General features: G+C 41.8%; 45 protein-coding genes and 4 tRNA genes (1 of these 49 running past the window's edge). 38 read left to right on the forward strand and 11 right to left on the reverse strand.

What is annotated here, in order from left to right:
- The first annotated feature begins 290 nt into the window (after positions 1–290).
- The 10 genes from MUN53_RS09660 to MUN53_RS09705 all read left to right on the forward strand — a co-directional run bounded on the left by MUN53_RS09660 (position 291) and on the right by MUN53_RS09705 (position 6717).
- The gene (locus MUN53_RS09660; RefSeq protein ID WP_243325134.1) at positions 291–983 is read left to right on the forward strand and encodes an energy transducer TonB; all 693 of its coding nucleotides are present in this window, start codon (positions 291–293) and stop codon (positions 981–983) included.
- A 199-nt stretch (positions 984–1182) separates the two neighbouring features.
- Positions 1183–2157 carry a polyprenyl synthetase family protein gene (locus tag MUN53_RS09665; protein WP_243325137.1) on the forward strand — a complete coding sequence of 325 codons (975 nt, stop codon included), beginning with the start codon at positions 1183–1185 and terminating at the stop codon, positions 2155–2157.
- A 1-nt stretch (position 2158) separates the two neighbouring features.
- Positions 2159–2944 (forward strand): TatD family hydrolase, encoded by a 786-nt coding sequence (locus MUN53_RS09670; protein WP_243325139.1) that lies wholly within the window; start codon positions 2159–2161, stop codon positions 2942–2944.
- Positions 2945–3088: 144 nt separating this feature from the next.
- Positions 3089–3176: transfer RNA gene (locus MUN53_RS09675), tRNA-Ser, on the forward strand.
- 76 nt (positions 3177–3252) lie between these two features.
- Positions 3253–3990, forward strand: coding sequence for a MotA/TolQ/ExbB proton channel family protein (locus MUN53_RS09680; RefSeq protein WP_243325141.1), 738 nt, complete (start codon positions 3253–3255; stop codon positions 3988–3990).
- 8 nt (positions 3991–3998) lie between these two features.
- Positions 3999–4472, forward strand: coding sequence for a hypothetical protein (locus MUN53_RS09685; RefSeq protein ID WP_243325151.1), 474 nt, complete (start codon positions 3999–4001; stop codon positions 4470–4472).
- A 21-nt stretch (positions 4473–4493) separates the two neighbouring features.
- The gene (locus tag MUN53_RS09690; protein ID WP_243325159.1) at positions 4494–5081 is read left to right on the forward strand and encodes a biopolymer transporter ExbD; all 588 of its coding nucleotides are present in this window, start codon (positions 4494–4496) and stop codon (positions 5079–5081) included.
- Between the two features lie 2 nt (positions 5082–5083).
- Positions 5084–5551 carry an ExbD/TolR family protein gene (locus tag MUN53_RS09695; RefSeq protein ID WP_243325161.1) on the forward strand — a complete coding sequence of 156 codons (468 nt, stop codon included), beginning with the start codon at positions 5084–5086 and terminating at the stop codon, positions 5549–5551.
- Between the two features lie 184 nt (positions 5552–5735).
- A complete protein-coding gene (locus MUN53_RS09700) occupies positions 5736–6209 on the forward strand; it encodes an Lrp/AsnC family transcriptional regulator (protein ID WP_022456877.1) in 474 nt (157 codons plus the stop codon).
- Positions 6199–6717 (forward strand): GNAT family N-acetyltransferase, encoded by a 519-nt coding sequence (locus MUN53_RS09705; RefSeq protein WP_243325163.1) that lies wholly within the window; start codon positions 6199–6201, stop codon positions 6715–6717. The genes MUN53_RS09700 and MUN53_RS09705 overlap by 11 nt, the downstream gene beginning before the upstream one ends.
- Positions 6718–6788: 71 nt before the next feature.
- On the opposite strand, the gene MUN53_RS09710 is transcribed toward MUN53_RS09705, so the two are convergent.
- The 4 genes from MUN53_RS09710 to purB form a co-directional block, all read right to left on the reverse strand.
- Entirely contained in the window at positions 6789–8522 is a 1734-nt protein-coding gene (locus MUN53_RS09710) for a DUF4091 domain-containing protein (protein WP_243325165.1), read from the reverse strand.
- A gap of 311 nt (positions 8523–8833) precedes the next feature.
- Complete coding sequence (gene asnS / locus MUN53_RS09715; RefSeq protein WP_243325167.1) at positions 8834–10240, reverse strand: asparagine--tRNA ligase; 1407 nt, start codon at positions 10238–10240, stop codon at positions 8834–8836.
- Positions 10241–10256: 16 nt separating this feature from the next.
- Positions 10257–11699, reverse strand: coding sequence for a pseudouridine synthase (locus tag MUN53_RS09720; protein ID WP_243325170.1), 1443 nt, complete (start codon positions 11697–11699; stop codon positions 10257–10259).
- 177 nt (positions 11700–11876) lie between these two features.
- Positions 11877–13220: an adenylosuccinate lyase gene (gene purB / locus MUN53_RS09725; RefSeq protein ID WP_022456872.1), complete on the reverse strand. Its 1344-nt coding sequence runs from the start codon at positions 13218–13220 to the stop codon at positions 11877–11879.
- A 179-nt stretch (positions 13221–13399) separates the two neighbouring features.
- Here purB and MUN53_RS09730 point away from each other — a divergent pair.
- The 3 genes from MUN53_RS09730 to MUN53_RS09740 all read left to right on the forward strand — a co-directional run bounded on the left by MUN53_RS09730 (position 13400) and on the right by MUN53_RS09740 (position 13679).
- Positions 13400–13474: transfer RNA gene (locus MUN53_RS09730), tRNA-Val, on the forward strand.
- A 27-nt stretch (positions 13475–13501) separates the two neighbouring features.
- A tRNA-Val gene (locus tag MUN53_RS09735) sits at positions 13502–13576 on the forward strand.
- A gap of 28 nt (positions 13577–13604) precedes the next feature.
- Positions 13605–13679: transfer RNA gene (locus tag MUN53_RS09740), tRNA-Val, on the forward strand.
- A gap of 75 nt (positions 13680–13754) precedes the next feature.
- Here MUN53_RS09740 and MUN53_RS09745 read toward each other — a convergent pair.
- Positions 13755–14060 (reverse strand): PH domain-containing protein, encoded by a 306-nt coding sequence (locus MUN53_RS09745; RefSeq protein WP_243325172.1) that lies wholly within the window; start codon positions 14058–14060, stop codon positions 13755–13757.
- A gap of 477 nt (positions 14061–14537) precedes the next feature.
- Here MUN53_RS09745 and MUN53_RS09750 point away from each other — a divergent pair, with 477 nt between their 5' ends.
- From MUN53_RS09750 to MUN53_RS09775, 6 genes are all read left to right on the forward strand, one after another.
- Positions 14538–16694, forward strand: a complete 2157-nt coding sequence (locus tag MUN53_RS09750; protein ID WP_022454556.1) for an elongation factor G — start codon at positions 14538–14540, stop codon at positions 16692–16694.
- Between the two features lie 215 nt (positions 16695–16909).
- Positions 16910–18025 (forward strand): site-2 protease family protein, encoded by a 1116-nt coding sequence (locus MUN53_RS09755; protein ID WP_243325174.1) that lies wholly within the window; start codon positions 16910–16912, stop codon positions 18023–18025.
- A 10-nt stretch (positions 18026–18035) separates the two neighbouring features.
- The gene (locus MUN53_RS09760; protein WP_243325177.1) at positions 18036–19019 is read left to right on the forward strand and encodes a Gfo/Idh/MocA family protein; all 984 of its coding nucleotides are present in this window, start codon (positions 18036–18038) and stop codon (positions 19017–19019) included.
- 96 nt (positions 19020–19115) lie between these two features.
- Positions 19116–20780, forward strand: a complete 1665-nt coding sequence (locus tag MUN53_RS09765) for an AMP-binding protein (protein ID WP_243325179.1) — start codon at positions 19116–19118, stop codon at positions 20778–20780.
- 181 nt (positions 20781–20961) lie between these two features.
- Positions 20962–21177: a hypothetical protein gene (locus tag MUN53_RS09770; protein WP_022454552.1), complete on the forward strand. Its 216-nt coding sequence runs from the start codon at positions 20962–20964 to the stop codon at positions 21175–21177.
- A 134-nt stretch (positions 21178–21311) separates the two neighbouring features.
- A complete protein-coding gene (locus MUN53_RS09775) occupies positions 21312–23408 on the forward strand; it encodes an outer membrane beta-barrel family protein (protein WP_243325181.1) in 2097 nt (698 codons plus the stop codon).
- A 76-nt stretch (positions 23409–23484) separates the two neighbouring features.
- Here the strand turns inward: MUN53_RS09775 and MUN53_RS09780 are convergent, their stop codons facing one another.
- Positions 23485–24045: a hypothetical protein gene (locus tag MUN53_RS09780; protein ID WP_243325183.1), complete on the reverse strand. Its 561-nt coding sequence runs from the start codon at positions 24043–24045 to the stop codon at positions 23485–23487.
- 91 nt (positions 24046–24136) lie between these two features.
- Entirely contained in the window at positions 24137–26680 is a 2544-nt protein-coding gene (locus tag MUN53_RS09785; RefSeq protein WP_243325185.1) for a thiol protease/hemagglutinin PrtT, read from the reverse strand.
- Positions 26681–27225: 545 nt separating this feature from the next.
- Between MUN53_RS09785 and MUN53_RS09790 the strand changes: the two genes are divergently transcribed.
- From MUN53_RS09790 to MUN53_RS09805, 4 genes are all read left to right on the forward strand, one after another.
- Complete coding sequence (locus MUN53_RS09790; protein ID WP_243325187.1) at positions 27226–28431, forward strand: ROK family transcriptional regulator; 1206 nt, start codon at positions 27226–27228, stop codon at positions 28429–28431.
- Between the two features lie 23 nt (positions 28432–28454).
- The gene (locus MUN53_RS09795) at positions 28455–29630 is read left to right on the forward strand and encodes an AGE family epimerase/isomerase (RefSeq protein WP_243325189.1); all 1176 of its coding nucleotides are present in this window, start codon (positions 28455–28457) and stop codon (positions 29628–29630) included.
- 71 nt (positions 29631–29701) lie between these two features.
- A complete protein-coding gene (locus MUN53_RS09800; protein ID WP_243325190.1) occupies positions 29702–31030 on the forward strand; it encodes an MATE family efflux transporter in 1329 nt (442 codons plus the stop codon).
- 345 nt (positions 31031–31375) lie between these two features.
- A complete protein-coding gene (locus MUN53_RS09805) occupies positions 31376–32656 on the forward strand; it encodes an O-acetylhomoserine aminocarboxypropyltransferase/cysteine synthase family protein (protein ID WP_243325192.1) in 1281 nt (426 codons plus the stop codon).
- 76 nt (positions 32657–32732) lie between these two features.
- On the opposite strand, the gene MUN53_RS09810 is transcribed toward MUN53_RS09805, so the two are convergent.
- Positions 32733–34331, reverse strand: coding sequence for a sulfatase family protein (locus tag MUN53_RS09810; RefSeq protein ID WP_243325194.1), 1599 nt, complete (start codon positions 34329–34331; stop codon positions 32733–32735).
- A gap of 151 nt (positions 34332–34482) precedes the next feature.
- On the opposite strand from MUN53_RS09810, the gene MUN53_RS09815 reads away from it, so the two are divergent.
- The 7 genes from MUN53_RS09815 (at position 34483) to MUN53_RS09845 (ending at position 43536) form a co-directional block, all read left to right on the forward strand.
- Entirely contained in the window at positions 34483–35871 is a 1389-nt protein-coding gene (locus tag MUN53_RS09815) for a PepSY-like domain-containing protein (protein ID WP_243325196.1), read from the forward strand.
- 78 nt (positions 35872–35949) lie between these two features.
- Positions 35950–37275, forward strand: coding sequence for a tRNA (N(6)-L-threonylcarbamoyladenosine(37)-C(2))-methylthiotransferase MtaB (mtaB, locus tag MUN53_RS09820; protein WP_022457168.1), 1326 nt, complete (start codon positions 35950–35952; stop codon positions 37273–37275).
- Positions 37276–37294: 19 nt separating this feature from the next.
- Positions 37295–38203 carry a lysophospholipid acyltransferase family protein gene (locus MUN53_RS09825; protein ID WP_243325197.1) on the forward strand — a complete coding sequence of 303 codons (909 nt, stop codon included), beginning with the start codon at positions 37295–37297 and terminating at the stop codon, positions 38201–38203.
- Complete coding sequence (locus MUN53_RS09830; RefSeq protein ID WP_243325199.1) at positions 38190–39227, forward strand: glycosyltransferase family 2 protein; 1038 nt, start codon at positions 38190–38192, stop codon at positions 39225–39227. Before MUN53_RS09825 ends, MUN53_RS09830 begins: the two co-directional genes overlap by 14 nt.
- Positions 39228–39278: 51 nt before the next feature.
- Positions 39279–41261: a PorE family type IX secretion system protein gene (gene porE, locus MUN53_RS09835; protein WP_243325229.1), complete on the forward strand. Its 1983-nt coding sequence runs from the start codon at positions 39279–39281 to the stop codon at positions 41259–41261.
- Positions 41262–41407: 146 nt separating this feature from the next.
- Positions 41408–42679 (forward strand): adenylosuccinate synthase, encoded by a 1272-nt coding sequence (locus MUN53_RS09840; RefSeq protein WP_022457164.1) that lies wholly within the window; start codon positions 41408–41410, stop codon positions 42677–42679.
- Positions 42680–42855: 176 nt separating this feature from the next.
- Positions 42856–43536 (forward strand): zinc metallopeptidase, encoded by a 681-nt coding sequence (locus MUN53_RS09845; RefSeq protein ID WP_022457163.1) that lies wholly within the window; start codon positions 42856–42858, stop codon positions 43534–43536.
- 75 nt (positions 43537–43611) lie between these two features.
- Here the strand turns inward: MUN53_RS09845 and MUN53_RS09850 are convergent, their stop codons facing one another.
- The 3 genes from MUN53_RS09850 to MUN53_RS09860 all read right to left on the reverse strand — a co-directional run bounded on the left by MUN53_RS09850 (position 43612) and on the right by MUN53_RS09860 (position 47203).
- Positions 43612–44553, reverse strand: coding sequence for a ribose-phosphate pyrophosphokinase (locus tag MUN53_RS09850; protein WP_022457162.1), 942 nt, complete (start codon positions 44551–44553; stop codon positions 43612–43614).
- A 97-nt stretch (positions 44554–44650) separates the two neighbouring features.
- Entirely contained in the window at positions 44651–46348 is a 1698-nt protein-coding gene (locus MUN53_RS09855) for an alpha-amylase family glycosyl hydrolase (protein WP_243325201.1), read from the reverse strand.
- A gap of 24 nt (positions 46349–46372) precedes the next feature.
- Positions 46373–47203 carry a patatin-like phospholipase family protein gene (locus MUN53_RS09860; protein WP_243325202.1) on the reverse strand — a complete coding sequence of 277 codons (831 nt, stop codon included), beginning with the start codon at positions 47201–47203 and terminating at the stop codon, positions 46373–46375.
- Positions 47204–47641: 438 nt separating this feature from the next.
- On the opposite strand from MUN53_RS09860, the gene MUN53_RS09865 reads away from it, so the two are divergent.
- The 8 genes from MUN53_RS09865 to MUN53_RS09900 form a co-directional block, all read left to right on the forward strand.
- Positions 47642–49831, forward strand: coding sequence for a glutamine synthetase III family protein (locus MUN53_RS09865; protein WP_243325205.1), 2190 nt, complete (start codon positions 47642–47644; stop codon positions 49829–49831).
- A gap of 220 nt (positions 49832–50051) precedes the next feature.
- A complete protein-coding gene (gene porQ, locus MUN53_RS09870) occupies positions 50052–51050 on the forward strand; it encodes a type IX secretion system protein PorQ (protein ID WP_243325207.1) in 999 nt (332 codons plus the stop codon).
- A 4-nt stretch (positions 51051–51054) separates the two neighbouring features.
- On the forward strand, positions 51055–51753 hold the full coding sequence (cmk, locus tag MUN53_RS09875; protein ID WP_243325210.1) for a (d)CMP kinase: 699 nt from the start codon (positions 51055–51057) through the stop codon (positions 51751–51753).
- Positions 51738–52613, forward strand: a complete 876-nt coding sequence (locus tag MUN53_RS09880) for a 4-hydroxy-3-methylbut-2-enyl diphosphate reductase (protein ID WP_022457156.1) — start codon at positions 51738–51740, stop codon at positions 52611–52613. The genes cmk and MUN53_RS09880 overlap by 16 nt, the downstream gene beginning before the upstream one ends.
- Positions 52614–52698: 85 nt before the next feature.
- Positions 52699–53679 carry a 6-phosphofructokinase gene (gene pfkA / locus MUN53_RS09885; protein WP_243325211.1) on the forward strand — a complete coding sequence of 327 codons (981 nt, stop codon included), beginning with the start codon at positions 52699–52701 and terminating at the stop codon, positions 53677–53679.
- 181 nt (positions 53680–53860) lie between these two features.
- On the forward strand, positions 53861–54850 hold the full coding sequence (locus MUN53_RS09890) for a 6-bladed beta-propeller (protein WP_243325213.1): 990 nt from the start codon (positions 53861–53863) through the stop codon (positions 54848–54850).
- 203 nt (positions 54851–55053) lie between these two features.
- Entirely contained in the window at positions 55054–57021 is a 1968-nt protein-coding gene (locus MUN53_RS09895) for a dipeptidyl peptidase 3 (protein WP_243325215.1), read from the forward strand.
- A 124-nt stretch (positions 57022–57145) separates the two neighbouring features.
- A protein-coding gene (locus tag MUN53_RS09900; RefSeq protein WP_243325217.1) for a DNA alkylation repair protein crosses the window boundary here: on the forward strand, positions 57146–57671 show its 5' portion. It continues 167 nt past the right edge of the window; 526 of the gene's 693 nt are visible here — the first part of the coding sequence; it begins with the start codon at positions 57146–57148; the stop codon falls past the right edge of the window.

The raw sequence follows: 57671 nt of genomic DNA on the forward strand, positions 1-57671 counted from the left end.
AAATGGCAGGATGGAATTCTGATTTCCTCGTAGAACTACTTGATGCAGACTGGAATCCTCCTTGTAATAAAATAGATTCCAGTAAAAAATGATTGTAATGCGTCAGCCCTGCAGCTGTCAAAAAATTAATTGTTAGCGGGAATTATCTTGGTTTCTCATGACGAGAGGAACAGTTCTCCAAAGATAAAAAATGAAAAATGAGGCGAATTTTTTAGGGAATACGTTTGGCCTTTACAATTTTTTTGTACATTTGCCCATTAGAAAAGCACATTTATTAAAAATAAAGATTTATGGAAGTTAAGAAATCGCCGAAAGCGGACTTGGAAGGCGGCATTGGCATGAGTATCCTGATGGGTATGATTGTCGGTTTGGCTGTTTTATTCGTAGGCTTCGAATGGGGTACGAAAGATGTCCAGGTTGTGACTGCAGACGAAGGAGTTGCAGACATTATCGCTGAAGAAGAAATTGAAATTACGAGACAGGAGAACACGCCTCCTCCACCACCTCCACCACCAGCACCGGCTGTTACCGAAGTGTTGAACGTTGTGGAAGACGATGTGGAATTGGAGCAGCAGGAAATTATTTCATCTGAAGATGATGCTTCAGCTGCCCAGACTGAGACATTCGTTGCACCGGTAGTTGAAGAAGAAGAAGAAGAATCTGCACAGCAGATCTTTACCGTTGTAGAAAAGCAGCCGGAATTCCCGGGTGGTACTGCAGAATTGTTCAAGTATTTGAGCAAAGCTATTAAGTATCCGGTAATTGCACAGGAAAACGGTATTCAGGGTCGTGTAGTTTGTTCTTTCGTTGTAAACCGAGATGGTTCTATTGTAGATATCCAGGTAATGCGTGGTGTTGACCCGTCATTGGATAAAGAAGCAGTTCGTGTGATCAGCGAAATGCCTAAATGGAAACCAGGTGAACAGCGTGGTAAACCAGTACGTGTAAGATTTATCTTGCCGGTACAGTTCCGTTTGCAATAATTTAATTGTTTGGATAGAAAAAAGGCTGCACTTTTGGGTTGCGGCCTTTTTTCATAAATGGGAAGTTGGAGCTTGCAGGTTGGTGAGTTGCCAAGTGAAGCCTTTGCAGGATGTCGTAGATTCAAAAAACGCTGAATCGGGAAACCAGGTGGCTGACTTATACGCTTGAAAACTGAATGGCTCAAAAAATAAATACGTGATGCTGTCATTTGAAGAAATAAGAAAAAACGTAGAAAAAGCAATCAGTGAGTTGCGTTTCGACTATCCGCCCAAAAGTTTATACGACCCGATTGAATACACATTGGCGTTGGGAGGAAAACGGATTCGTCCGGCGTTGGTGTTGATGGCTTATAATCTATATAAGGAAGCAGTGGAGGAAGCGATGGCTCCGGCCATCGGTTTGGAAGTCTTTCATAACTTTACCTTGCTGCACGACGACTTGATGGATGAGGCAGACAAGCGGCGGAACAAACCGACGGTGCATAAAGTATGGAATGCCAATACGGCCATTCTGTCTGGAGATGCCATGTTGATTGCTGCTTATCAGCTGATAGGGAAAACGCCTGCCTGTCATTTGAAACCAGTCTTTGACTTATTTACGCAAACTGCTCTTGAAATCTGTGGCGGACAGCAATACGATATGGAATTTGAAACGCGTACCGATGTGACGGAAACGGAATATATTGAGATGATCCGTCTGAAAACAGCCGTGCTGCTGGCTTGTGCGCTAAAGATGGGAGCTATTTTGGCCGATGCTCCGGCCGAAGATGCCGAACATCTGTATCAGTTTGGCATTCATATCGGACTGGCATTCCAATTGCAGGATGATTTGCTGGATGTATATGGAGATACGGAAACTTTCGGAAAGAATATCGGTGGAGATATCTTGTGCGACAAGAAAACGTTCTTGTTGATTAACGCATTCCGTCTTGCCAATGAACAACAACGCAATGAATTGAACCGGTGGATAGGTGCTAAACCTGAAAATCCGGAAGAAAAGATTGCAGCCGTTACCTATATATATAATGAGTTACGCCTGAAAGAACTTTCGGAACAAAAGATAGAAAGTTATTTCGCCCGTGCGATGGAGCATTTGAAAGCCGTAAAGGTACAGCCGGAGAAGAAAGCCGTATTGAAGCAACTCAGTGAACGATTAATGAACCGACAGTCGTAAGATGAAACTGATCGATACACATAATCATATTTATCTGGAAGAATTTGATCCGGAACAAGACGCCTTGATTCGGGAAGCACAGGATTCAGGCATTGAAGCCTTGCTGTTGCCGAACGTTGATCTGGAAACAATAGACCGGATGCATGCAATTTGTGACCGTTATCCGGACTATCTTTTTCCGATGATGGGCTTGCATCCAACCAGTGTGCAGGCAGATTATGCAGCCGACCTGAAGAAAGTCGAGTCCTGTTTCGGGAAACGGACATACTGTGCCGTGGGAGAAATCGGGATTGACTTGTATTGGGACAAGACTTATCGGGCACAGCAGATCGAAGTATTCGAAGAACAGCTGCGCTGGAGTTTGGATTTGGATCTTCCGGTAGCTATTCATACGCGTGAAGCCTTTCCGGATGTGTTTGATAGTATTTATAAGGTAGGTGCGGATAAGCTGAAAGGAGTATTCCATAGCTTTTGTGGGACCGCCGAAGATTTGGAAACTGTTAAGAAACTTCCCGGATTCAAGATCGGAATCAACGGAGTGGTTACATTCAAGAATTCGAAGCTGGGAGAAGTGCTTCAGGCAACAGATCTTTCACAGATCGTATTGGAAACCGATGCGCCTTATTTGGCTCCGGTTCCATTCCGAGGGAAAAGGAATGAACCGGTTTATATTTGGAAAACGGCCGAGAAATTGGCACAAATTTATCAAACAACCGTAGAAAACGTGGTTTCACTGACTCGAACCAATGCGATTACCCTGTTTAAAAATGTGAATAAAATAATATAGTTGTATAATTTACATTTTACTTAAAATTTCTTTCCTAGATATTGTGCATATATCAATCAAAAAGTTTAGATTTGTGCACTGAAACGTTTGTAATTGGGAAAAAATTCGTAATTTGCACTCGTTTTAGAGAAAGAAGGCTCTCAAGGAGAGATGCTCGAGTGGTTGAAGAGGCACGCCTGGAAAGCGTGTATACGCCTAAAGCGTATCGCGGGTTCGAATCCCGCTCTCTCCGCAAGTCGGAGACTATAAAGCTTGAAAAATGAAATAAACAAATATGAGAATTATTAATCTTAAAAATTAAACACACAATGAAAAAGTATTTTGCAAAAGCATTCTTGGGCTTGTGTGCCCTTGGAACTTCTACAGTAGCATTTGCTCAGGATGCAGCAGCTCCAGCTGTTGAATCAGGTATGCATCAGGCGTTGAAAACAAAGTTTATTGAAGGTGGTGCCGACTTCATGAGTTTGGTTGCTATCGCTTTGATCTTTGGTTTGGCTTTCTGCTTGGAAAGAATTATCTATTTGAACTTGGCTGAAACTAATTCAAGCAAGTTGTTGAAAGGTATCGAAGAAGCACTTGACAAAGGTGATGTAGAAGCTGCAAAGGCTATTGCTCGTGACACAAGAGGTCCTATCGCCTCTATCGCTTATCAGGGTTTGATGAGAATCGACCAGGGTGTTGATGTAGTTGAAAGATCAATCGTATCTTACGGTGGTGTTCAAGGTGGTCTGTTGGAAAAGAACCTGTCTTGGGTAACATTGTTTATCGCAATGGCTCCGTCATTAGGATTCTTGGGAACAGTTGTTGGTATGATCATGGCGTTCGATAAAATCGAACAGGTTGGTGATATCAGCCCGACCGTTGTAGCAGGTGGTATGAAAGTGGCCTTGATCACAACAGTAGGTGGTTTGATCGTTGCTTTGATTCTTCAGATTTTCTACAACTATCTGTTGAGTAAATTGGAATCTCTGTTGAACCAGATGGAAGACGCATCAATCTCATTGATCGACTTGGTTATCAAATACAACCTGAAATTTAAAAAATAATTTGACTTATGGCAGTTACTAAAATACGTAAAATATCCAGTTGGACATTGCTGATCAGTTCGATTATCAGTGTCATTGTACTGGTTATGTTCTACACAGGAGGCGTAGTAGATCCTGCTGCAGAAATGAAGGAGCCGATTTATACCGAGCTTCTGTTGAACTGGACTTATGTATTGTTCTTTGCGACAATCGCATGTACTGTTTTGATGGCATTGTGGCAGTTCGCCGGAGCATTGAAACATGATGCAAAGTCGGCCTTGATGTCTTTATTGGTATTAGTTTTGTTCGTAGCTATGTTGGGTGTTACTTACTCAATGGGTGATGCAACTCCGTTGACTGGCTTGAACGCTGATTCTCAAGTTTACAACACGGCCGGTTGGTTGAAGATTACAGATATGTGGATTTATTCTACTTATATCTTGATCGCTTTGATCCTGATCGTAGCTGTATTGGGTAGTGTAAAGAAAATATTGAATAAGTAATAAGTTAACAGGAAAAGTAAAATGGGTAAGAAAAGAAAGACACCGGGTATCAATGGTTCTTCTTCAGCCGATATTGCTTTCATGTTGCTTATCTTCTTCCTTATTACAACATCAATGGATACAGACCAAGGTTTGGCAAGACGTTTGCCGCCTCCTGTACCTAAAGATCAGAAGAATGATACTGACGTTGATATCAATAAACGTAACTTGCTGGTTGTATTGGTAAGTAGTACAAACCAGGTACTTTGCGGTAACGAAGTTACAGATGTCAAACAATTGAAAGATAAGGTTAAGGAATTCATTGATAATCCGTACAACGATGCCAACAAACCTGAAAAGGTTGAAGTGGATGTTCCGTTCTTCGGAAAGACGATGGTTACTAAGAATCACGTAATTTCTTTGCAGAATGACCGTGGTACTTCTTATCAGGCGTATATCGATGTACAGAATGAGCTGGCAGCAGCTTACAATGAATTGCGTGATGATATTTCAAAGAAGAAATTCGGTAAAGCCTTCATGGATCTGAATGAAGACGAACAGAAAGCGGTACAGATGATTTATCCGCAGAAGATCTCTGAAGCTGAACCTAAAAACTATGGAGGTAAGTAACGATGGGAAAGTTTAGTAAAGCAGGCGGACGTGAAATGCCTGAATTGAACACGTCATCATTACCTGACTTGGTATTCGCGTTCTTGTTCTTCATCATGATGGTAACATCTATGCGTGAAGTAACTTTGAAAGTGCAATTCAAGGCTCCTCAGGCTACCGAGCTTCAGAAATTGGAAAAGAAATCATTGGTTACTTTCATCTATGTTGGTAAGCCGACTCCTGACTTGCAGAAGAAATTCGGTTCTGAAACACGTATTCAGTTGAACGATCAGTTTGCTGAAACTTCAGAAATTCAGGATTACATCGCTCAGGAGAAGTCTAGTATGAAAGAGGAAGATCAGCCGTTTATGACTGTTTCTATCAAAGCTGATAAAGACACAAAAATGGGTGTGATCACCGATATTAAGCAAGCACTTCGTGAAGCGTATGCTTTGAAGATTAGTTATTCTGCTGCTAAGCGTATTGAATAATTAATGCTTGATTGATAAATGAATAAGAAAGTCCCTTGATCCTTTTGGGTCAAGGGATTTTTTTTGCTTTAGAGAGATTTGAGTGACAATACAAAATATTTTCTCGTTTCTTGCTTGAAAAGTATAAGAATATCGTTATATTTGTATCAAAATGTAAGTTTGCATAATTTAAATCGTATTTATTATGGCACACCATCAGTTAGATGAACTAGATGAGAAAATATTAAAGTTAATTATAGGTAACGCGCGAATGCCTTTTTTGGAAGTGGCTCGTGAATGTAATGTTTCTGGTGCAGCAATTCATCAACGTATCCAGAAACTTACGAACTTAGGCGTTATAAAAGGCTCTGAATTTATTGTAGATAACACGAAAGTAGGATATGAGACTTGTGCTTATATCGGTTTATATTTAAACTCTCCGGGACAGTTCCCCACCGTAACAGAGGCTTTGAAGAAGATTCCTGAAGTTGTAGAATGTCATTATACAACGGGGCAGTATGATTTGTTTATTAAGATTTATGCGAAGAATAATCAGCATTTGCTGAGTATTATCCATAACAAATTACAGCCGCTCGGTTTGGCGCGTACGGAGTCTTTGATTTCTTTTAAAGAAGCTTTCAAACGTCAGTTGCCGATCGATCTGAGTGATGATGAATAATAAGAATAGGAGTGAAGAACTGATTATTCGTCGTGCGCAGTTGTCAGACTTGAAGGATATCATGCCTGTGTTTGATTGTGCGCGTCGTTTTATGGCTCAGACCGGTAATCCTACACAATGGGCTGATGGTTATCCTGAACCTTCCTTTATAGCTGAAGAAATAGCCAGCGGACACTGCTACGTATTCGTCGATCCATTAGGGAAGATCGTAGCCACTTTCTGTTATATTGAGGGTGATGATCCGACTTATCATGTAATTGAAGGCGGGAAATGGTTGAATGAAGCGCCTTATGCTGTGTTGCATCGGCTGGCTTCGGATGGAAGTTATTCAGGAATTGCAGACTTATGTTTGGATTGGTGCTTCACAAAGACGGCTAATTTGCGTGTAGATACTCATCAGGATAATAAAGTGCTTCAGCATATTTTATTGAAGCATGGCTTTACGTATTGCGGAATTATTTATGTGCGCAATCACTCTCCACGGTTAGCCTATCAGAAGATTCTTTGAGATGGTAATTGAAATATAAAGCAAAGGCGTACTTCTTGTTTTAGGAAGTGCGCCTTTGTTTTATTTATTCCTTAGAGTGAATTTAATAGCGTATTCGCTTTTTCTACCACTTCTTGCCACGGAAGCTGGCTGTTGTTGATATCTTTTGTGCGGATCTCTTCCAGCACCTTATCCAGTTCCTCCAGGTTTGCACCTTCTTTGCGTAATATCCTTACTTTTTCTGCTGCTTCAATGCCATCAATCAACCGTTCGAATCGGATGGATGAGCGAAGATACGGATAGACCAGATAAGTATCTCCTGAACTCCAATTACCGAAGCGGGAATCATATTGCGGATTTTCTGGCCATGAGTTGTAAGCCCAGCGAAGCATACCGTCATAATCGCAGGCAAGACCATACCAGCCTAATAATTCGGCTTCGTATGGATGAGAGAAAGTAAATGTATTTGGATAGAACGGACCGCAACAAACGTAGAATGTTGTATTGAAGCCATTGGCACGGCGGGCAACGATATCGTCATGATCGACCTTTTGTCCTTGTGATACGCAAACATCACGCATCCTATTATACTTCTTATACGATTTGTGATTATCAGCAATGGCAAATCCCATTTCCGGAGCACATTTTTCCAATACTTTTACTGCCGCGTCCATTTGCTCCGGTGAACGTTCATCCATGGCTATGTTGGTAATGTCTAACCAACCTTTTTCATCCAAATGCTTCTTGAAGTCTGCTAAGAAAGGTTCCCACATTTGAGCAAATTCAGGTTTTCCCGGTGTTGCGACAACTGTAACCTTTTTGTTCTCGGCTTCGTCGAAGTAATCCAATTCACAATTCCATGGAACCATCGAATAACAATTGATCATGCGGTTGATACCGATTGACAACATCATTTCTACCCAGCGATCGAATACCTGGTAATCATAGCTCCAGCTGCCATCTTTATGTCGTGTCCATTTGATCATGTCTTCGTAGGCATCGTAGCATTGATGATTCCAGGGATCTTTATTGAGCGTGGCGGTAATGACTTTCTGACCGGCTTTTGCCAAAGGAATCATCGTCTGTCTTAAGGCTTCGAAGTGTTCGTCGCTCCACATCTGTAAACCTTCTGCTCGTGCTACTGCTGATGGATGTTGCCATAAATCCAGATGGTAACTCCATTGGTCGGGTGTTGGCAGCAGATGGTCAATTACTTTCAGTTGGATCGGGAATGAAATCTTTCCCTTGTCTTGACTTTTGACCGTTACTGTAGAAGTATAAACACCGGCAACGGCATCTTGCGGTACTTGGATCGTAATCCATACCGGATGAGTTGTGCGGGGAGCCATATCGAAACGAGACAATGAATCCAACATATCCGGCATCAATACGCTAGGACCGCCTTTCTTGAATTCCGGAGAATTAATATCTGCCAGTGTATATCTTACGAAACGAGCCTGAGCAATCGTACTCGGTAAAGATGCATTGTCTGCTTTGAAGTCATCAATATGACAGGTGACGCCATTGGCGCCTTCAGCAGCCCAAAGAAGAAGTTGTGCGGAGGCTTTTTCTCCACGCCAGGCAACTAATGCGCAAGGTTTGTCTGCTAAAACCTGAGGAACTTCACTACGAGAGTAGCGCCAATCAATACTTCCCCATGCACCATTCAGCTGTTTTCCTGTTTGGTTCCAGAGGTTTTCTGCTTCAGTACTAATGGCTACCGGATCTTCTGCTTCCTGAAATGTCGTAACAGGAACATACTTTTGCTCTTGACAACCGAAGAAAGCAAGAGCTAGAAATGCAAGCATTGTGTTTTTCAATTCCATACTATTTATTTTAATTGAATAAATCATGAACGATTATTGATTCATTTATTAACTAAGAAATCTTTATTCGCCCAGGGCGAACATATATTCGGTGTGGGCGATTATATATTCAACGTGGGTGAATATATAATCAGCGTGGGCGAACAAAGTAAAATTCATCTATTCTTTCATAAAACAATGTTATTATCAAAAGTATTGCTTGATGGATGAACTGAATTAGAATTTATCAAAAAAAGAAGGTGCGCCCAACGTCTTGATTGGTAATACCAGTAAACGTTTTGACGCACCTTGTTTTTATGCGGATTTCTTAATTAGAATTCTGCATTATTCGGAGTACGCGGGAACGGAATCACATCGCGGATGTTGGCCATACCTGTAACGAATAATAACAATCGTTCGAAACCAAGACCAAAACCAGAATGAGGAACCGTACCAAAGCGGCGAGTATCCAAATACCACCACATATCTTTCATCGGGATATTCAATTCCTGAATGCGGTTGTAAAGCTTATCGTAATCAGCCTCACGTTCAGAACCACCGATGATTTCACCGATCTTCGGGAACAGAACGTCCATAGCACGAACAGTCTTTCCGTCTTCGTTCTGTTTCATATAGAACGCCTTGATTTCTTTCGGGTAATCTGTCAGGATAACCGGACGTTTGAAATGTTCTTCCACCAAGAAACGTTCGTGTTCTGAAGCCAAATCAACACCCCAGTAAACCGGGAATTCAAATTTGTGGCCTTTCGCAACAGCTTCTTCCAGAATCTTGATACCTTCTGTATAAGGTAAGCGGACGAATTCGTCTTTCAAGACACCTTGCAAGCGTTCGATCAAGCCTTTGTCGAACATATCGTTCAGGAATTTAACATCGTCCATGCAATTGTCGAGAGCCCATTGTACGCAGTACTTAATGAATTCTTCTGCCAATTCCATGTTGTCGTTGATGTCATTGAAGGCAACTTCCGGTTCAATCATCCAGAACTCAGCCAAGTGACGAGGAGTATTGGAGTTTTCAGCACGGAAAGTCGGACCGAATGTATAGATCTGACCCAAAGCTGTTGCAGCCAATTCACCTTCCAACTGACCAGAAACCGTCAGACTTGTCTGCTTTCCGAAGAAGTCATCGTCGTAAAGGATAGAGCCGTTCTCGTCTTTCTTCAAGTTATACAGGTTCTTCGTAGTTACCTGGAACATCTGTCCTGCACCTTCACAGTCGGAAGCCGTGATAATAGGTGTATGGAAGTAGAAGAAACCTTTGTCATGGAAGAATTTATGAATCGCATAAGCCATGTTATGACGAATACGGAAAACGGCACCGAATGTATTCGTACGCGGACGCAAGTGAGCGATTTCACGCAAGAACTCCATCGAGTGACCTTTCTTCTGTAACGGATAAGTTGCCGGATCAGCTGTACCGTAGATTTCAATTTCGGTAGCTTGGATTTCGACTGACTGACCTTTTCCTTGCGACTGCACTAAAGTACCGTTTACACTGATACTGGCACCAGTCGTGATCGGTTTCAGAAACTCTTCACCTAATTTATCTACATCAACAACGATTTGAACATTATTTATTGTAGAACCGTCGTTCAGCGCAATAAAGTTTACTTGTTTACTGCCACGGCGAGTACGAACCCAACCTTTTACATTAACGGTAGAGCCAAAAGCTGTGCTTTTGAGCAAATCTACAATCTTTGTTCTTTTTATTGTTTCCATTATATTATTAGTTTTATTATTCGAAAGCACCCATGCGCAATGCGTTTACTTCTTTTTCGTTCAGATAACGCCATTTACCGCGGCCCAGGTTTTTCTTCGTCAGACCGGCGAAATATACACGATCCAATTTAACGACGTGGTAACCTAATGATTCGAAGATACGACGAACAATACGGTTACGGCCTGAATGGATTTCGATACCTACCTGGCTCTTGTCTGTTTCGCTTGCATAGCTGATAGCGTCTGCATGGATTTCACCGTCTTCCAGTTCCAAACCGTTGGCGATTTTCTCCATATCTTCTACAGAAACATTCTTATCCAACCATACATGATAGATCTTCTTCTTCTTGAATGACGGATGAGTCAGTTTAGAAGCCAGATCACCATCGTTCGTTAATAACAATACACCGGTTGTATTGCGGTCCAGACGGCCTACCGGATAGATTCTTTCTGTACAAGCGTGTTTTACCAAATCCATTACAGTCAGACGTTCCTGTGGATCATCAGATGTAGTCACACAGTTCTTCGGTTTGTTCAGGATGATGTAAACCTTGCTTTCAATCTGAACCGGTTTGTCGTTGAAAGTTACTTTATCTGAACGAGTAATCTTTGTACCCAATTCTGTTACTACAACGTCGTTTACTTTTACATTACCTGCCTGGATGAATTCATCTGCCTCACGACGAGAGCAAACACCTGCATTCGACAAGAATTTGTTCAAACGGATCGGTTCGTTCGGATCTGCCAATACTTCCTTATACTTCAATTGTTTCTGGAAGTTGTATTTAGCATTCGGATTGTAATTGTTAGAACGACGATTGTTGTTATTGTTCGGACGACGATTGTTGTTATTACGTCCGTTGTTTGCGTTATAACGGCCGCCACCGTATGCGTTTCCGCCACCGTAGTTATTGCCGTATGGACGTGGAGCTGCTCCGCGATTATCCTGACGGTTATCGAAGTTTGTACGGTTTTCACCTACACGCGGTCTTCTTTTCTTTACCGGTGCACCTTCCGGGTTGTTAGGTAAAGCATTGGGGTTGCTGCTATAAACCGGACGGTTGAAAGCACGTTGATCGTTGTTCGGATTGTAGGCCGGACGATTTCCATACTGACGGTTTTGATTATACCCTCCGTCACGATTCGGATTGTTGTAATTCGCGTTACGGTTATTACCATACTGGCGGTTGTTTCCATATCCGCCACGATTGTCATAACGTTGCTGATAACCTTGGTTGCCATAATCATTATACGACTGGCGATCTCCATAAGAACGATAACCTCCTCGGTCATTGTTTGCCGGTCGGTTGTACGGTCTGCGTTCATAGTTACCTTCCTGACGGTTGTAACCAGCGTTATAAGGTCTTCCACCGTCTTCTGCATTTTCTCTGTAGCCCGTTACTTTTCTTGGGCGTGCTGCTGGCTGCTGCTGTGCCTCGTCTCTTTCTTCTGTACTCATTGTTGTATTTATTATAATAAAGGTTTATAATTGATAGCCTCACGGCTACCTTTGATTTTTTATTGTATGATTAAAATTAGGAGATAAAATAGCATTGATTCTGTTTATTATCAAAGTAGTCCGGTTGATCGATTAGCAATTGTCCGGAACTACTTTGATGCCTTTTTCTCCTTGTTTTTAAATTCCTGTATAATTATGCGGTGTAATCGCTCTTAATTCTTCTTTTACGCGATCACTGACCTGCAATGTTTCAATAAAATCTTTGATCGACTGTTCGGTGATGCCTGCATTGGTACGGGTAAGCGCCTTCAATGCTTCGTAGGGTTTCGGATAACCTTCCCGGCGTAAAATCGTTTGGATTCCTTCTGCCACGACTGCCCAACATTTGTCAAGGTCTGCTTCCAAGGCTTTCTCGTTCAGCAATAATTTACCCAGACCTTTTAACAGACTCTTGAAGGCAATTTCGATGTGTGCCATCGGAACACCAATATTTCTCAGAACCGTTGAGTCTGTCAAGTCACGCTGTAAGCGGGAAATCGGAAGCTTTGTTGATAAATGTTCCAGGATTGCGTTGGCAATTCCTAAGTTTCCTTCTGCATTTTCGAAGTCGATCGGATTGACTTTATGCGGCATGGCCGATGAACCTACTTCGCCAGCTTTGATTTTCTGCTTGAAATATTCCATCGAAATATATTGCCAGAAGTCGCGGTTCAAGTCAATCAGGATGGTATTGATTCGTTTCATGCCATCGAAGATAGCACCCAGATTGTCGTAGTTGGAGATTTGTGTTGTCCACTCTTCGCGTTGTAATCCTAATGACTCACTGACGAACTTGTTACCGAAAGCTTTCCAGTCATATTCCGGATAAGCCACGTGATGCGCGTTGAAGTTTCCGGTAGCACCTCCGAATTTGGCTGAAACAGGTATTGCCTTCAATAGGTTCAGTTGCTGTTTCAAGCGATAAACGAACACCATGATTTCTTTTCCTAAGCGGGTAGGAGAAGCCGGTTGTCCGTGAGTCTTGGCCAACATCGGGATATTCATCCATTCGTTTGCATACGTCTCTAATGTCTGGATCACTTCTTCCAGTCCTGGATAATAAACCTCATTCAGCGCTTCTTTCAGCGATAAGGGAATAGACGTGTTGTTGATGTCTTGTGATGTCAGTCCGAAATGAATGAACTCATGATATTTTTCAGCCAGGAAATGGTCTGTTTTTTCTTTGATGAAATACTCAACGGCTTTGACATCATGGTTGGTTACCTTCTCAATTTCTTTTACTCGCAAAGCATCTTCTTCCGTAAAATCTTTATAAACATTGCGAAGCCAAGTTTTTACTTCTTCCGTATTTAATTCACTTAATTGCGGAAGATATTCAGACAGAGCTATCAAATACTCAATCTCCACGCGCACTCTATATCTAATCAGCGCGAATTCAGAAAAATAAGCTGCCAGGTTCTCAGCTTTGTTCCAATATCGCCCGTCAACAGGCGAGATGGCTGTTAGTGTCGATAGTATCATTTTTCCTTTAATACATTATATATTATGTAGAGTTGCAAAGTTAATGCTTTTCCTGGTATGTATATGCAAAAGCAAAGTTTTTTTATTTTTTTCTCCGAAAATGTTTGGAGGTTTCAAAAAAAGCCGTACCTTTGCACCGTCTTAAAGAGATAAGGCGTACAAAACATGATGAATGAAAAGGGCGTTTAGCTCAGCTGGTTCAGAGCATCTGCCTTACAAGCAGAGGGTCGGCGGTTCGAATCCGTCAACGCCCACTTTTCAAAATAATCAACCGATTAATCGGGCGTTTAGCTCAGCTGGTTCAGAGCATCTGCCTTACAAGCAGAGGGTCGGCGGTTCGAATCCGTCAACGCCCACTTTTCAAAAACAATCAATCGATTAATCGGGCGTTTAGCTCAGCTGGTTCAGAGCATCTGCCTTACAAGCAGAGGGTCGGCGGTTCGAATCCGTCAACGCCCACACTTCTATCAAGCATCCATTTGGATGCTTTTTTTGTTTCTACACAATTCATCGATTGTATTTATTACGACTGCTTTATAATTTCAGTTGTATTTGTCTGATTATTTCTTCCCGCTGTTCGCTGCTGGTGACGTAAATCTTTCCGCTTTTCGTGCGGATATAAAAGGCTTGGCTGTAATTTCCGACGAAAGCCGTGTATTTCCCTAATTCTTTATTTCGGAAAAGTCCGGTGTAACCTAAAAAGCCTCCGTTTCCCATCAGACGAATATCCGAATGATAATCCTTATATGGTTCGATTTTTTCTATTGCAGAAAAGGGAATTTCTTTTATACCAGCCAGCTTACAGATCGTCAGTTTGTCATCGCCTAATTTTAAAGACATAGGTGCTTGTAAAACGAAATAAACGCTCAAGAGTAATACGATTGAAAAAGCGCTGATTACCCATGTGTTAAACTCGTTGATTTTCGTAGATAAGTAATAGATTGTTAACTGATTATTGATTATAAATAGGTTATAAACTAATTAATTCACATTTGTGATCTAATTAATTTACCTATGTGAATTGATTGATTCATATTAGTGATTTAATTAATTCATATAGGTGAATTAATTAATATATCAGCTATTTGATATGAAAAGAGGAAGGGGACGAATTTAGTTGGTGCGGGATTTGTCAGGAATTTTTCTTGGGATCCATCCGATTTTAAGAGAGGAAGATAAGTTTCTGTTGGATAACATAATTGTCAAACATCACAGAATAAATTGTTTATCTCCGCAACAATTCCTAATTTGCGGTCGTGACTTCAAAACGTCACATATATTTCTATATTGTTAAACCTAAAAAAAGCTGATATCATCATGAAAGTATATCAAACAAACGAAATCAAGAACATTTCAATATTGGGCAGTTCAGGCTCTGGGAAAACCACTCTCGCTGAAGCAATGCTTTACGAGGGTGGAGTTATAAAACGTCGTGGTAGTGTTGAGAATGGTAACACTGTATGCGACTATTTCCCGGTTGAGAAAGAGTATGGCTACTCTGTATTCTCGACCGTTTTTAGTGTGGAATGGCAGGATCGTAAACTGAACTTCATTGATTGTCCGGGTTCAGACGACTTTATTGGTGGTGCTGTTTCGGCCTTGAACGTAACCGATACGGCTTTGATGGTATTGAATGCGCAATATGGTGTAGAAGTAGGAACGATCAATCAGTTCCGTTATACCGAACAATTCCATAAGCCGGTTATCTTTGTTGTCAATCAGTTGGATAATGATAAAGCCGATTATGACGGAACAATTGCCCAGTTGCAAGACCGTTGGGGAAGCAAGGTTGTTCCTATCCAATATCCGGTTACTTGCGGAGCTTCATTTAATGCCGTAGTCGATGTATTAAAGATGAAGATGTATCGCTGGAAACCCGAAGGTGGTGTTCCCGATGTACTGGAAATTCCGGCAGAAGAAAGCGAAAAAGCCATGGAATTGCATAAGGCTCTTGTAGAAGCCGCTGCAGAACATGATGATGTTTTGATGGAAAAATTCTTTGAAGAAGGAACATTGAGCGAAGACGATATGCGTGCCGGTATCCGTGCCGGATTGGTAACACGTGATATGTTCCCTGTATTCTGTGTATGTGCAGGTCGCGATATGTGCGTACGTCGTACATTGGAATTCTTGGGAAATGTAGTTCCTTGTACAGATAAGATGCCGCGTTTGGTAACTACCGAAGGCGTAGAAGTAACTCCTGATTCAAATGGTCCGACCAGTCTGTTCTTCTTCAAGACAACGGTTGAACCGCATATCGGACAGGTTTCTTATTTCAAGGTATTGTCGGGAAAAGTTAAATCAGGCGATGATTTGCTGAATGCCGACCGTGGTTCGAAAGAACGTATTGCCCAGTTGTTTGTAACGGATGGACAAACACGTACGGAAGTTCCGGAAATGGTAGCCGGTGATATCGGTGCTACAGTTAAACTGAAAGATGTTCGTCGTGGGAATACCTTGAACGGTAAGGGTTGTGACTATCGTTTTGACTTTATTAAATATCCGGATCCGAAGTATCGTCGGGCTATCAAGCCGGTAAACGAAGCCGATGCTGAAAAGATGATGGAAATCCTGACTCGTATGCGCGAGGAAGACCCGACTTGGGTAATCGAACAGTCAAAAGAGTTGAAGCAGACAATTGTTTCCGGTCAGGGAGAATTCCATCTGCGTACACTGAAATGGCGTATTGAAAACAACGATAAACTGCCGGTAGAATTCCTGGAACCGAAGATTCCGTATCGTGAAACTATTACCAAAGCGGCTCGTGCCGATTATCGTCATAAGAAACAATCGGGTGGTGCCGGTCAGTTCGGTGAAGTACATTTGATCATAGAACCGTATTACGAAGGTATGCCGGCTCCGGATTCTTATCGTTTCGGTGGTCAGGAATATAAGATGAACGTACGTGATACGCAGACTGTTGATTTGGATTGGGGCGGTAAACTGGTATTTGTAAACTGTATCGTAGGTGGTGCCATTGATGCTCGTTTCTTGCCGGCTATCTTAAAAGGCATCATGGGACGTATGGAACAAGGTCCGTTGACTGGTTCTTATGCCCGCGACGTTCGTATTTGTGTTTATGATGGAAAGATGCACCCGGTTGACAGTAATGAAATCTCTTTCATGCTGGCAGGACGTAATGCTTTCAGTACAGCCTTCAAGGAAGCTGGTCCTAAGATTTTGGAACCGATCTATGATGTGGAAGTTTCTGTACCGGCAGATTTCTTGGGTGATGTTATGAGTGACTTGCAAGGACGCCGTGCCTTGATCATGGGTATGAACAGTGAAAAAGGATTTGAGAAACTGTTGGCTAAAGTTCCGTTGAAGGAATTATCCAACTATTCAACTTCCTTAAGTTCAATCACGGGCGGACGTGCTTCCTTCACCATGAAGTTTGCTTCTTATGAACTGGTTCCGTCGGATGTTCAGGAAAAACTGTTGAAGGCATACGAAGCTTCACAAGCAGAAGAATAATTCAAACAGATAAAATGAGTACTAGGATTGTAGCCACTCGCTTTGGGTGGCTACAATTTTTTTATTACTTGGTTTCAGCGGTAGCTGGTTTCTTATTTTGTTCAGAAGGAAAACTGATCTTTTATCCCGAATCAAAGCTTTTTCTTTTTCCGACTTTTCCAAGCTTATCCCAATAACATTTAATATCTTTGTTTAAACATTTATCTTTCGATATTATGAATCAGAAACAAAAGTCGATCTTATATCAAGTTGTTTTTTTCTTTTTATGCTTGGCCGTAGGAGCTTTTATTGGAGCTTTACTGGCACGTTCGGATAAGTCAGCGATACAGCTTTTGCCTGCCCTTATTGAACTTTTGATCTTTATTCCGGCATTAGTCATTTTACAAATTATTATTCATGAAGCCGGACACATGCTTGCAGCCTTGGCTTCGGGTTGGGAATTTCTTTCTTTTCGAATCTTTAAGTTTACCATTAGTCGGAAAGATGGAAAATTCCATTTCTCGGTCTTTCATATTCCGGGAACGGCTGGTCAATGTTTGATGATGCCTCCCGAGCACCCTTTGAGTCCGTCCCAATTATCTTTCTATAATATGGGTGGTGTATTGCTCAATTTGGGTACGGCTGTGTTAGCTCTTTTGTTACTGTTGATTCCGGCTATAAACCAATCCGGTACGGGGATTCGTCTATTGATCGTTTTTATGGGGGCAGGTATCCTTATGGCAGTTAGTAACGGCATACCTTTTGTAGCGGGTGGCATTCCCAACGATGGGATGAACAACCGGATGCTTAAACGAGATCCTCTTTCCCGACAAATATTTATAGATGTCATGCGTATCAATGGCTTTATTCAGAAAGGAATCCGTTTGAAAGATATTCCTTCTGCCTATTTCCATGCGGAAGATCAGCTGGATTGTGCCAATACGATACAGGTAATGGCATGTTTCTATCAGTTGGCACGTGCATTAGACCAATTGGACTTTGAGAAAGCGAACGAACTGGTTGATGAAATGGTCCGGCATAAAAAGGATATGGTTTATCTCTATCAGCAAGAACTTACTTGTGAGGAAATCTTTCTCCGTCTGATCCGTCAGACACCCAAGCAAGATATAGCACGGCTTCTCACGAGCGATATGCAGAAATACATTCGTCTGAACCAATCATATCGGCTCTCTGCTTTGCGGTTGGCATATACTTTGGCTAAGCTGTATGAGCAAGATGAAGCCAAGGCTGAACAGCTTTATCAACAATTCTCGCGTTTATGTACCCGTTATCATTTGTTAGGAGAGATTGAAGGAGAGAAGGCGCTTATTGAATATGTAAAACAATTATAAACGAATGAACATGCAACCAATATTGAAAGTCGGCATTCTAGGAGCCGGACATATTGCCAGTAAGATGGCAACAACTTTACAAGGTATGGAACAGGCGGAACTTTATGCCGTAGCGGCGCGAGATCTGACTAGGGCAGAGCAATTCGCTTCCGAATTTCAGGCTAGGAAAGCGTACGGAAACTATGAAGCTCTCGTTGATGATCCGGAAGTGGATTTGATTTACATTGCTACGCCGCATTCGCATCATTTCGAACCGGCCCGTATGTGCCTGCTTAAAGGGAAACCGGTTTTGTGTGAGAAAGCTTTTACAGCCAATGCCCGTGAAGCTGAAGAACTGATCCGGATCTCGCAGGAACAGCATGTTTATTTGGCCGAAGCAATATGGACTCGCTATATGCCCTTCTCAAAGACAATCCGAGAAATGGCAGAAAGTGGTATTATTGGTAAACCGATGATGCTGACGGCTAATCTGGGATACGTCATTTCAGAGGTTGAACGTATCGCCAGACCGGATCTTTGTGGCGGAGCTTTGTATGATTTGGGTGTTTATCCGATCAATTTTGCCCTCTTGACATTTGGAAATGAGATTGAGAAGATTACTTCTACTTGTGTGAAGAATGCTGCAGGCGTTGATATGCAGAATAGTATTACGTTTACGTATCGCGATGGTCGTATGGCAGTGATGCAGACGACCGCCTTTTGTGCAACCGACCGTATGGGAATTATCTCAGGGGATAAAGGCTATATTGTAATCGATAATATCAACAATCCCCAGCTGGCTGTTGTTTATAATACGGAACATCAGGAAATCGCCCGTCGGACTTGTCCTCCGCAGATTACCGGATTCGAGTATCAGGTACAAGAGGCAGCAGATGCAATTCGTGAAGGACGGATTGAACCTGTTTCGATGCCTCACGAAGAAAGTTTGCGCGTAATGCGGATGCTGGACGAGCTTCGTAAAGAATGGGGAGTGTGTTTCCCAATGGATAAATAAGCTTTCCGACAGGACGAAAAGACTGATTCCGAGGTATAAATAATAGAGGGCAAAGACAAAAATCGTATCTTTGCGCGAAATAGACAGATACATAATATGATACAAGAGAATTTTATCAAGATTTACGAGAAAAGTTTCCAAGAAAACTGGGATTTACCGGCATTGACCGACTATGTAGAACAAAAAACACTGACGTTTGCCGACGTAGCCAAGGAGATTGCCCGTTTCCATATCCTTTTCAGGGAGTGTCAGATCCGGCGAGGAGACAAAATAGCCTTGATTGGTCGCGATTGTGCCAATTGGTGTGTCGTCTATATGGCTGCCGTCACGTATGGAGCGATTATCGTACCTATTTTACCCGATTTCAATCCGAATGACGTGCATCATATCATCAATCATTCCGAATCGGTCTTCTTGTTTGTGAGTGATCGGATTTGGGATACACTGGAAGAAGAGAAAATCAGTGAAATCCGAGGCGTATTCTCATTGACGGACTTCAGATGTCTGCATCAGCGTGACGGAGAGAATATTCAGAAGCTCTTGAAAGAACTCGATAGCCGGTTTACGGAAGAATATCCGAATGGATTCACCCGTGAAAATATTCGATACGCTGATTTGGACAATGATAAAGTAGTCTTGTTGAATTATACTTCCGGTACGACCGGCTTCAGTAAAGGTGTAATGCTGACGGGAAACAATCTGGCCGGTAATGTGACGTATGCCCGTACACTCGATGTCTTGTTCAGAGGAGAACGAGAGTTGTGTTTCCTGCCGTTGGCTCATGCGTATAGCTGTGCCTTCAATTTCCTGGTACCGATGGCATTCGGAGCACATGTCTTTCTGTTAGGAAAGTTACCTTCTCCGAAAATTCTGTTGAAAGCCTTCGAAGAAGTCAAACCGAACCTTATTCTGACGGTTCCGTTGATTTTGGAAAAGATCTATAAGAAGATGATCGCTCCGCAACTCAATAAGCGAACGATGAAACTGGCCATGAGTGTCCCGTTGTTGAATGACCGTATTTATGCTCAGATTAACAAGAAACTGACCAACGCTTTGGGCGGTCGTTTCCGTGAAGTCATCGTAGGAGGAGCCGCCATGAATCAGGAAGTAGCCGATTTTCTGTATAAGATCAAATTCCCTTATACCATCGGATACGGTATGACCGAGTGTGGTCCGTTGATCAGTTACGATAATCATAAAGAGTACGTTCCGACATCCTGTGGGCAAATATTGAAGGGTATCATGGAAGTCCGTATTGATTCTGAAGATCCTTATAATAAGGTAGGAGAGATTCAGGTACGTGGAGAGAATGTCATGAAAGGATATTATAAGAATGAAGAGGCAACTCGGAATGTTTTCACAGATGACGGTTGGTTGAAGACCGGCGACCTAGGTACGATTGATGTCAATAAGCGCATTTATATCCGTGGTCGGAGCAAGACGATGATATTAAGTTCGAATGGACAGAATATCTATCCTGAAGAAATCGAAGCCAAACTGAACAACCTGCCTTTCGTATTGGAAAGCCTGGTTGTTGAGCGGGAAGGAAAGCTGGTAGGTCTTGTTTATCCGGATTATGATACTGTTGATAGTACGGGTATTCGTCATGAAGATCTTCCAGCTATTATGGAACAGAATCGGAAAGATTTGAATAAGTTGCTAGCTCCTTATGAAGCGGTCACATCTATTATTCTATATCCGACCGAGTTTGAGAAAACTCCCAAGCGGAGTATTAAACGGTATTTATACGAAAACTATTGAGGCTTTAGTTGCTGGGAAAAGTAGCTGAATTGGTTTGTAGGCATGAGAAAGATCTGAAAAATGAGAAAAATTTAAATTTTTTGATAAAAAAGTTGGTCTATGCTGTACAACATATAAAATTAATGCATACTTTTGCACCGTTTTCAAGAAGAAATTATAGACCGTTTAATTTTAGAACAAAATGAAAAAGTTAGTTGCTTTTGCTGCCGTAGTTGCAGCAGTATCATTTGCATCTTGTGGCAATAAGTCATCAGAAACTGCTGAAGTTGCTGAAGCTACTGAAGCAGAAGTTGCAGCTCCTGCAGAAGAAGTTGCTCCTGCTGCTGCTGATTCAACTGTTGCAGCTCCTGCTGATTCAACAGCTGCAGTTGCTACAGAAGCTACTCCGGCTGAATAATTTCAGTTGGTTTAGTTAGGAAACAAGGACAGTCTGTATGTGCCAAAAGCATACAGACTTTTTTATTTTTATTTTGTTACCAAACAAATCTATCTTTCATCCGGTTCTTTTATCGAGAACATAATATCAATTTTATGAATAGAATATCATATGTCGTGGCATTCCTTTGTTTAGGTATATCGGCTTATGCGCAGGATCTAGCCGGTGATACTACATTAAATAGAACAATAGACGAAGTAGAAGTGATTGGTAAATATGCTTCAGGTATAAGTGGTGGTCCGCTCAGAACTTTACAGGTAGAAAGACAATTAAGTGCTGTATCTGTTACTGCAGCAGAAGCTATCAGGCAACTTCCTTCGATTGTTACAGACATAGAAGGTGGCGTCACTTTTAGGGGCAGTAATAAATCCGGTTTGTTCATTAATGGAATACCGTATGGTTTGATGGAAGAATATAGTGGAGATGTGTTGATTCAGTTGCCGGCTTTGTTCTTTAATAAAGTAGGACTGCAAGTATATCCAGATATTACATGGGTTCCTGATGGTGATGCCGGTGTATTGAATTTGTCGTCCTCCGCTTTTCCTTCTTCAGAAAGAGTATCTCCTTTATCTCTTTCCTTGGGAGCTGGTTGGCATGAACGTTACAATGCCGGAGCTGTGTTGAATCTGAATCCCGGAAGATTTCATATCAATGCTAAGTACAATTATCGGAAAGAGTTTCGGTCACGAACATTCAGCAAGACAACGACCACGAAGCAGAATACTACTGTGATGAATAATAATGCAGCTGCTAGGCCGGATGTTCATTTGGCAGAGTTGCGACTTGGTTATGATATATCCGAAAACGATCAGATAGGTGTTTCTGGTTTATTTTATGTTATGGACTATAGCCGTTATGGACGTATCAATAATCAGGTATTCAATCCGCAGGGAGACAGAATGAAATATGTAATCCGAAATCGGTATAATGATCAATATCAATCAGCTTGGTCGGCTGATACTTATTGGAAACATCAGTTTCAACAGGGAAGTCATTTGTCGGCTCTCTTTCATTATAATAATTTCAAGTATGATGAGGATAATGACTATAAGAATGAGAACCCTAATAATCAGCAGATCATAGCTGAAGATAATCAGTTTATCAATCATGATAAACATAATTACTTTTGGAAATTGAACTATGTATATCCTTTCGGAGAGAACTATTCTTTTCAAGCTGGTTATATCGGTCGTTTAACCAATGAGTCACATCGAAATGAAGTAAATGCCAAGCAGAATGGAGAATGGTCTCCGACGCTTGCCAAGAATTATGATTATTCGTTCCAACGATATTTGAATTTGTTGTTTTTTTCATTTGGGAAAAAAACAACAAGCTGGAATGCAGAAGTCGGTTTACAGGCTGAATTTACGAATCGGAAGATAAATGAGACATTACCTTCAGCCACCAATTTACAGGAAACAAAAGCTCATTGGTTTCATGTATATCCAAGAGCCTTGGTGGCATATACCTTTCATCCACGACATACGCTTCAATTAACTTATCAGCAACGTGTCATCCGACCTTTGGGTTCTGAATTAAGTTCTTTTATAGACAATACGGATATAACACATGTAATTGTGGGGAACCCGTCTTTACACGATGAATATATTCATACGTTGGAGCTAAATTGGCAATGGGTATTATCTAATTTTCGTATGACGCCGGCCATATATTATAGGAATAGGCAGAATCGTATTGTAGAGATAGCAACACAGCAGGAGGAAGAAACTTTATGGCAGAAATGTAATAGTGGAACAAGTCAAACGTTTGGTGCAGATTTGTCTCTTCGTTGGCAACCTCTTCGCTTGTTGGATTTAGGTTTTGCTGGAGATATCTTCCGAGATGAAATTGATGGCCGGACAATCGGATATGATATTAGGAAATCTTTGTGGTGTTGGGATGTTAAGGGAAATGTATCCATACATATTACTCCTTCTACCGAACTACAAGTAGATGGTTTCTATATTTCTGACCAGTTGACTGTTCAGGGTAAAATAAAAAGTCATTATACTGTCAATGTTGGTTTGTCTCAATATTTTGCAAAGCGAAAGTGGTGCGCTCAAATTAGCGTGAATAATTTATTTGATTCGCTGGAAGAAACAACTTTGATTGATTCGGATCAGCTGCAACTCACTCAAAAGCGGAATCGTGATCCACGTGTTGCCTGGTTAACTCTGACTTATACTTTATAAAAGAAAAGTGTCTCTTTGGAAGATGAATGTCTTTCATCTTTCAAAGAGACAGCTATATATATGATAGCTGTTAAGGTTATTTTTCCCGTTGTATAGTAGGAAATGAACTTAATTTCCCTTGTTCAATTTTCTGATTGAGTTCTTCTACGATATGTACATAGTCCATTCTTCTTCCGCATGCATGAATTTCCAATAATGGATTTTTATCAAGAATATTTTCCATCAAAGTATCCATGGGCGGTGCTTCAGTAAGTTTACTGTATTCTTCGTATGTAAATTTCAAGAATGCGACCTGTGGATTGATTCCTTTATTATCTAACCAATACGCTTGTTTTAAAGGCGTTGGTAAACATAGTTTTCCACCAATCAATAAATCTTTTGGGTGTGGATAAGAGATGATACGGCTTTTGGATTGATCCATTATGACAGGAACATTATGTGAATAATCTGCCTTTGTTTTGTATACGTAAACAATTGGAGAGGCAACAGATGAAAGATGTTCCGTTTGCTGGATCTTGTCTTGTGTTGCTGATTCTTTTATCATGCTATTATTTGTTTCAGATTCTGTTTGTACTGTTTTACAGCTGATAGCACCAGTAAGTATCCAAACAAAATAGAATACAATGTATTTATTCATATTGTTTATTTTAGGTTGGTAACGAACTCGATTCGAAAATTTGAGCAGCCGGATTTATCCGGCTACTCAAAATGAAGCTTAGTCTTAAAGATTATTCTTTTCGGAACTTGACCGAATAAGTTTTACCTTCTGTTGTTTTTACAACCATGATATAAATACCTTTGTTCAGCTTATTAACCTGGAAAGAATAATTATTTCCAATACCTGGAGTCAATTGTTCTTGATGCACCATTTGTCCTGCTATGCTATAGATCGTTACAGTATTTGCCATGCTGGAAGTCCGGATACGTAATTCATTACTTGATGACGTACTGAAGACTTTCAATCCTTCAACATCTGATATTTCTTCTATACCTGTAGGTGTTGCAGACACTTCAAATGGAGTTCCTTGGGTTAATTGTACAAACTGACCATTAATATATTGATATAAGACAACGGCATATTTCCCTGCTGTAACATTGGGATTAAAACTCATGGACAGCTTGTAGGGTAAATTGTCTCTTTCAATGAATATTGAAGATGAATGCATATTCTGGGTGGAAGTTTGTCCTTCTGCAAAGATAGCAGCTATAATGATGTCATTATAGACGTCTCCTTCTCCATCCAAAAGAATGTCAGCAGTTATTTCTAATGGTTCATCTATTCCGATTTTGGATTTGGCTACTGTTGCCTTTTCGACAATGATTTTCTCACAAGGCTTACCACTTTTAATTTGTATATCGATGAGATCTCCTATGGCATATAAATAATTACCCCATTGAACACAGGCTGCGGCGAAATATTCTCCTTCTGGAATGTTTACTGTCGAGCCTGAATCTGTTATTATACTTAAGTTTCCAGAGACTAGAAGCTTTTGTTCTTGTGTATTGGCTGGAAGCAATAATTGTGTTTCTCCAAGAACTGTCACTACTTCTGGCTCTTTGTCTTGGGTTAATAGCATAACTCCTGCTATACCATAAAATTCATTTTGTGTACTTGAATTGGAGAAAGTAAGTTCAAACTCTCCATTCATGCCTGTGTATAAGCCATGTGATGCTTGGATTGATACATTCAAGTCTTTTTCGAGGTTTAAGAATCCACTGAATATATTGAGTTCACATTTCTTGTTCTTTATGGTCAGTATATATGCTGTTTCACTACCCATAATACTACGAACCCGACTATATTGACTTTCCCGAACTTCTTTTGTCCCGATATACAATGTATAAGTTCCGTCCTTGATTTCAGAAGGAATCATTATATCTTCAAGAGGTAATGTCGGAAAACCTTCATTTATATTATTTATTTCTTCTTTTATTTGATAGGCCTTGATAAGATGTTGGACACCATCTTTATCTTCGGCGATGACTCCTATTTCTCCGCTATGGAATGTAGACGTTATATTGCGAAGATTGACTGCTGTTAAATCAAAACTCTCATTTTGATTGAAAGAAGATTTGCTGGCCTTTAGTTCACTTAAAGAGAAATAAGATGTATATGATGTTGATTCTGATTCAGGTTGCATACCGATTATCATCCCTTGATCAAAGATATAACCGCCACCCATGCTACTACCTCCTCCGATACCGGGAGAAGTTGGTTCTAAGGAAGCAATTTCGAAGTATCCATTATTCATACCACCCCAGCCCCAGTTAACATGGACTAAATTATTTTTGTCGTATCCGTCAAGAACAAATTCATGGCCGACTTCTTTTGAGGCTCCGTTGTATAGAATGGGACGTTTTTCATTCAGTTCCTTTTTTACCATATCCATCCATTCCTGAGTATTGAAGTAATTACGGGAAACATATCCCATATTCTTATTGTAACCGAAATATTGGATAAGCGCATCTGCTACGATACCGGAATATGCCCCGGAACCATCCGGTGAATATTCCATATCAACAGCAACACCACAAGCATACATTAACTTGGCAACGGCTTTCCCTTGTGCATCGGTATATTTACCTGGTACATATTGCGGTAACATATTTCCCCAATCAAAGGAAGTAGCTCCAAAATCGAATGAACATTTAATCCCGCTGGAAGTATTATAGGAGTGTGATCCGATTCCTTTTTGCGGATATTCGAAATATTTCATAACCATAGCCATTGCTGTGGCTACACAACCAGAAACAGATCTCTTTCCGTTAACTTCTGGACATAAGTTGAAATAAGGTTCATCTTGATTCCAATTGATATCTCCTAATAACGGTTGTACGTCTTCGCTAAATGAATTGGAAGAACGGCTTAAAGGCTTGGGTAAATTTTGTTGTTTGTCAAGTTGCATGTAAAGATCATGATAAGCCGTCAGTAAGGCTTTCATGTTAGATGGAATATTCTCTACAACGAATGCTCCCGTATGAGAATACGCTAAAATAGGTCTCATTCGATCATCTCCAGACACAATGGCATAGGATGAGTTACCCTGATTAAATACGTAAAAAGCCGTTTGTGCGGAGGTACTTCGCAATGGCGATGATTCAATTAAATCTCCAGACAAAGCAACCAAACTAATGTCTCCAGCTGAACGTAAACTTCCAGACTGGTTGAAAAAACTACGAGCTACCTTCCATGCTTCATCTTGGGTAAGTTGTTTAGCCCATACGGAAGAGAAGCATAACCATACAAAAAAAATAGTTGCAATCTTTCTCATAAGTAGATTGTTTTTGAGTTAATAAAAAAGTTCGCCAAGATAAGAAAAAAAGAAAATAGACCAATAATTTATCAATTAATTAACTAAATCGGCTTGTTGGAAGTCTTTTTGAGGTATATAAGTGTACAAATTGACTATTTTTCTTATAAATGGAGAAAAAAAGATATTTCTGGGTGAAAAAGATAAAAATAGATAAAACTCGGATTTATTAAAAATATAATCTTAAGAAAACGTATTATTTAAAATATTTATTTCTAACTTTGTATTTAAGATGAGAGTTGATATAATTATGCGTGCGTTTTGGGCATAAGTTTTATGGCTCTTGACTGATTAATGTTTGAGAAATAGAGAGTAAGACATATTTTGATTTTGACATTCTTTGGTTTGATGAATTTCAGGAAATGAACATGGGGGCATTTTATGGATTTATTTATGCAATGAATACAAAATGATTGTCTATATGGAATTTCTGATTACATGATTAAAGGCAGAGGATGGAGATTCAAATGGTTTAAAAGATGGTTCACTATAAATCAATGTAAAAGATGGCAACTAAATTTCTATTGCAAGATAGTAGATATAAGACTACTACATTGAAAAAACACTTGATACAACATTTGATCATATCGGGAAGTTCTTCGATTGCCGATATTGCTAAGGAATTGCAATTAAGTATCCCGACTGTGACAAAATTTGTATCTGAATTAATGAACGACAACTATATTCTAGATTTAGGCAAACAAAACACACCAGGTGGCAGAAAACCAAATATTTATGGTTTAAATCCGAATGCTGGCTATTTTGTTGGAGTTGATGTGGAAGTTAAGAAGGTATTGTTGGCTACGATTGACTTTTGCGGAAACGTCATTGATGAAGGATATGTGGTGAGATATAATCTGGAAGATACAGAAGAGGCTTTTGACCGTTTGTGCGAAATTGTTCAGGATTATATTCATCAGTTGGAGATTGATACGAGTAAAGTCTTACAGGTCGGCATCAATTTAGGAGGAAGGGTAAATCCGAAAACCGGTTTTTCATATTCTTTCTTCCATTTTGATGACAAACCGCTGACTGAAAAGATAGAGAAACGGATTGGCATTCCAGTCAATTTAGAGAATGATTCACGTGCGATGATGTACGGAGAATTTTTGGCTGGTGTAGTTAAGAATGAAAAGAATATTCTGTTCATCAATATTAATTGGGGATTAGGTGCAGGAATTATCATCGATGGAAAACCTTATTATGGAAAATCTGGTTTTTCAGGTGAGGTAGGGCATGTTTGTGCACTTGATAACGAAATTATCTGTAATTGCGGAAAAAAGGGATGTCTGGAAACTGAAGCTTCCGGATATGCTATTGAACGGATGTTGCACGAACGGAAAGCTCAAGGCTGTACATCTATCTTATGGGATATGATGGAAGAGCATGGAGAATTTCTTTTAAGCGACTTCGTAGAGGCTGTTTTGCGGGAAGATGTTCTGGCAATTGAAATTGTTGAACATATTGGTTTTGTATTGGGCCGATGGGTGGCAGGTTTAATTAACTTATTAAATCCAGAAATGGTCATTTTAGGTGGTCCGCTTTCTGCTACCCAAGATTATTTACGTTTGCCGGTTCAGAGTGCGATACGGAAATATTCTTTGAATTTGGTTAATCAGGATACGCAACTGGTCGTATCTAAATTGGGCATTCGTGGTGGATTAATCGGAGCCTGTATGTTGTCTCGCAGCCGTTTGTTGGGAATGATTTAACAATGATCTAAAAAATAAATACTATGAATTATGCCATTTTAGCAGAGAAATACAAAAAGGAATTACTTGAACAGGTGGTTCCTTTTTGGTTAGAACATTCGCAGGACCGCCAGTGCGGAGGGTATTTTACTTGTTTGTTGAGAGACGGAAAGGTTTTTGATACAGATAAGTTTATCTGGTTACAGGGACGAGAAGTCTGGTTTTTCTCATTCTTATATAATAAGGTAGAAAAGCGTCCGGAATGGTTGGAGTGCGCTGTTCAAGGAGGAGAGTTCTTGAAAAAGTATGGACATGACGGAAATTTTAACTGGTATTTTTCTTTAACGCAAGATGGCAAGCCTTTGGTGGCGCCTTATAACATTTTTTCTTATACCTTTGCAGCCATGGCGTTCGGACAGCTGAGTCTGGCTACCGGGAATAAGGAATATGAAGAAATTGCCCGAAAAACCTATGCGCGTATTTTGGAGAAAATGGATAATCCGAAAGGGCAATGGAATAAACTGATGCCGGGTAGCCGTGACTTGAAGAATTTCGCCTTACCGATGATCATGTGTAATCTGTCTCTTGAGATTGAACATTTATTGGACAAAGAGACGATGGACAGGACAATTGAGTTATGTGTTCATGAGGTAATGGATGTTTTCTACCGGCCTGAACTGGGATTAGTGGTTGAAAATGTATTGACCAATAACCAATTGTCTGATTCGTTTGAAGGCCGTCATCTGAATCCTGGACATGCTATTGAAGCCATGTGGTTTATTATGGATTTGGGTGTTCGTCTGAATCGTCCGGATTTGATACAGAAGGCTACGGATATTTCGCTAAAGATGATTCGGAAAGGTTGGGATGAGAAATACGGAGGTATTTTCTATTTCATGGATCGTTTGGGTTATCCGTCTCAGCAATTGGAGTGGGACCAGAAACTTTGGTGGGTACATATCGAATCGATGATTTGTATGGCGAAAGGATTCTTATTGACCGGCAATGAAGAATGTTGGCAATGGTTTGAACGTGTGCAGGATTATGCCTGGACGCATTTCAAGGATCCGGAATATCCGGAATGGTTTGGTTATCTGAACCGGCAGGGGGAAGTACTTCTGCCATTAAAAGGTGGTAAGTGGAAAGGTTGTTTCCATGTGCCGAGAGGCATGTATCAGTGTTGGCAAACATTGCAGCAGTGTGCTGATAAATATAAATAATTGGAAATAAGGGATGTGCGGAAAACACATCCTTTTTTATGGTATTTTATTCATAAGTTGTAATAAAAGAGATGCAAGCAATCAAGAATCTGACAGAAGGTCCTATTAGTAGGCAGTTGTTTAATCTGGCATTACCCATTATGGGGACTTCCTTTATCCAAATGGCTTATAGTTTGACAGATATGGCTTGGGTAGGACGATTGGGGAGTGAAGCAGTCGCAGCCATTGGAGCTGTAGGTATTTTAACGTGGATGACACAGTCTATTTCGCTTATGAACAAAGTGGGAGCGGAGGTGACTGTCGGGCATTCCATTGGTGCACAAAACGCTGAAGAAGCCAAAATGTTTGCATCCCATAACCTGACTATCGGATTATTGGTCTCTCTTGTCTGGGGAGCGTTGTTGTTCGTTTTTGCTCATCCGGTGATCAGTCTGTACAAGTTGGAACCCGAAATTACCGATATGGCAGTCGAATATCTGCGTATTGTTGCCACCGGTTTCCCGTTTGTCTTTTTAGCTTCGGCATTTACCGGTATCCATAATGCTGCCGGCTTGAGTAAGATACCCTTTTATGTAAGTGGAAGTGGGTTGTTGTTAAATATGATTCTCGATCCGCTCTTCATCCTTGGTTTTGGTTGGGGAACCGCCGGTGCGGCTTATGCAACTTGGTTATCTGAATGTGCCGTTGTCTTGTTGTTTGTTTACCAATTGAAGGTACGCAACAAACTTTGGCCCGGTTTCCGTTTCTTCGTCCGACTCAAATCAACTTATAGTCTGAAGATCGTACGCATTGGTCTTCCGGTTGCTTTATTGAATGGTTTCTTTGCCATTATCAATTTGTTGATGGGACGAACGGCTTCGACGTATGGTGGACATATCGGATTGATGGCCTTGACGGCCGGTGGGCAGATCGAGGCGATTGCCTGGAATACATCACAGGGATTCAGTACGGCATTAAGTGCCTTTACAGCTCAGAACTATGCGGCCCGTCGGCGGGAACGTATTGATCAGGCTTATCTGACTACTTTGAAGATGACTTCCGTATTCGGACTTTTCTGTACGTTGCTCTTTGTCTTTTGGGGGGCAGAAGTCTTTTCTATCATTGTACCCGAACCGGCTGCTTACGTAGCAGGTGGCGATTTCTTGCGTATTGATGGATATTCTATGATCTTTATGATGATAGAAATAACTATGCAAGGTTTGTTTTACGGAACAGGCCGTACAGTTCCTCCGGCTGTGATCAGTATTACTTTCAATACATTACGAGTTCCCTTGGCCATGGGATTAGGTGCTGCCGGTTTGGGAGTAGCAGGCGTTTGGTGGGCCATCAGTATCTCCAGTACCTTAAAAGGTATTGTCTCTTTTATCTGGTTTCGTCTTCTACAAAAACGCATTTGGTAAACTCTTGTTTATCAGTATGTTTTTCCAAAGTAAAAAATACGCCGGCTTTTTGTTGAAATACGCCGGGAATTGATCAAAAGCCGGCGTATAGTAAAATAAAAGTAACGAGTATCGTTTACAATCCTCGTAGGATTCGTTTTCGATACTCGTTACTTTTGTCTTATCTGCAAATGTCTTCTTCTATGATCTCTCGTTTATCACATGAAAAAGCCGAAGCATAACCTTTTCCCAATGTTTGATATGACAACTTAGGTAACTTATATTTCTTAATCTTTAAGAGAAATATGCTACTGATATTTCCTTAATTTCGTATTTTTGCCAACAAATATCAAATATAGAAGCCAAATGGAAAATAAATTTAAGCCGGAAACGCTGTGCGTACAAGCCGGATGGAATCCGAAAAAAGGTGAACCTCGGGTTTTGCCGATTTATCAGAGTACAACATTCAAATATGAAACCAGCGAACAGATGGCTCGTTTGTTCGATCTGGAAGATAGTGGTTATTTCTATACTCGTTTGCAGAATCCGACCAACGATGCAGTGGCTTCAAAGATCGCTGCTTTGGAAGGTGGTGTGGCTGCTATGCTGACTTCTTCAGGACAGGCGGCTAATTTCTTTACCTGTTTCAATATTTGTGAAGCGGGAGATCATATTGTCAGTGCAACCAGTATTTATGGTGGAACCTATAATCTGCTGGGTGTTACCTTGAAGAAAATGGGGATCGATTGTACATTCATCGACGAAGATGCCAGTGAAGAAGAGATCAGCAAAGCTTTCCGTCCGAATACAAAACTGATGTTCGGAGAAACCTTGTCGAATCCTGGAGTGAAAGTTCTTGATATCGAAAAGTTTGCTCGTATTGCCCATAAGCATGGTGTTCCTCTTGTGGTGGATAATACATTTGCAACACCTATCAATTGCCGTCCGTTTGAATGGGGAGCTGATATTGTTACGCATTCTACGACGAAATATATGGATGGTCACGCTACCAATGTAGGCGGTTGTATTGTGGATAGTGGTAACTTCGACTGGGAAGCCCATGCTGATAAATTCCCCGGATTATGCCAGCCCGATGAATCTTATCACGGATTAACTTATACGAAGGCCTTTGGTAAAATGGCTTTCATTACGAAAGCTACCAGTCAGTTAATGCGCGACCTGGGAGCGATTCAGGCACCTCAAAATGCTTTCTTGCTGAACTTGGGATTGGAAACGTTGCATTTGCGTGTACCGCAGCATTGCAAGAATGCGCAAGCTGTTGCTGAATGGCTGGAGAAATGTGATAAGGTTGCGTGGGTCAACTATCCGGGTTTGAAGAGTAATAAATATTATGACTTGGCTCAGAAATACCTGCCGAATGGTTCGTGTGGTGTTTTGTCTTTCGGTTTGAAAGGCGGACGGGATGTTGCTATCCGCTTTATGGATCATCTGAAGTTGGCAGCAATTGTTACCCATGTGGCTGATGCCCGTACCTGTGTCTTACACCCGGCCAGTCATACGCATCGTCAGTTGTCGGATGAACAATTGAAAGAAGCCGGCATTGCTCCGGATCTGATCCGTTTCTCGGTGGGTATTGAAAATGTAGATGATATTATTGCTGATATCGAACAGGCTCTGAACGCTTAATCCTTATCAGAAACGATAAAAAGAAAAGGCACGGAATCGCTCGTCAAAAGAGTTGTATTCCGTGCCTTTCATTTATTTACCATTCATCCACTTGCTGTTCTTGGCGGAAACGGTCTAACTGTTGTTGCAGTCGGTCTTGTACATCCTTGTATTCAGCCTTCCCGTATAAGTTGTTCTGTTCGTTCGGGTCTGCCTGCAAATCATACAACTCATTGCAGTTGATTGCTTCACGATGTTCATCTTTATCTCCGTAAAAATGGATGAGCTTATATTGTTTGTCGCGCACACCATCATGACGGCGTACCATGTGAATGGCTGGATAATCATAATAATGATAGTATAAATACTTTCGCCAGTCGGCAGGAGTTTTTCCATCCAGTAACGGAACGAGCGATGTTCCTACCATATACTCCGGCTTTTCTATGCCGGCAATATCCAGATAAGTAGGCGCATAATCAATATTCTGTACGAGGTCTGTATTCTCAATACCTTTAGCCTTGCCTGGATAGCTGATGATCAGTGGAGTACGGAAAGACTCTTCGTACATGAAACGTTTGTCAAACCAGCCATGTTCACCCATATAAAATCCTTGATCGGATGTATAGACAATCACGGTATTCTCCATCAGGTTGTTCTTTTCCAGATAATCCAGCAAGCGGCCCACTTCATCATCGACCGTTTTGATACAACGCAGATAATCTTTCAGATACTGCTGATATTTCCATTTGGCCAGATCTTTACCTTGGGGTTGCTTCTGTTTGAAGTCTTCATGTCTTGTTTTGTAGGCCGTTTCCCAGGCTTCCCGTTGTTGCGGATTCATCCGGTCCAACGAATTTTGTAGGCCTTGGCTACTCCATTCTTTATTATAAGGAGGCGTATCTTTCAGTTCATTCAACTTCAAGTCATAGACCAAAGTCATGTGATCGGCAATACGCATTTCCTGTGTCCGGGCAGCATCACAACGAGTAGCATAATCGTCGTCGAAGGTTTCCGGTAAAGGAAATTCTACATCTTCATACAAGTGAAGATATTTTTCTTCCGGCATCCAGTTACGGTGTGGTGCCTTTTGATGCACCAGCAGGCAGAATGGTTTGTTCGGATCTCGTTTCTCCAGGAATTCCAGCGCATAATCGGTTGTCAGCTTCGTAGCATAACCTTCGCGCTTGACGTATTCTCCATTCGTTTCCTTACTTTTGAATTCCGGATTATAATATTCTCCCTGATCCCACAAAACCTGATAATAGTCGAAACCCTTGGGTTCACATTGCATGTGCCACTTCCCGACAACGGCTGTCTGGTAACCATGTTGTTGTAATATCTCGGAGAAGAATACTTTGGTGGTATCAATGCCTTTTCCTAACTGCCGCTGTCCGTTTTGATGACTATATAATCCGGTCATCAGACAAGCCCGGCTGGGTGTTGACAACGAGTTTTCTACAAAAGCTTGTCGGAACAAAACACCACGGGCAGCCAAACGGTCGATATTGGGTGTTGGGGCTAATTTCCCTAACGCATGCCCATACGCACTGATCGTTTGGAACGAATGGTCGTCCGTCATGATATGAATAATATTCAACGGCTTAGTTTCTGTCGCCTTTTCTTTTGTTCCGCTGCAAGCTGACAGCAGCAGAACTGGAGCCATCAGGCTCATGGATTGGAACAAATTCTTTTTCATAAGCGATTTAAATGAATAACAAAAGTAAGTAATCATCCGGAGAATCTTTGCACGGATCTTAAGATGGCAACACTAATTAACATCAGAATCATAGAATCTCTTCTGGTTTTCTGTAAGTTTGTAACACTTATAATCCATAAATCATTTTATCATGAAAAAGAGAGTTGATAGAATATGTAGTTTCCTGATGGCATGTTTACTCCTGATTCATATCAGTTGTAGTGAAAATAATTCGGTAGAAGATCCCAGACAAGAGTTGCCTGAAAATATTCAAAGCAGTTTACAAGTGCTTTATCCGGATGAAATCCCTCAGTCAACAGAGCAGCTTATCGATCCGAATACAAGTGAGGTCTGTTATTACGTAAGTTTTTCCGATGGAACCTATTTTGTATTCAATGCTGCAGGTGAGTGGACGAGTGTGTATTGCTATACGAAGGTACTTCCTGTTTCCATCCAAACAACCTATAAAGATGCTATCCGGCAGATAGAAACCGAAACAGCATCACCTATTCAGGCTCTTGATAAGACATTATATGGTATTGCTTTTGGTTTGGAAGACCAAAGATGGCTGGCTTACAGTACAACGGATAAGAAATTATTGGGAGAGGAAATGGAACATAACACCGGTCTGCAACCTAATGAGTATCTGCCGGGTCCGGTTTATTTCTTTGTGAGTTCTTCTTTTGATGCGGAAATCGAACATGTCATCGTTCCGCAGGATGAAAATCAGTCCGACTTTCGTTATTCTTTATGGTTAAGCAATCATATGGTTGTCGACTTCAATCAAGACAATGATTGGCTAGAGGTTCGCCATGCAGAAAAGGCTTACTTGCCTGATAGCTTTTATTCATTGTTGCCTGAAGATGTGGTAGAACAGTTAACAGAAGACTGTCCGGAAAAGAATATTTATCTTGTCCGGCAGATCAAGTCAGAACAGACGATTCAATATGAATTTGAAACAGACGACCAAAAATCATGGTGTTATGCGATTCCGAATCCGGATTATACACCGCCAACCATATTCCCAGATAAAGGGATTCGGGCTTTTATTGATAAATATTTTGGAATAACTTCATCTGTTTCTATGGTCTTGTCTTTAGATACTAAAGATCGGGTTATCGTCTCTCTTCCCAATGGATTCAATTTTACGGTCAATATGCAAGGCGAATGGATAAATATTGATAACCATAATTTGGGTTGGTCTGCGCTGAAAGAAGAACTCATATCTTCGGAAATCTTGAAAGCTGTAGAAGAGAAATATCAGACGACCATTACCTCGATTACTCGTCCGCTCGATCAACTACAAGTTCAATATATGCTGGCTGATGAGGGCGATCAAGTCTATTATGTGTACTCGGCAACAGAATTTGTAGCACAAGATTCGCCGAGAACTCCTTATGAAAAGGCTTATCGGTATATTCGTCATCATTATCCTGCAGAGATTTCTTTCAATCTTTCGTATGAGCAAGGTAGATATCAAACTACTTTGGAAGATGGAACTTTATTACTCTTTGATGGAAAAGGCGAGTTGATCAAATGAAATTTTAGTTTATAAGGAAATTACCAGCTATTTTCCGTAATTTTGCAAACTATTAGTTCAGGAGATTGTTTCATAGATATGATAGATCATACAGTTTTTGAAAATAAGAAAGCTGCCTATTATACATTAGGTTGCAAATTGAATTTTGCCGAGACTTCGACTATCGGAAAGGTCTTGTCAGAACAAGGAGTCCGAAAAGTCCGTCCTGGTGAGAAAGCTGATATTTGCGTTATCAATACATGCTCGGTAACAGAGCTGGCTGATAAGAAATGTCGTCAGGCTATTCGTCGTATTAGTAAACAACATCCCAATGCTTTTGTGGTGGTGACGGGTTGTTATGCCCAGTTAAAGCCGGAAGAAGTGGCACACATTGAAGGAGTAGATCTTGTTTTGGGTGCGGAACAAAAGCTGGATATCCTGCACTATCTGAATGATTTGCACAAGACCGATGCTGATGGAGAAATTCATACTTCGGCCTCAAAAGACATTCGTACTTTTACGCCTTCTTGTTCCGCCGATGATCGGACCCGGCATTTCTTGAAAGTACAAGACGGATGTGATTACTTCTGCAGTTATTGTACGATACCTTTTGCCCGTGGCCGTAGTCGTAACGGTTCGATTGAAAGTCTGGTGAAACAGGCGGAGGAAGTTGCTGCCCAAGGAGGAAAAGAAATTGTCCTGACAGGAGTAAATATTGGAGATTTCGGAAAAACAACGGGTGAGACTTTCATCGATTTGATTCGTGCGTTGGATGAAGTGGAAGGGATTGAGCGCTATCGTATTTCTTCTATTGAACCGAATCTGATTACGGATGAGGCAATCGATTTCGTGGCAGGCAGCAAACGATTTGCTCCACATTTCCATATTCCATTGCAGAGTGGAAGTGATGATGTGCTGAAACTGATGCGTCGCCGGTATGATACGGCATTGTTCCGTCATAAAATCGAGAAGATCAAGTCGATTCTTCCAGATGCTTTTATCGGAGTAGATGTAATCGTCGGTACACGTGGGGAAACGGATGCTTACTTTGAAGATGCCCGTCGTTTTATCGAAAGTCTGGATGTTACGCAATTACATGTATTCAGTTATTCCGAACGTCCGGGAACACAAGCGCTGAAAATCGACTATGTAGTGGATCCGAAAGTAAAACATATCCGTAGTCAGATTCTGTTGGATTTGTCGGAGAAGAAGCTTCAGGCGTTTTATGAAGCCCATATAGGCCGGGAAGCCAAAGTCTTGTTCGAGCATACGAAGAAAGACGGTATGATGCACGGATTTACAGAAAACTACATCAAGGTTGAAACTCCTTATGACGCTTCTTTGATTAACGAGACTCGACGAATTCGGTTAGGTGGATGGAACGCAGATAAATCTGCTTTGCAAATAGAATCTTTTATCGGGTAATTTTCTTGAGACTGATTGTATGTGGACACAGATTCAATATGCACTGATTTATGGTTGGATTAAATTACATGCATTACTGCCTATGTCGGCATTGTATGTATTATCTGATTTCCTTTATTTTATCGTTTATCGGGTAATTCGTTATCGTGTATCAGTCGTACGTAGGAATTTAAAGGCTGCATTTCCGGGGAAAAGTAATAAAGAACTTCTGCTTTTGGAAAAGAAGTTTTATCATCACTTTGCCGATTATGTAGTTGAGACGTTGAAATTAGCCCATATTTCTTTGGAAGAATTACAGAAAAGAGCCTATGTACAGAATCCGGAACTTATTGATCAGTTAATGGACAAAGGTAATCCTTGCTGTTTGTTGTTGATGGGGCATTTTGGTAATTGGGAATGGTATTCAGGATCTACTTCTCGGTTTAAAGATGCTTGTTTGTATCAGATTTATCGTCCTTTAAATAATAAGGCAGTGGATAAACTCTTTATCCATTTGCGGACGAAGTTTGGTTCATTCGGTATTTCTAAAAATGATACAGGACGTGAGGTGGTGCGGCTTGTGCGGAATAAAGTTCGGTCAGCAGTTATCTTTTTGGCTGACCAGACACCAAGCCCAAGTAATTTGCATTATTGGACAAACTTCCTAAACCAGGATACGGCTATTCTTACCGGAGCAGAACGTCTGGCCCGGAAGTTAAATACTCCGGTTGTGTTTTTGGATGTGCAGATGTTGAAACGAGGTTACTATACACTCGAAATACAGTTGATTACTGACAATCCCAAGGAAACTCCCGAGAATTGGATTACCGAAGAATATGCTAGACGCATGGAAAAAAGTATCCTTCGTAAACCGGAAGGATGGCTTTGGACGCATAAACGTTGGAAATATAAACGGAGTGACGCTGTAACTCATCATGGAAATAACTAAGAATAAGAAAATAGCAATTGTCATATTGAATTGGAACGGTTCTGCCTTGATGGAAAAGTATCTTCCTTCGGTAGTCCGTTATTCTCCGGCTGAATGGGCTGATGTCATAGTTGCGGATAATGGGTCAACGGATGATTCCTTGCAAATGCTGGCCGATAAATTCCCTTCCGTGCAGATTATCCGGATGGATAAGAATTATGGATTTGCAGAAGGTTATAATCAGGCTCTGAAACAAATCTCTCATCCTTATTGCGTCTTGTTGAATAGTGATGTGGAAGTAACTCCGAACTGGCTGGATGCTCCTTGTCGATTATTGGATACACACCCTGATGTTGTTGCCGTTCAGCCTAAGATCAAAGCCGACGATCAGCGTGCCTTCTTTGAGTATGCCGGAGCTTCGGGTGGTTTTATGGATAAATACGGTTATCCGTTTTGTCGGGGGCGCTTATTGCATATTGTAGAGGAAGACAGCGGGCAGTATGATACTCTAATAGATGTTCTTTGGGCGACAGGCGCTTGTCTGTTTATCCGTACGGATGTGTATAAAGCCGTAGGAGGATTGGATGGTGATTTCTTTGCTCATCAAGAAGAGATTGATATGTGTTGGCGACTTCGGGCACGTGGTTATCGGTTGGTATGCACTCCTCAGTCTGTCATTTATCATAAAGGAGGTGGTACATTGAATGTGGAAAGTCCTCGCAAGACATTCCTGAATTTCCGGAATAATCTGTTGATGCTTTATAAGAATTTACCGGATAAAGACTTGAAACCGGTGATGCGGCTTCGTTTTTGGCTTGACTATTTGGCTGCTCTTAAGTTCTTTTTGACTGGACATGTCGCGAATGCCAAGGCGGTTTATCAGGCTCGGCATGAGTTTTATCAGCTTCTTCCTCAATTTGAACATAAACGGATGGAAAATATGCAGAAGACGGTTCTTACTGAGATACCGGAGCTGAAATCATATAGTTTGTTGTGGCAGTTTTATCTGAAAGGACGAAAACATTATTCCGAATTGCCGCAATAAGATCGTGTATTTTACGTTATAAGTAAGATATTTACTGATATGTCACTAGTAATGAATCAACAGAAATCCTACATATTTGGTCTATTGGGCATTTTCCTTTCGCTAATGTTCTTTTCTTGTAAAACGGCGAAGCTGAGTGATGCTGAGGAAAAGCATCGTATCGGAGAATATTATGAAGCTGCCGCTATCTATCGTAAAGTTTATACAAAGACATCACCCAAGAAACGGGATTTGAGAGGTTACATCGCTTTCCGTATGGCTGAATGCAATCGGTTGATCAATAGTACGGACAAAGCTATCAGTGGATATATGAATGCATTGAGATATGAATATCCTGATTCTATCTTGAATTTACGTTTAGGCCAGATGCTTCAGCGTAAGGGACGTTATACTGAGGCAATCAAACAGTACGATGCTTATTTGATGTACAATCCCGAAAGTCAATTAGCTTTTAATGGAATTGAAGGTTGTCAGTTGGCTCCTGTATGGAAGAAGAATCCAACCCGTTATGAAGTCCGACGCATGGAAAAGTTCAATTCCCGCCGTGGTGAGTTTTGTCCGATGTTGACAGGAGAGAAGTATGATCAATTGTATTTTACCTCTTCACGAACGAAAGATAAGGAAGCAAAGGTTAGTGCTATTACCGGACAGTATAATAATAACTTTTTCCTGGTCAAACAGGATGAAAATGGCAATTGGTTGAATCCGGAAGAACTGGAAGATGAAGTGAATACGGAGTTTGATGAAGGAACGTCCTCGTTTTCGGCTGATGGGAATACAATGTATTATACGTATTGTTCGCAGGATGAAACAGGCGACCGTACTTCTGAAATATATGTTTCTACCCGTAGTAGTGCTAAATGGGGGAAAGGAACGCGTACCACGATTGTAAAAGATTCAGTGACGGCTTTAGGTCATCCAGCCATTTCACCGGATGGGAAATATCTTTATTTCACATCAGATGTTGTAGGAGGATTTGGAGGAAAAGATTTATATAGAGCCCGTGTAGCAGGAAGTGATTTTGGTCCTATGGAAAACTTGGGCCCGGAAATTAATACGACAGGTGATGAAATGTTTCCTTATGTACGTGATTCTGTAACCATATATTTTGCTTCCAATGGACATCCGGGTGCAGGTGGTTTGGATTTGTTTAAGGCGACTCAAGACAGTACAGGACATTGGAAGGTAGAAAACTTAGGTTTTCCGATAAACTCCTCAAGTGATGATTTTGGTATTACGTTTGAAGGAAATAAGGAAAAGGGTTTTTTCAGTTCAAACCGGAATGATGCTCGTGGGTTTGATCATATTTATTCATTTGAAAAGCCAACAATTACAGTACGTATTGAAGGTATTGTAAATGATGTGGATGAATATCCGATAGAAGATGCAACGGTCCGGATTGTAGGAAAAGACGGATTGAATGCCAAGGTGCAAACAAAGAAAGATGGAACTTACGAAGTGGAACTGGAACGGGATATTAAATATGTCATGATGGCCAGTGCCCGTGGTTTCTTGAACCAGAACTATGAATTACATACCAGTCCGGAAGAGAAAAGTGAAACGTATATTGTTGATTTCTTCTTGTCGCCGATTAGTAAACCTGTGGTTATCGAGAATATTTTTTATGACTTTGATAAAGCAACCTTACGTCCGGAATCGAAGAAGGCTTTGGATGAGATGATCAAGATGTTGAATGACAATCCTAATGTAACCATTGAGTTAGGTGCACATACTGACCGGAAAGGTACAGATAAGTATAACGAAAAGCTGGCTCAACGGAGAGCTCAGTCGGTTGTCGATTATCTGATAGCCGGAGGTATTGCGGCCGATCGTCTTGAAGCTAAGGGATATGGAGAAAGCGTACCGAAGACGATCAATAAAAAGATGGCTAAACAGTTTGATTTCTTGAAAGAAGGTGATGTCTTGACGGAAGACTTTATTCTGAAATTAACTCCTGAACAACAGGAAATAGCTGATCAGATCAATCGTCGTACAGAGTTTAAGGTGTTACGTACCAATTATAACTTGTTCTAAATTTCTTGCGCTGAAAAAAGTAGGTTGAATCGTTCGGAATCTCCGATAAATCTACTAACTTTGTCGATTGCGTTAGGGAATGTAAAGGAATAATGGTTCAATAACGCATACAAGCGAAATATTAACGGCCTATATAAATAAAAGCAATGAAAGTAGATGTTTTATTAGGATTGCAATGGGGTGACGAAGGCAAAGGTAAAGTAGTTGACGTTCTTACTCCGAAATATGATGTGGTCGCTCGTTTTCAGGGTGGACCGAATGCAGGACATACATTAGAGTTTAAAGGCGAGAAATATGTGTTGCGTTCCATTCCTTCAGGTATTTTCCAGGGAGGTAAAATTAATGTGATCGGTAATGGCGTGGTTTTGGATCCGGTTCTGTTCAAGGAAGAAGCAGAAGCTTTGGCTGCCAGTGGCCATGATATTACCAAACAGCTGTATATTTCTAAGAAAGCACATCTGATCTTACCGACTCATCGTATTTTGGATGCGGCTTATGAAGCAGCCAAAGGCGCAGGAAAGATTGGTACTACCGGAAAAGGTATCGGTCCGACTTATACAGATAAGATCAGTCGTAATGGTGTACGCGTAGGTGATTTACTGCGAGACTTCGATTCTATTTATAGTGCCGCAAAAGCCAGACATGAAGCTATTCTGAAGTCATTGAATTATGACTATGACATTACGGAATTGGAGGCTAAATGGTTTGATGCCTTGAATTATCTGAAGCAGTTTAAGCTGATTGACAGCGAGCATTTCATCAACAACCTGTTGAAGGACGGCAAGAATGTATTGGCTGAAGGTGCTCAGGGTACTATGCTGGATGTTGATTTCGGTTCTTATCCTTTTGTTACTTCTTCAAATACAATTTGTGCTGGTTGTTGTACCGGTTTAGGTGTCGCTCCCCGAAATATAGGTGAAGTGTATGGTATCTTTAAAGCTTATTGTACTCGTGTTGGTAGCGGACCTTTCCCAACTGAATTGTTTGATGAGGTTGGTGATAAGATCGGTCAGCTTGGTCATGAGTTTGGAGCTGTAACAGGACGTAAGCGTCGTTGCGGATGGATTGATTTGGTAGCTTTGAAGTATGCTGTGACAATTAACGGTGTCAGCCAGCTGATCATGATGAAGAGCGATGTATTGGATACGTTTGAAACCATTAAAGCTTGTGTGGCTTATAAGATTAATGGAGAAGAAGTAACAGAATTCCCTTATTCAATTGATGGTGAAGTAGAACCTGTCTATGTTGAATTGCCGGGTTGGCAGACTGATATGACTAAGATGTTGAGCGAAGATGAATTCCCGGAAGAATTCAATGCTTATTTGACATTCTTGGAAGAAGAATTGGGTGTGCCTATCAAGATCGTATCGGTTGGACCGGATCGTGAACAGACCATCGTTCGTTACACAGAAGAATAAGAATAGACAAATTGGCGGATTAACAAGTTGATAGTTTGTTCTTCCGGCTAAGGATATTGTCAGGAATGGCAGAAGAAGTGTTTGATATGGCACATCTTTCTGCCATTTCTTTGTTTGGTAAGGATTTTGTTCTATATTTGAGGACTGAATTATTTTATTTATAGTAATTTACAATTATGTATTGGATTATTTTTATAGGATTCGCCCTATTGAGTTGGTTAGTATCTGCTAACCTGAAGCGAAAGTTCGAGAAGTATTCTCAAGTGCCCTTACCCAATGGAATGACAGGACGTGACGTTGCCGAGCAAATGCTTCACGACAACGGTATTTATGATGTACAAATCACTTGTACGCCCGGACAACTGACAGACCATTACAATCCCATGAACAAGACAGTGAATTTGAGTGAAGGGGTTTATTATAGTAATAGTATTGCCGCTGCAGCCGTCGCTGCACACGAATGCGGTCATGCCGTGCAACATGCAACTGCTTATGCTCCGTTAAAGATGCGTTCGGCTTTGGTGCCGGTAGTAAGCTTTGCTTCCAACATTGTATCGTGGGTATTGTTAGGCGGAATGTTGCTATTGCATAAGTTTCCGGAATTGATGTTGTTTGGTATTATTCTTTTCGCTACCACAACTTTGTTTAGCTTTATCACTTTGCCTGTGGAGATTAATGCCAGTCAGCGTGCTTTGGTTTGGTTGAGCCGGGCAGGAATAACGAATGTATATACACATGATAAAGCTGAAGATGCATTAAAGTCGGCTGCTTATACCTATGTGGTTGCTGCTTTAGGTTCATTGGCTTCGTTAATGTATTACATTATGATTTTCATGGGTGGAAGTCGAGATGAATAACAGACATAGAGACAAAAGAAAAGAGCCGGATGCGAAAGCGCCCGGCTCTTTTCTTTTCTTGTTATGTATCAAAACTTAGATCGTATACAAAGAACTGATAGATTCACCACTGCATACACGACGGATGGCTTCAGCAAACATGTCTGCAATAGACAAGATCTTTACTTTCTCACACTTCTTAGCATAAGGAATAGAATCGGTAAAGATCATTTCTGTCAAAGCTGACTGATCTACGCGTGTAGAAGCCGGATCAGACATTACGGCATGACTGGCAATGGCACGAACAGATTTAGCTCCGTTTTCCATCATCAGGTTAGCTGCTTTTGTGATAGTACCGGCTGTATCAACCATATCATCAACCAGCAGAACATCCAAACCTTTTACATCACCGATGATACGCATTTCGGCTACTTCGTTAGCACGCAAACGAGATTTATGACAAATTACCATCGGCAATCCTAAATATTTAGAATAGCTGCTGGCACGTTTTGTTCCACCAACGTCAGGTGTAGCGATACACAAATTGTCTAACGGCAGTTCATTCTTGATATAATCCAGGAATACACTAGAAGCATACAAGTGGTCAACCGGAACATTGAAGAAACCTTGAATCTGATCTGCATGCAAGTCCATTGTAATCAGACGGTTGATGCCGGCAGCACTCAGCATGTCTGCGATTAATTTTGCACCGATAGCCACACGTGGTTTATCCTTTCTGTCTTGACGTGCCCAACCGAAGTATGGGATAACTGCAATGATTGAATGAGCAGAAGCACGTTTGGCAGCGTCGATCATCAGGAGTAATTCCATCAGGTTGTCGGCATTGGGAAACGTTGATTGTACCAAAAATACATCACGGCCACGGATAGATTCTTCATACGAAACAGAGAATTCTCCATCTGCGAAGTGTTGAATATTCATTTGTCCCAGAGGACAACCTAAACTGTTGCAGATTTTTTCTGCCAAGTAACGGGAATTTGTACCCGAAAATACTAAGAAAGGAGTTTGTGCACTCATTATTCCGAATATTTATCTTTAGTGAATAAGTTATTTGTCTGCAAAATTACAAAACAATTACAAAAGGACAACTATCTGGTCCGAATAATATGTATTTCTAGTAAGTAAACTTCAATACTTTACCCGAACATGCCTCTAATTTCACCTTGAAAGGCCAGGCGGTTGTCAGTGTACTGATGGTTTCAGTTCCTGTAAGCAGGTCTTTCAACATGGCCGCTTCATTATCTTTTATGTCGAGTGCCTTGAATGCATCTTCCGGAATATTGACCCATACGTTTTGTTCGGAATGGGTAAAGTTGGCAACGACCAGGATGACTTCATTCTTATGTTTACGCAAGAAGGCATATTGATTCCGGTTGTTGAAGAAGCGGTTCTTTTCGTTGGTATACATCAGGTCGAAGAATGAACCTTGGGTAATGGCCGGCTCGTTCTTGGCGATGTTTAGGATGGCAGCATATTGCTGACGCAATTGTTTTTGCTTTTCCGTCAGTTTGCCTCCGTCATATTTCCCTCCGTTTTTCCAGTTGCGTAATGTCGATACACTCCAGTAATCGAAAATGGTCGTTCTGCCGTCGAGTCCGCTGAAGCCTTCTTCGTCCATGCCTCTTTCTCCTAATTCCTGTCCTGAATAGATCATCATCGGATTGGTATTCATAAGGGCCGAAACCATCAGTCCGGAAATGCCGGCCGAAGGATCTTTGGCAAAGAAATCGGAAGCCAGACGTTGCTCGTCATGATTTTCCAGGAAGTTCAACATGTGCGACTGGATTCCTTCGAGCGATTGCCAACAAGCTGGAATATTGCTGGCCGGAGCCTGTCCGCAAATAACAGCCCGCAAGGTATCGTATAAACCGACTTTATCATACAGATAATCGAAGTGTCCGTTGAAAATATAGTTTCTGTATTCTGCCGGGTTGTATACTTCTGCAATGAAAATGACCGGATAATCTTTCTTGACAAGCGGAATGGCCCATTCCCAGAATTCAACCGGAACCATTTCTGCCATGTCACACCGGAATCCGTCTATTTGTTTGCTAGCCCAGAAGCGAAGTATGTCCAGCATTTTGTGCCAGGTGTTGGGGATAGGATCAAAATACTTACTTCGGCCGTTCAGGTAGTCGACACCGTAATTTAATTTGACGGTTTCATACCAGTCGTTACAGTTGGGAAAAGCATCGAATCGGTCGTTACCTGTTGCTTTTGCGGGGAATTCGCTATATCCCAAGCCTTCATCATCGTTTGTAAACGGCAATGTCAAGGGCTGACCAGGGATATAATAGAAATTATTGTTCGGATCGAAAGCTTTCGATGTATTGTCGTTTTGTCCGAGTTCTTCGATAAAATTGTATTGGGCATCCGAATGATATTGCCGGGCTACGTGATTCGGAACAAAATCAATGATGACTTTCATTCCGGCATCGTGTGTGCGGGCAACTAATGCTTCGAATTCTTCCATTCTGTTTTCCACATGGTCGGCCAAGTCTGGGTCAATGTCGTAATAATCTTTGATGGCATACGGCGAACCGGCTTTCCCTTTTACAACGGCTCTATGGTCTTTTTGAATATGATAAGCCGTATAATCGGTTTGTGTAGCATGTTCGATTACGCCTGTGTACCAGATATGTGTGGTTCCTAGTTCTTTGATCTTACTTAATGCCAGTGGTGTGAAATCCGAAAATTTACCGACTCCGTTTTCTTCCAGGCTTCCGTTGCGGACAGGCTTAGTATTTGTATTCCCAAACCACCGGGGAAACACTTGGTAGATGATCATCTTTTCTGTTTTTCTTGATTCCATATTTGTAGAGTTTTTATTTATGATTTATGGCAGTAAGCTATTCGGATGTGAGTTTATCGCTTTGATCAGGTTCTCGTGTTTCTTTTCCTGAATAACCTTTTGGAAAGCTTTGACTGCCGCTTCGTAACCAATTTCAGAAATCAGGTTAATATTTTCCAGATCAAACGTCTTGTAAAGACCCACTTCTTTAGCTTCTATTAATATGTCACATAATTCTCTGTCTTCAATGGCATTTGCTTTGAACACATAATGATAGGTGCGTTCGGCAATATGCAAAAGGGTCTGTTTGTATCGCTGAGGAATCAATGGACTTACATTTACACCGATAACGTATTCGCATTCGTCGCGTATGGTCGAAACCGGAAAGTTCCGGAAGAGACCGCCGTCAACATAATGCACGCCGTTGATAAGAACCGGACTAAACACGATGGGCATGCAACAAGAAGCGGTTACTGCTTCGACAATAGGACCCGAACGAAATTCATGGCTGCATCCGCGATCCAGGTCGGTGGCTACGATAACTGTCGGGATCGGCAAATCCTCGATCCGCTTGCTCCGCAGGTGCCGTTTTAGGAATTCCTGAAAACGGTCGTAATTGAATAAACCGGACTTGGGAATCTGTAATTGTGCAAATTCGGAGAATTCTCTTCCGATAAACATGTTTTTGATCTCATCGGCCGAATATCCGTCGGCGAATAATACGCCCATCAGCGAGCCTGCACTTGTTCCTGAAATAATGTCGGGTTTTAATCCACTTTCTTCTAGTAGTTTGAAAACGCCCAGATGTGCAAATCCTTTGGCGCCGCCTCCGCTGAGTGCTAAACCAATCTTATAGGGTTTCGGTGTTGCTTCCATGCTTACTCCTCAATTTTTGAATCTCAACTTAAACCGGGGTCAAATATGAGACTTTTTTTACAATATCAAAAGGATTTACCCTTTTTTCTTTTGTTTTTCTCGACGGAAACTGCTGAGACAGGGACTGAGCTGGTCTGGGATAGTAGAAAAACACCCCATACAAAGGTGTGATTCCTGGATTATAAAAGAGTGGGGCTAATCGTAAATTCTTTAGTTCACGGCGTGAACTAAGTAATCCACGGCGTGAACTAAGTAATCCACGGCGTGAACTAAAGTTTTCTTCGTGATGTCTGGAAGTTTGTTCAGGCTGATCTGTAACAAAAGAAAGACGGTTGAAAACATTTGTGTGCCGTCTTCCTGACTTTCTACTTTTATCTATATTAAAATTCCAATTTCTTTCTCTAATTTTGCAGCCGAAATCATTCTAAATGGTACAATATGTCTATATTCCGCTTTAATGCAGTAGAAAAAGCTTCCAATCGGAAAGCCGTGGAAGCTAGTACTCCCGATCAGAAAGTATCGGAATATTTTGGAGAGAACGTATTCAACCGGAAGACGATGCAAAAGTATCTCTCCAAAGAAACCTTTAAAGCTTTAACACAATCTATCGATAGTGGTACACCGATTGACCGCGAAATAGCCAATCACGTTGCAGCCGGCATGAAGATGTGGGCGCTGGAAAAGGGTGTGACGCATTATACACACTGGTTCCAACCTTTGACAGACGGTACAGCCGAAAAGCATGATGCGTTTGTCGAGCACGATGGAAATGGTGGTATGATAGAAGAATTCAGCGGAAAGCTGCTGGTTCAGCAAGAACCGGATGCTTCGAGTTTCCCGAACGGCGGATTGCGTAATACGTTTGAAGCCCGTGGTTATTCAGCTTGGGATCCGTCTTCTCCTGCTTTTATAGTGGATGATACGTTGTGTATTCCGACGGTATTTATTGCTTATACCGGTGAAGCGCTCGATTATAAAACACCGTTGATCCGTTCTATCGAGGCGCTGAATATGGCAGCGACGGATGTTTGCCGTTATTTCAGTGATGATGTCAATAAGGTGATTGCTTATTTGGGTTGGGAACAGGAATACTTCTTGATTGATGAGGATTTGTATTCGGCTCGTCCGGACTTGTCTCTGACAGAAAGAACGTTGCTGGGACATGAAAGTGCCAAAAACCAGCAATTGGACGACCATTACTTTGGTGCCATTCCTTCGCGTGTGCAGGAATTTATGAAAGACCTGGAAGTGGAATGCTATAAATTAGGTATTCCGGTCAAGACACGGCATAACGAGGTGGCTCCGAACCAATTTGAATTTGCTCCGATTTACGAGGAATGTAATCTGGCTAACGACCACAACCAGTTGCTGATGTCGGTGATGAAGCGAGTAGCCCGTCGTCATAACTTCCGGGTACTGTTGCACGAAAAACCTTTCAAGGGTGTGAACGGTTCGGGTAAGCACTGTAACTGGTCGATGGGAACGAACACAGGAATCAATTTGTTCTCTCCGGGAAAGGACCGCGAAGACAACCTGCGTTTCATTACCTTTATTGTCAATACAATTACAGCCGTATATAAATACAATGCGTTATTGAAGGCAACGATTGCCTCGGCTACCAACGCTCACCGTCTGGGAGCCAACGAAGCGCCTCCTGCTATTATCTCAACTTTCCTGGGTTCTCAGATCTCGGAAATTCTGGATCGCTTTGAAAACAGTTCGATTGAAGACGCAATCGAAGTAGATGATAAGAAACGTCTGCATCTGGGCTTCGGACAGATTCCGGAATTGTTGCTCGATAATACCGACCGTAACCGTACTTCTCCGTTTGCCTTTACCGGAAACCGTTTTGAATTCCGAGCCTTGGGTTCGTCGGCCAACTGCGGATCGGCTATGTTGGCCCTGAATTCGGCCGTAGCTTATCAGCTTCGTCAGTTTAAGACCGATGTAGATTCGTTGCGTGCTCAGGGAAAGAGCAAGGAAGCGGCTATTTTCGAGGTGCTGAAAAACTATATCAAGGAATCGAAACCGATCCGCTTTGACGGAAACGGATATAGTGATGCCTGGAAAGAAGAAGCCTTGCGCCGTGGCCTGGATTGCGAGAACAGCGTTCCGTTGCAGTATGATGCTTATCTGAAACCTGATGTAATCAAGATGTTTGGCGAGACAGGCGTGTTGAGCCAGAAAGAATTGGAAGCCCGTAATGAAGTGAAATGGGAAATCTACATCAAGAAGGTACAGATCGAAGCACGTGTACTGGGTGATTTGTCGTTGAATCATATCATTCCGGTTGTTATCCGTTATCAGACAATTCTGTTGGAAAACGTCACTCGTTTGAAGGATGTCTTCTCGGAAGAAGAATATGAAACCCTTTCAGCAGAACCTCGTCGTCTGATCCGTAAGATTTCGGCCCATATTGCAGCTGTCACAACGAAAGTGGATGAAATGGTTGAGGCCCGCAAGAAAGCCAACCGGATTACCGATATGCGCGAAAAGGCAATTACTTACCATGATACGGTAGCTCCTTATCTGGATGAGATACGTGATCACATAGATGATCTGGAACTGATGGTCGATAACCAGAGTTGGCCGTTGCCGAAATATCGGGAATTGTTATTTATCCGATGATCAATATGTTTGCCATAAGCATATAAATTGGGGAATTGGTGGGATCTCTTCGGAAATTCCGCCAATTTCTTTATAAAAACCTTTCCTGACGACGAGATATTAACCGGACTTTAGCTTGGAACTTTCAGCAATAAATCACTCTCTCATATACTTTTTTACTCTTTTATCCGTTTTCTTTACATGAAATCGGCGTATCTTTGAACCCTGTTATAAAAGAAGTATGAGAAAAATCCTGTTTTTTCTGTTGATAAGCCTTTGGGCAAATACGACTTATGCGCAGTTGGGCGATGAAGCATATAGCTTTCTTCGTCTGCCTTCTTCTACCCGTGTCGGTGCGTTGGGAGGTGATAATATCTCGTTGGTGGAATGCGATCCATCATTAGGTTTCCATAATCCGGCCCTGTTGGGAAAAGAGATGGATAATATGTTGAATCTGAATTATATGAATTATATTTCGGATGTAAACATAGGAAGCGCTATTTATACCAAGGCTTTTAAGGATAAAGGAGCCTGGGGCGTGGGGGCCAGTTTCTTCAGTTACGGCAAAATTCCCGGATATAACGAAGAGAATCAGCAGACAGGTGACTTATCAGCAAAAGACATGAATATACAGGGTTTCTTTTCGTATGATTTGAGTGAGAAATGGCGCGGAGGAGTCTCACTGAAGTTCTTGTATTCTTCGATGGCCGAATATAATTCGTTCGGAATGGGTGTAGATGCCGGATTGAGTTATTATGATTCGGAGAAGAACTTTTCTTTTGGTTTCATGTTAAAGAATATCGGGGCACAGTTTAAGTCGTATTATGATGAACGGCAAAAGATGCCTTGGGACATCCAGCTGGGTATCAGCAAACGGATGGCTCATGCTCCGATACGCTTTTCGCTGACAGCCTTGTATCTGAATCGTTGGAAGTTTGATTATGTAGATGATTCGGATAAGGAATATGATGGCGATTCGTTCGCTCAAGCCTTGCTGAAGCATTTTGTCATCGGCGTGGACTGGCTTCCGTCGGATAACTTCTGGGTAGGAGTTGGGTATAATCCGAAGCGGGGAATGGATATGAAGCTGAGTGGAGGAAATGCCTTGAGCGGATTTTCGGCTGGAGCGGGTATTCATATCAAGATGTTTGATGTGAGTGCTTCATTGGCAAAATATCATCCGTCGGCTATGTCGATGATGGTTACGGTAACGACTTATATATCTGATTTCAAGTTATAAGAAGATGGAGAAAAAGATTATTATAGCAATTGATGGCCATTCGTCGAGTGGTAAAAGTACGATGGCGAAAGATTTGGCCCGTGAGATTGGTTACATTTATATTGATACCGGTGCGATGTACCGCGCAGTCACTTTGTATTGCCTGCGGAAAGGATATATTCAGGGAGATACGATTCAGGAAGAGGCGTTGAAAGCCGACTTGGATCAAATGGATATCTCGTTTCGTTATAACGCAGAGACCGGCCGACCGGATACTTATCTGAATGGAGAAAAGGTAGAAAAGGAAATCCGTAGCATGGAAGTGGCCGATAAGGTCAGTCTGATTGCTGCTTTAGGTTTTGTCCGTCGGGCCATGGTGGCAAAACAGCAGGAAATGGGTAAGGCTAAAGGTATTGTGATGGACGGACGTGATATCGGTACGGTTGTTTTCCCGGATGCAGAACTGAAAGTATTCGTTACGGCTTCTCCTGAAGTACGGGCACGCCGTCGGCTGGAAGAATTACAGGCGAAAGGGGAACAGACTACGTATGAAGAAGTATTGGCAAACGTGAAGAAGCGGGATTATATCGATTCAACCCGCGAAGAAAGTCCGTTGCGTCAGGCTCCGGATGCGTTGGTACTGGATAATTCGGAAATGACAATTCCGGAACAGAAGAAGTGGTTGCGTGATCAATTCGAAGCAGCAGTATGTTCATCGAAATAGACAGCGGATCGGGGTTCTGCTTTGGTGTGGTAAATGCCATCAGTAGTGCGGAACGGGAACTGAAGAATACAGATATCCTGTATTGTTTAGGTGACATCGTGCATAACAGTCTGGAAGTGGAACGGCTGGAAGCATTGGGGCTGCGGACCATCGATCACGAAGAATTTGCCCGCTTGAAAGGAGAGAAGGTCTTGTTGCGGGCGCATGGCGAACCGCCTTCTACCTATGATATAGCCCGACAGAATCAGATACAGATTGTAGATGCGACTTGTCCGGTAGTATTGCAATTGCAGAAGAAGATTCATCGTTGCTATCAGGAGACACGCGATACGCATACCCAATTAGTTATCTATGGTAAGAAAGGTCATGCTGAAGTAAACGGACTGGTCGGACAAACGGAAGGAACGGCCATTGTGATCGAAAAGGTAGAAGACTTGGATAAGCTCGACTTCAACCGGAACATTGCCTTGTTTTCGCAGACGACTAAATCGCTTGACGGTTTTCGGAAAGTCGTTTCAGAGATCGAGAAACGGATTTCTCCGGATGTCTCGTTCCAATATCATGATACGATCTGCCGGCAGGTAGCCAACCGGCTGCCCAATATCCAGCGTTTTGCTTCGGAACACGACTGGGTTTACTTCGTAGCTGGTAAGAAAAGCTCCAACGGAAAGATGCTTTTCGAAGAGTGTCGGAAGGCAAATCCCAATACGCAGTTCATCTCTTCAGCTGCTGAAATTACTGAACGTTTGCCGGAAGGTGTTTTGCGGGTCGGCGTTTGTGGAGCGACTTCCACACCGAAATGGCTGATGGAAGAAATTGCCGAACGGGTGAGGATTTTGAACTTACCTGCTTCGTTATGATTAAAATTATAAACATTTTCTATCTCGAAGATGTTATATTTGGCAGAATTACTAATTTTGCAGCGAACTTTAAAATTTGAATCCTATGCCAGCAATAAAGTGTGTCGGAATCTTAACATCCGGAGGTGATGCTCCGGGTATGAATGCAGCGATTCGTGCCGTGACACGTGCTGCAATTTATCAAGGTATTAAGGTGAAAGGTATTTACCGTGGTTATAAGGGTATGATCACGGACGAGATCGAAGAATTTAAAACTCAAAACGTAAGTAATATAATCCAGCGTGGAGGTACAATCCTGAAAACAGCTCGTTGTGCTGAATTCAAAACTCCGGAAGGACGTAAGCAGGCTCACGACAAGTTGATGGAACATGGCATTGATGCTTTGGTGGTGATCGGTGGAGATGGTTCTCTGACAGGTGCCCGTATCTTTGCAGAAGAATATAATATGCCGATTGTTGGTCTGCCGGGTACAATCGATAACGACTTGTATGGTACGGATGTAACGATCGGATACGATACAGCCTTGAATACAATCATGGAATGTGTCGACAAGATTCGTGATACAGCGACTTCCCACGAACGTTTGTTCTTTATCGAAGTCATGGGACGTGATGCCGGATTCCTGGCATTGAACGGAGCCATTGCTTCGGGAGCTGAAGCGGCTATTATCCCGGAAATCTCGTTGGAAAAAGACCAATTGGCCGAAATGATCGAAACAGGTTTCCGTAAGTCAAAGAACAGTAGTATCGTATTGGTGGCAGAAAGCGATGTAACGGGCGGTGCTATGGGCGTTGCTGAACGTGTGAAGAATGAATATCCGCAGTTCGATGTGCGCGTTTCTATCTTAGGACACTTGCAGCGTGGAGGTTCTCCTTCGGCACAAGACCGTATCTTGGCTACTCGTATGGGTGTAGCTGCTGTAGATGCCTTGTTGGATGGTCAGCGGAATGTAATGATTGGTATCCAAAACGATGAAATCGTCAACGTACCATTCTCAAAGGCGATCAAGAACGATAAGCCTATCAATCGTGATTTATTGGATGCTTTGCGCATCTCATCTATTTAATACGTCAATCGAATTAATTGAAAATGCAGAAAGGGGAAGTTTCTTTGGGAACTTCCTCTTTTTTATGTTGGTCAGTTATTTCTCCAATATGAAGTTTCTGAGTTATGTATCTGACAAATATACTTGCCTTTTTAACTAGGCAATCGTATATTTGTGAAATTCATTTTTAATACAGGTATTTATGAAAAACTTACATTACTTTGCTGCGGCAGTATTAGCAGCTTCCTTGTTGGTAGCTTGTCAATCGCCATCGAAAGAAGGAGAAGGAGTGATCACGGTGCCGGTTCGTACCCAATTGGCACAGCAAGACGTCATTCCGGTATCGGATGATGTGGAGAAGATTGAGTATATTCCACTGGAGACAGGCGATTCTTGTCTCGTTAGTAATATTCTTTCGATGCAAGTCAGCCGCGATTACCTTTTTATCTATAATGGAAAGACCAATCAGATCTTGCAGTTTGACCGTGCGGGTAAATTCGTGCGGACAATCGGGCGTACCGGCAACGGGCCGGGAGAATACACGCTGGTGAGCGATCTGGTAATCGACGAAGCGAATCAGCAACTTTATATCTTCTGTTATGGCGAAGCACCGCGGGTATATGGTTTTGATGGACAATATCTCTTGTCTGATACAACCCTGCAAGGCAGTACCTCGGCTGTTTTGTTGGACGGGCAACATATCGCGATGAAAGGTTTACGGATGTATCCGAATGCCTGGTTAGCCGCTTTGAAAGAGAAAGGTGGAGAAATTACGGAACAGGTCGATCCGTATGAAGCTTCATTGACCGAAGATGTCTGTTATATGGAGAATCCGATGCTTGTTCCGGCAGGGAAGTCGGCATTGGCTTTCGCAACGTGTAACGATACCGTGTTCCGCCTTTCGCCCGAAGGTATCGAACCCGCTTATTGTCTGGCACGGCAGAATCGGACGGCTTTCTATACGGATGTAGCGGATATTCGCCAACGGAAGAATAATCCGATTCAAGATACGGATTTGGATTTGTATGATTTCTTCGAGACGCCGCGTTATTTATACTTGCGTATTACGCAGGCCGGAGAAATTTACATCCAGCGTTATTCGAAGGCAGACGGAACTTGTCTTTCATGCCGTGTTCCCGAAGCCTATCTATCGTGCAGCCGAAGTATACCGGGAAATAATGCAATCGGTTGACCAACGATGTCGATCAGGGCGTTCCTTTCTGGCCTGAGTTTGCTGTGAATGGCAGGACAAGCGCTCAGGTAGTAACCTACGATCTGATCAGTGGATTGTAAGAAGAAGGATATTTGAAAGATATGCCTGATGCGTTGAAAGCATTGGGGGCGGATGATAATCCGCTTATTATCATTTATACATATAAGCAGTAATCATAAACAATGAAAGAAGAATTTTCTTACATAGTCGATCAGTTTGCCGATTTACAAATCCTGCGTTATCAGGTACCGGGATTTGAAAATCTCTCTTTGCGCCAAAAGCAGTTACTTTATCATTTATCAGAGGCTGCTTTGATGGGACGTGATATTTTATTCGATCAGAACGGTCGTTATAATCTGGTGATCCGTCGGACACTCGAGGCGGTTTATCAGTACGGGACAGTAGATAAATCATCCGTCGATTATCAAGCCTTCGAAGTCTATCTGAAGCGGATTTGGTTTGCCAATGGTATTCATCATCATTACGGAGAAGATAAGTTTATACCCGGTTTCTCGGAAGCTTTCTTCGATGCGGCAGTCCGTTCGGTAGATGTTTCTCTATTGCCGTTGAAAGCGGGAGAAACAGTTGATACCTTACTGGCCCGTTTGAAGCCGGTGATCTTTGATCCAACCGTAATGCCTAAACGTACCGTTCAAAGTGGAGATACCGACTGGATCCAGGCTTCGGCCAATAATTATTATGGTGAAGATGTTACCCAAGCTGAAGTAGAAGCTTTCTACGGGAAGATGAAGGCTGAAGGCGACAGTCGCTGTCCGCTGTCTTATGGTTTGAATAGTCGTTTGGAAAAAGAGAACGGTCAGTTAGTCGAACGGGTTTGGAAAGTAGGAGGTCTGTATTCGGAAGCCATCGAACGGATTGTGGTCGAATTGGAGAAGGCCGCCGCTTTTGCCGAGAACGAGAAACAACGGCAGATCATCGCTACGCTGATAGATTATTATCGTACCGGCGATCTTCGTACCTTCGATGCCTATTCTATTCTTTGGGTAGAAGATACCGACTCGCAAGTTGATTTCGTAAATGGTTTTATCGAAACCTATGGTGATGCCTTAGGATTGAAGGCGAGTTGGGAATCGACGGTGAATTTCCGGAACGAAGAAGCTACTCGTCGTACGCAAACCATCAGTGAGAATGCTCAGTGGTTTGAAGATCATTCGCCGGTGGATCAGCGATTCAAGAAGGAACGGGTAAAAGGTGTGAGTGCGAAGGTGATCACGGTTACGATGTTGGGAGGCGATTGTTATCCTTCTACGCCGATAGGAATTAATCTTCCGAATGCCGATTGGATTCGTCGAGACCACGGCTCGAAGTCGGTTACCATTGAGAATATTATGGAAGCTTACGACAAGGCTTCGCAGGGCAGCGGCTTTAGTGATGAGTTTGTCTGGAGCGATGAAGAACGCAATCGCATTAAGACATACGGTTTCCTGACGGATATGCTGCATACTGATTTGCATGAATGTTTGGGGCATGGTTCCGGTCAGTTGCTTCCCGACACAGATCCGGATGCCTTGAAAGCCTATGCTTCTACGTTGGAAGAAGCTCGTGCCGATTTGTTCGGTTTATATTACCTGGCCGATCCAAAAATGCAAGAGCTAGGCTTGGCTCCTGATGGAGAAGCCTTCAAAGCCGAATACTATAAATACATGATGAACGGCTTGCTTACCCAGCTGGTTCGTATTGAAGAAGGCAAGGAGGTAGAAGAAGCCCATATGCGAAACCGGCAGTTAATCGCCCGCTGGGTATTTGAACAGGGAGCAACTGATAAGGTAGTAGAACTGAAAAAGCGTGAAGGAAAGACTTTTGTTGTCATTAACGATTATCAGCAGTTGCGTGCTTTGTTCGGGAAACTTCTGGCAGAAGTTCAGCGTATCAAGAGCGAAGGCGATTATGAGGCTGGACGATCGCTGGTAGAGAACTATGGTGTCAAGATTGATCCCGTATTACATCATGAGATTCGTGAACGTTATGTCCGTCTGCATTTGTCACCTTATAAAGGATTTGTCAATCCGGTTATGCGTGAAGTAAAGGATGATTCAGGTCATGTAACCGACATTACGTTGGATTATACCGAAGGATATGCCGAACAGATGCTGCGTTACAGTCGGGATTATTCTTATTTGAGTTTGTAAGTGAAGTTTCAGTTGATAGGTTAACAAGAAACGGGTAAACAGGGTGGTTTAGTTTATAGAAAACCTTGTCAACTGGCATCTGAAACCTTGTCAACTTTAGTTATAGATTTTAGTTTATACAATTGTGGAAGATTTAAGAGATATACGAAAACAATTGCGGCTGGCGATGAATGGAGTAATCTCCACCAGCATGCGCCAGAAAGGTATGAATTATAAACTGATCTTCGGAGTTCCTATTCCGGAGATCAAACACATAGCTGCCGCACACGAACCCGATGTAGAGTTGGCTCGTGCCTTGTGGAAAGAAGATGTTCGGGAAATGAAAATCCTGGCTACTTTACTTTTCCCTGCGGGTAGTATGACGCAGGAAGAAGCTTTGGCCTGGATGCGTGAAATCCCTTATCCGGAGATTGCCGAACAATGTTGCAATAATCTTTTCCCCACGGTAGAACAACCGGATCAGTTGGCTTTAAAGTTCTTGGCCGATAAGAAAAGTCCGTTCGGACGCATGTGTGGTTTTCTGCTTTGGGCGCAATTGTTCAAGAAGAATCTGGCAGTCGAAAAGAGTCGGGTAGAAGCCTTTTTGGCTGAATGTACGTGTACGATACATCCGGATGTAGAGGCAGGAGCAACAGAATCTTCCTGGCAAG

It is taken from the genome of Parabacteroides faecalis (assembly GCF_022809355.1).
Lineage (GTDB): Bacteria > Bacteroidota > Bacteroidia > Bacteroidales > Tannerellaceae > Parabacteroides > Parabacteroides faecalis.

Bases quoted from the DNA above. Each gene is read 5' to 3' on its own strand.
- asnS (WP_243325167.1), bottom strand. From the start codon at position 10,240: ATGGAAACAATAAAAAGAACAAAGATTGTAGATTTGCTCAAAAGCACA.
- porE (WP_243325229.1), top strand. From the start codon at position 39,279: ATGAATCAACAGAAATCCTACATATTTGGTCTATTGGGCATTTTCCTT.
- MUN53_RS09890 (WP_243325213.1), top strand. From the start codon at position 53,861: ATGAAAAACTTACATTACTTTGCTGCGGCAGTATTAGCAGCTTCCTTG.
- mtaB (WP_022457168.1), top strand. From the start codon at position 35,950: ATGATAGATCATACAGTTTTTGAAAATAAGAAAGCTGCCTATTATACA.
- MUN53_RS09705 (WP_243325163.1), top strand. From the start codon at position 6,199: ATGATGAATAATAAGAATAGGAGTGAAGAACTGATTATTCGTCGTGCG.
- MUN53_RS09670 (WP_243325139.1), top strand. From the start codon at position 2,159: ATGAAACTGATCGATACACATAATCATATTTATCTGGAAGAATTTGAT.
- MUN53_RS09795 (WP_243325189.1), top strand. From the start codon at position 28,455: ATGAATTATGCCATTTTAGCAGAGAAATACAAAAAGGAATTACTTGAA.
- MUN53_RS09895 (WP_243325215.1), top strand. From the start codon at position 55,054: ATGAAAGAAGAATTTTCTTACATAGTCGATCAGTTTGCCGATTTACAA.
- MUN53_RS09865 (WP_243325205.1), top strand. From the start codon at position 47,642: ATGTCTATATTCCGCTTTAATGCAGTAGAAAAAGCTTCCAATCGGAAA.
- MUN53_RS09855 (WP_243325201.1), bottom strand. From the start codon at position 46,348: ATGGAATCAAGAAAAACAGAAAAGATGATCATCTACCAAGTGTTTCCC.
- MUN53_RS09785 (WP_243325185.1), bottom strand. From the start codon at position 26,680: ATGAGAAAGATTGCAACTATTTTTTTTGTATGGTTATGCTTCTCTTCC.
- MUN53_RS09700 (WP_022456877.1), top strand. From the start codon at position 5,736: ATGGCACACCATCAGTTAGATGAACTAGATGAGAAAATATTAAAGTTA.
- pfkA (WP_243325211.1), top strand. From the start codon at position 52,699: ATGCCAGCAATAAAGTGTGTCGGAATCTTAACATCCGGAGGTGATGCT.
- MUN53_RS09825 (WP_243325197.1), top strand. From the start codon at position 37,295: ATGTGGACACAGATTCAATATGCACTGATTTATGGTTGGATTAAATTA.
- MUN53_RS09800 (WP_243325190.1), top strand. From the start codon at position 29,702: ATGCAAGCAATCAAGAATCTGACAGAAGGTCCTATTAGTAGGCAGTTG.
- MUN53_RS09660 (WP_243325134.1), top strand. From the start codon at position 291: ATGGAAGTTAAGAAATCGCCGAAAGCGGACTTGGAAGGCGGCATTGGC.
- cmk (WP_243325210.1), top strand. From the start codon at position 51,055: ATGGAGAAAAAGATTATTATAGCAATTGATGGCCATTCGTCGAGTGGT.
- MUN53_RS09805 (WP_243325192.1), top strand. From the start codon at position 31,376: ATGGAAAATAAATTTAAGCCGGAAACGCTGTGCGTACAAGCCGGATGG.
- purB (WP_022456872.1), bottom strand. From the start codon at position 13,220: ATGATACTATCGACACTAACAGCCATCTCGCCTGTTGACGGGCGATAT.
- MUN53_RS09760 (WP_243325177.1), top strand. From the start codon at position 18,036: ATGCAACCAATATTGAAAGTCGGCATTCTAGGAGCCGGACATATTGCC.
- MUN53_RS09765 (WP_243325179.1), top strand. From the start codon at position 19,116: ATGATACAAGAGAATTTTATCAAGATTTACGAGAAAAGTTTCCAAGAA.
- MUN53_RS09685 (WP_243325151.1), top strand. From the start codon at position 3,999: ATGGCAGTTACTAAAATACGTAAAATATCCAGTTGGACATTGCTGATC.
- MUN53_RS09815 (WP_243325196.1), top strand. From the start codon at position 34,483: ATGAAAAAGAGAGTTGATAGAATATGTAGTTTCCTGATGGCATGTTTA.
- MUN53_RS09745 (WP_243325172.1), bottom strand. From the start codon at position 14,060: ATGTCTTTAAAATTAGGCGATGACAAACTGACGATCTGTAAGCTGGCT.
- MUN53_RS09845 (WP_022457163.1), top strand. From the start codon at position 42,856: ATGTATTGGATTATTTTTATAGGATTCGCCCTATTGAGTTGGTTAGTA.
- MUN53_RS09665 (WP_243325137.1), top strand. From the start codon at position 1,183: ATGCTGTCATTTGAAGAAATAAGAAAAAACGTAGAAAAAGCAATCAGT.
- MUN53_RS09850 (WP_022457162.1), bottom strand. From the start codon at position 44,553: ATGAGTGCACAAACTCCTTTCTTAGTATTTTCGGGTACAAATTCCCGT.
- MUN53_RS09810 (WP_243325194.1), bottom strand. From the start codon at position 34,331: ATGAAAAAGAATTTGTTCCAATCCATGAGCCTGATGGCTCCAGTTCTG.
- MUN53_RS09755 (WP_243325174.1), top strand. From the start codon at position 16,910: ATGAATCAGAAACAAAAGTCGATCTTATATCAAGTTGTTTTTTTCTTT.
- MUN53_RS09780 (WP_243325183.1), bottom strand. From the start codon at position 24,045: ATGAATAAATACATTGTATTCTATTTTGTTTGGATACTTACTGGTGCT.
- MUN53_RS09680 (WP_243325141.1), top strand. From the start codon at position 3,253: ATGAAAAAGTATTTTGCAAAAGCATTCTTGGGCTTGTGTGCCCTTGGA.
- MUN53_RS09695 (WP_243325161.1), top strand. From the start codon at position 5,084: ATGGGAAAGTTTAGTAAAGCAGGCGGACGTGAAATGCCTGAATTGAAC.
- MUN53_RS09790 (WP_243325187.1), top strand. From the start codon at position 27,226: ATGGCAACTAAATTTCTATTGCAAGATAGTAGATATAAGACTACTACA.
- MUN53_RS09720 (WP_243325170.1), bottom strand. From the start codon at position 11,699: ATGAGTACAGAAGAAAGAGACGAGGCACAGCAGCAGCCAGCAGCACGC.
- MUN53_RS09775 (WP_243325181.1), top strand. From the start codon at position 21,312: ATGAATAGAATATCATATGTCGTGGCATTCCTTTGTTTAGGTATATCG.
- MUN53_RS09690 (WP_243325159.1), top strand. From the start codon at position 4,494: ATGGGTAAGAAAAGAAAGACACCGGGTATCAATGGTTCTTCTTCAGCC.
- MUN53_RS09840 (WP_022457164.1), top strand. From the start codon at position 41,408: ATGAAAGTAGATGTTTTATTAGGATTGCAATGGGGTGACGAAGGCAAA.
- MUN53_RS09830 (WP_243325199.1), top strand. From the start codon at position 38,190: ATGGAAATAACTAAGAATAAGAAAATAGCAATTGTCATATTGAATTGG.
- porQ (WP_243325207.1), top strand. From the start codon at position 50,052: ATGAGAAAAATCCTGTTTTTTCTGTTGATAAGCCTTTGGGCAAATACG.
- MUN53_RS09710 (WP_243325165.1), bottom strand. From the start codon at position 8,522: ATGGAATTGAAAAACACAATGCTTGCATTTCTAGCTCTTGCTTTCTTC.
- MUN53_RS09750 (WP_022454556.1), top strand. From the start codon at position 14,538: ATGAAAGTATATCAAACAAACGAAATCAAGAACATTTCAATATTGGGC.
- MUN53_RS09860 (WP_243325202.1), bottom strand. From the start codon at position 47,203: ATGGAAGCAACACCGAAACCCTATAAGATTGGTTTAGCACTCAGCGGA.
- MUN53_RS09770 (WP_022454552.1), top strand. From the start codon at position 20,962: ATGAAAAAGTTAGTTGCTTTTGCTGCCGTAGTTGCAGCAGTATCATTT.
- MUN53_RS09880 (WP_022457156.1), top strand. From the start codon at position 51,738: ATGTTCATCGAAATAGACAGCGGATCGGGGTTCTGCTTTGGTGTGGTA.